Genomic DNA, 40,659 nt, shown 5'->3' with positions numbered 1-40,659 from the left:
ATCTGTAAATCAGGAAGTCCTGTTTGCATACTTTTCAACTTTAACATTTTCCTACCTAATATCGAACATCGAATGAAGAATTCTGACTAATGAAATTCAGTTAGTTTATTGTCTTGATACCAGCATCTTTATACTTAAAAAATGAACCATCTATACCCCATATTTCTCAAAGTACATGAGCTCAGCTTACTCCTGATTGGTGGAGGAAATGTGGGTACTGAAAAGCTGGAATTTTTGCTAAAATCAAGTCCTAATGCTCAGGTTACAGCAGTGTCTAGGGAATTCTCTCAGAGCTTTTTGGATCTGGCATCGACTACAGATTCTGTGACCATGATCGAAGATGTCTATCATGAAAAGTATCTTGGAGGAAAGCATATCGTGATCGCTGCTACGGACGATAAAGCTGTCAATCGGCAGATTCGCAATGAGGCAAAGGAGCGCTTTCTTTTAGTAAATGTGGCCGATACGCCAGATCTCTGTGATTTTTATTTGGGAGGAATAGTCACCAAAGGAAACTTGAAAATCGCCATCAGTACCAATGCCAAATCTCCAACTGCTGCCAAGCGACTTCGTCAATTGCTCGAGGAAGTACTTCCTGAGGAAATCGATGACTTATTGGACAACCTCAATGCCTATCGCGAAACACTAAAAGGGGACTTTGAATACAAAGTGAAGGCGATGAATGAGATCACGAAGGGATTGGTGAAAGTGAGAAATCAAAAGTCTGATACCTGACGAATCCTTGAACGTAAAATCAGCTATATTCTGATTATGTGAAGAAAATCACATTTTAGGGTCTTATTTATGTGATATCTTTCACATTTTTGATTCTTAAAATGTGATTTATCTTTTTCGAGCGAATCATTTACAAGAAACTAGCTGAGTGGGGTCAAAGAGAAAAGCCAAAACCACTTTCCTGAAAGGCGCGAGACAGGTGGGCAAGACCACTATTCTGAAGCATATCGGAAGCAAAAACTATAAAAATAGTGCATACTTCAATTTCTAGAAGCAACCCGATCTTAAGCAGTTTTTCGAAATCAGCAAAGCGCCCACCCAAATCATTCAGAATCTCTCCTTGGTCGTTGGCTTTAAGATTGAGCCAAAACAAACGCTAATAATTCTTGACGAAATTCAGGAATGTAAAGAAGCACTGAATTCGCTGAAGTATTTTGAAGAATCAGATTCTGCCTATCATATTGTAGGTGCAGGCTCACTTCTGGGAGTAACGCTTGGCAATCAGGCTTCTTTTCCAGTTGGAAAAGAGGATTTTTTGGAGATGTACCCGCTTACTTTTTTAGAGTTTTTGGAAGAGAAAGATGTGGAAATGGAGCGGTACATTTATTCTATTAGCGAACTATCGCCCATTCCTGACTTCTTTTTCAATCGAATTTTAGAGAATTTTCGGCTGTACAGCCTTTCGGGTGGGATGCCAGAACCAGCGCGGGAAATGGCTGAAACGGGAGACTTGAAAAGAGTGGAGGAGCTCTTGGCAAATATCAACCTTTCCTATCAGCTCGATTTCTCTAAACACGTAGCCGCCAAGGACATTCAAAAGATAAGTTACATTTGGGATTCTATTCCTTCTCAATTAGGTAAAGAAAATAAAAAATTTCTCTTCCAAGTAGTGAAACCAGGAGCTCGGGCAAGAGAATTCGAAGATGCGTTAGTTTGGCTGATACAGGCAGGTCTGGTTTACAAGGTTTCTGAGTAACTAAATCTGGTATCCCATTGTCAGCATACAAAGATCTTTCTGCATTCAAAGTTTATTTTTTGGATGTGGGGATCCTTCGAAAGAAAGCAGGATTAGACGCCAGGTCAGTCTTAAACGCCAATGATTTATTCACAGAATTTAAAGGTTCATTGGCTGAAAACTATGTGCTACAATCACTCTTGGTACAATTTGAAAATACTCCGGCATATTGGACTTCGGATGGGAAAGCAGAGTTGGACTTCTTACTACAGGCAGAGGGCACCCTAATTCCCATTGAAGTCAAATCAGGCCAAACGATTCGAGGAAAGAGCATGTCTATTTACGAATCTACCTATGGTCCAAAAGTGAAGGTAAGGTACTCTATGCGAAACCTCCTAAGACAAGAGAATTTGTTAAACATTCCCTTATTTCTGGCTGACAGAACCAAATTCTTTTTGGATAAGCAGTTACAATAGAAATGTCATATTCTAGTTTTGCTAGCTAGTAAAAAGTAAAGAATCTCAGGGATTAAACCTATACTTACACATAGACCACACGCTCATTATTTTGCGCCCTCAATGCCTATCGCGATACACTAAAAGGTGACTTTGAATACAAAGTGAAGGCGATGAATGAGATCACGGAGGGATTGATGAAAAAATCAAGTTGACCTTATTGGAATAAATTACTAATTCTTTAAATTGATATGATTTTTCTCTTTTAAAGATTGCACTATGAAACGATCTCTAGTTGTTAAGATCTTAGCATTTACAGTTTCCCTTTTAGTCTTTTCCTACTTTTTTGCAAACAGGGACGAATTCAAGAGAGGATTAAGAGGTCAACCTTCTCTCGAGATTGTAGATACATAAGATGTGGAAAATTGCCAGAGGTTTTTTATGAGTTTTAATCGTTGTGTTTGCGTTGAACTCAATGTATGTTTTTATGCTTACGAATGAAAACGAGGAGTTTCGCTTATTAGGCATTTTAGAATCCAGCAAACTTGGTGCAGGCTTCTCTTACTTAGCACTAGCTCTTTTTAGGTTAATAATTCTAAAATATGAGGATCAAAAAAGCAAAGTTTGACATAGTTGAGGGGTGGCTACCTAAAGATTTTTCAATAAATGTTTTCTCGCGATTAAGTCAATCTTCAATGGCGATAAAAAGGAGTTTTGCACTTATGCCTTTTGAAGTCAGATAGAGTTTGTTACTTTTTATTTCGAAGGATTCTACCGACTCAATTGCTTTCAAAAAATCAGCTTCAAATTCTAACACGGGAAAAGTGTTTGAAGTGTTTATATATGGTATAAATTCTATTCCTTCTTTAGGAGCAAAAAATGTGAGATTTCCTGCCTTACTGCTGGAAAAACAACCTTCGATCTCATTTGAAAATGTTCTGACATTGAAGGAGGCTAGATTGTGGCATTCTGACAATTTGGAATCTTCTTTAGAAAACTGAAGAGTTACCTTGAAAATATTACTGTAATCTTCGCCTCCAAGGGAAAAGACTGCTATTCTTGCAAGACACGTCAGGTTGTCAAATGGCTCGGGGTCGGTGGAACTGTTCTGAAATCCTGCAAATTCCCAACTGCTATACAGATCATATTTCCCAGCCTTGTCACTCAGGTCATAGCAGCAAATGTCTTTGGGGTTACACTTTGTCTCGATTAGAAGCGGAGGTGGTTCTACTAGCTCAGGATTTTCAATTTCTTGCGAGCAACCTAACAATAGAATAATCATAGCAGTATAAAGTTGATTTCTCATAATGCTTAGTAGATTAAAGATTCCATTACGTTATAAACGTACTGATAAGTCACAGTTTTTCCAGTTTAAGTTACAAATTATCCATACTTTTAAAACTCCCCCAGTTTTAAGTTTTCAATTTTTTATTTCCCCTAGTTCCCGTATTTTTGTGCAACCTTTAAAAAACGCATTTCCAACATATATTTATGGCATATTTATTCACCTCAGAATCAGTATCTGAAGGGCATCCAGATAAAATCGCAGATCAAATTTCTGACGCGTTAATTGACAATTTTTTAGCTTTCGACCCTAACTCTAAAGTAGCATGTGAAACGCTTGTGACGACTGGCCAGGTGTTTTTGGCAGGAGAGGTGAATTCTGACATCTACCTTGATGTGCAGAAAATCGCCCGTGACGTGATCAACCGAATCGGCTATACGAAGAGTGAGTACATGTTTGAGGGAAATTCATGTGGAGTGATTTCTGCTATTCATGAGCAGTCGTCGGAGATTAATCAAGGTGTGGTTCGCGGCAATCCAGAAGATCAGGGTGCAGGTGATCAGGGAATGATGTTCGGTTATGCAACTAACGAAACTGAAAATTACATGCCTTTGGCTTTGGATCTTTCGCACATGATCCTTCGTGAATTGGCTGAGTTGAGAAGAGAAAATAAAGACATCACCTATATCCGTCCTGACTCAAAGGCTCAAGTCACTATAGAATACAGTGATGATAATGTACCACAGCGAATTGAGGCAATTGTAGTTTCTACTCAGCACGATGATTTTGACGAAGAAGTGGCAATGCTTGCCAAAATCAAGTCAGATATCATCTCTATCTTGATTCCAAGAGTGATTGCGAAGCTGAAGCCGGAATTACAAAAGCTGTTCACTTCAGAAATCAAGTATCATATAAACCCAACAGGGAAGTTTGTAATCGGTGGGCCACATGGTGACACTGGTTTGACAGGAAGAAAAATTATTGTGGACACATACGGAGGAAAAGGCGCTCACGGTGGAGGGGCCTTCTCTGGAAAAGATCCTTCAAAAGTTGACCGCTCTGCTGCTTACGCCACTCGTCATATTGCGAAAAACATGGTGGCTGCAGGTATTGCAGATGAGGTGTTGGTACAGGTTTCTTACGCGATTGGAGTTGCCCAGCCAATGGGTATTTATATCAATACCTATGGCACTTCTAAGGTGGATATGCATGATGGAGCGATTGCGAAGAAAATCGAAGAGATATTCGATATGCGTCCTTATGCCATCGAGCAGCGCCTTAAGTTGAGAAATCCTATCTACGAGGAAACTGCAGCTTATGGTCACATGGGAAGAATAAACGAGGTAGTAACAAAAACCTTCATCTCTCCATACCGTGATAAAATAGTTTTAGACGTAGAGCTTTTCACTTGGGAAAAACTGGACTACGTGGATAGAATAAAATCCGTATTTGGTCTATAAAAACAAAAGCTCTCGATTTACATCGAGAGCTTTTGTTTTTTGCTTCGGACATCGGTCTCACAACTTCGGTCTTCAAAACATCTCCTCAATCAGCTCAGTATAGAAATCCTTTACTTCCATTCCAATAGCACGAATTTGCTGTGAAATCAGGCTAGTTTCGGTTTGTCCTGGGACAGTATTCACTTCGATAAAGTAAAATTTCCCGGTTTCATGTTGGAGAAAGTAATCTACTCGGATAGCTCCTTTGCAGTTTAACTTCTCGTAAATTTTAGGAATAATTCGATTGACGCGTGCTACCTCTTCCTCACTTTGACGTCCCGGTGTTATTTCCTCTGTTATGCCAGCGATGTATTTGGCCTCATAGTCAAAAAACTCCTTGCTGCTCACGATCTCTGTAGCAGGAAGCACGGTTATTTCTCCTTTTCCCTTATAGCAACCAATAGAAAACTCACGTCCTGATATAAACTCCTCGACAAGCACTTGGGTGTCTTCAGCAAAAGCTTTTTCAAGCGCTTCAGGCAATTCTTCCCATGTTTTTACTTTGCTCATCCCGATAGAGCTTCCTCCATTGTTTGGTTTGATGAATAGCGGTAGAGTCAATTCATCTTTCACGCGTTGGAGATTTGTGGATGAGTTTTCAAAAAGCTGAAGAGATTTAGCGACATGAAGTTCCTCGATGTCATCTACTATGGCTTTGGTGTAGCCCTTATTCATGGTGATGGCGGAGCTAAGCTGATCACATGTAGTGTATGGAATGCCGATCATATCGAAATATCCTGCAAGTTTGCCATCCTCTCCAGGTGAGCCATGAAGGATATTGAAAACTCCGTCAAAAGTGATTTTTTCGTCGCCAATTCTGATGCTGAAGTCATTCAAATCCACAGGAGTTTTTTCTCCAGAAGTACTCAAAAAATGCCAATCACCAGGATAGATCAATATTTTGTACACGTCGTAAAGATCGCGATCAATGGTTTTTTCCACCACAGCGGCACTTTTCAGAGAAATAACAGATTCTCCAGTATATCCGCCGGTCACAAGGGCAATTTTTCTCTTCATAGGTATCGGAATTAATGGTACGAATTACTCGATTTTTCTGTTATTTCTCGCAGATCATCGCAGATTTATCACCCCAAAATTGTTCTGGTTCATTCTAAAATCGGAGCGTTTTGTCAGTCCGAGCGAAGTCGAGGACCTTTAGTCTATCAACAAGTGACTTTTAAAAATTTGATTAAGTATAGTTTTATGGAACTTCATTAGTGCTAGAAGCTTTGGCATAAGCGAACAGGGTTATGAGACCTTCAATTTTTAAATTCCAATCTTATAAAAACATATTTTGTCTAAAGATTGAAATGTTCTGACGACTCCTTTTATGCAGGAGTTACAAATAACTTGGATAGAAGAATGGCTGAACATAATGAGGGTTTGGATCTCTTTTGCTATACGGTCAAAAGAAGGCCTTCAGAGTTAGTCTTTGTGCAGGAATTTCAAGAAGTCAATCAGGCTATTGCTTTTGAAAAACAAGTCAAAGGATGGAGTAGAAATAAGAAACTTGCCCTAATTAATGATGAGTGGGATAAGTTGAAAGAATTAGCGGATTGCAAGAATGGTACTTCGCATAAATATTTTAAACGTAACTCCAAGACCTCTAAATCGGATGACCATTCTTCCTAGGTTGAAAGGGCTTCGACTTCGCTCAGCTTGACAAAACCTTCGCTCAGCCTGACATGAGCTGTGCTCTGAATAAGATTACTTCACTTAAATAAATAGACTTTCTTAATCCAACTTTATCTGATCCAAATAGAACTTCATCCTCGTGTGATCACGTGGCAAAAAATCAATCTTGTCGATTTTGTCGTGCTTGTGATTGTAAAAAACTTCAACGTATTCGCTTTCGAGTAGATAGAGATTCACCTTGTGTTTGTAATAGCGAATACCCACAACGAAGGTGCCTTCCGTGTAGAGGGTATTTATTTTTTTGTGGAAAGGGAGGTTGGCGAATTCTTCTTTGCTCATAGTCTTCAATTGCGCTCGTTAAGTTAAGGAAATGAATTTCTTTTTGATCAAAAAAGGTTGATTCCTGATTGACTTCGACTTATACTTGAAAGATCAAAAACCACTATGCTGCGCAAACAATTCCGTTTTACCGCTTTTTTTCTTGTTTTGGGATTGATGCTCGCTACATCCTGCGCCTCCAGAAAGAAGGTAGGACGTGAGCCTTTTAACACTGTCATTCAGACGGCTAGAAGCTATACAGGAACACCTTATCGTTATGGAGGAACTACACGCTCAGGGATGGATTGCTCTGCTTTGGTTTATCATTCTTTTTATACTGTGGGAGTTACGATGCCGAGAATCTCAACTGATCAAAGTAAAATGGGTAAAAGCATTCGAACAAATGACATCAAACCAGGAGATGTATTATTTTTTGCAACTGGTAGAAGAAAGAAGCAAGTCACTCATTCAGGTATTGTAACTGAAACCACGCGTGGTGATGTCCGCTTTATTCATTCGTCCACTTCCTTGGGCGTCTCGGAAGATTATCTTAGTAATCGATACTGGTCTAATGCATTTTTATTTGCCAGAAGAATATTAGAGTAGTTTTTTGTTAGAGCGGCTTTAGAAGCCAATGAAGGACAATTTATTGAGAAGCTGTAGATTATTTCCCAAATATCCTTTGGGTTTAGGCATTATTGGTTAATTTTGCGGTCGAATTCAAAAAGCATATCCTTTTTACATTTCAATTATCAAATGGCAAATATTGGAAAGATAACTCAAGTGATCGGGCCCGTAGTGGACGTTTCCTTCGAAGGCGGTAAGCTGCCAAACATTCTTGACGCAGTAGAAGTAACCAAAGAAAATGGCCAAGTGGTCGTAATGGAAGTTCAACAGCACTTGGGTGAAGATCGGGTGAGAACTATTGCAATGGACTCATCTGAAGGGATGGTTCGTGGCATGGAGGTAAGAGACCTTGGTCAGCCTATTTCAGTTCCTACTGGTGAAGGTATCAAAGGCCGTCTTTTTAACGTGGTTGGAGAACCTATCGATGGTCTTCCTCCGCTTCCTGAAGGGAAAAGACTTCCTATTCACAGATCTGCGCCTCGTTTTGAAGATCTTTCTACAGCTACAGAAGTACTTTTCACGGGTATCAAAGTGATTGACTTGATCGAGCCTTATGCAAAAGGTGGTAAGATCGGTTTGTTCGGTGGTGCAGGTGTTGGTAAAACTGTATTGATTCAAGAACTGATCAACAACATTGCGAAAGCATATGCTGGTCTATCTGTATTTGCAGGTGTAGGCGAAAGAACAAGAGAAGGAAATGACTTATTGAGAGAAATGATCGAGTCAGGAATCGTGACTTACGGTGATGACTTCGTCCACAGCTTGGAAACAGAAGGTGGATGGGATCTTTCTAAAGTTGATTTGAAAAAACTAGAAGACTCTAAAGCAACCTTTGTTTTCGGTCAGATGAACGAGCCTCCAGGGGCGCGTGCACGAGTTGCCTTGACTGGTTTGACTTTGGCAGAATATTATAGAGATGGAGAAGGCGATGAGGCAGGTAAGGATATTCTATTCTTTATCGACAACATATTCCGCTTCACTCAGGCTGGTTCTGAAGTGTCCGCACTTCTTGGACGTATGCCTTCAGCGGTAGGTTACCAGCCAACTTTGGCAACAGAGATGGGAACTATGCAGGAGCGTATTACTTCTACTAAAAACGGATCCATTACTTCTGTACAGGCAGTATATGTACCTGCGGATGATTTGACTGACCCGGCTCCAGCGACGACTTTCGCTCACTTGGATGCTACTACAGTACTTTCAAGAAAGATTGCCGAACTAGGAATCTATCCAGCAGTGGATCCTTTGGATTCTACATCACGTATTCTTTCTCCAGATATCTTGGGCGAAGAGCATTACGGATGTGCACAGCGTGTGAAGGAGCTTCTTCAGCGTTACAAAGAATTGCAGGATATCATTGCGATCTTGGGTATGGAAGAGCTTTCTGAAGAGGATAAGCAAGTTGTACACAGAGCAAGACGTGTTCAGCGTTTCTTGTCTCAGCCATTCTTTGTAGCAGAGCAGTTTACAGGATTGAAAGGTGTGTTGGTAGATATCAAAGACACCATCAAAGGCTTCACTATGATCATGGACGGTGAATTGGATCACCTTCCTGAAGGAGCTTTCAACTTAGTAGGTAACATCGATGATGCGATCGCTAAGGGCGAGAAAATGTTGGCAGAAGTAAGGTAATTCGGTTAATGGTTAAGTGTTTAATAACCATGAGAGAAGTAATTCTGTCAAAAGATTTATCCTTTAACAACTAATCAGAAATTAAACGTATGCATTTAGAAATCGTCACACCGGACAAAAAAGTATTTCAGGGTGAAGTATCCGAGGCCAGTTTTCCTGGTGCCAATGGATCATTTCAGGTGCTGAATAATCACGCTCCGATCGTATCGGCTTTGGCAAAGGGAACTGTTTCCTTTACCACTCCGGAAGGAAAGCAATCCATGATTGTGGATGGTGGAGTAGTGGAAGTAAAAGACAATGTGATTGTATTGCTTGCAGAGAAAGTAGTCGTGTAAGCAATTCATCCGAATATATAAAAAAGGTCTCCTGTGTGAATTGGAGACTTTTTTTTGGTTGTATCACCACTAAGAACACAATGAGGTGCGAAGTGTTTTGTCAGCCTGCTTTATTCTAAATCGTTACATAAATAATCAAGATCATAATCCTGTTCAGATACAGAACGTATTATCTCTTCAACTTTTTCTAAACCAAAAAAAAGGAAGCGCTCAGGCTTCCTTTTTTAATTATAATGAATTTGAAGATCAACCACACTTGGAAGAACCGCAGTCCTTGCAGGTCAGGCAGCCTTCCTGATAGATTAGATTAACTGATTTGCATTGCTCACAAGCTTGTCCTTTAGCTTTCGTTCCATCTTCTACGTAGCGTTTCACTGCACGAACTACCCCGTTTTTCCAAGTATTGATAGATTCGTTATCCAATTGTAAGCTGTTGATCAGATCTACGATCTTTTCTATCGGCATTCCATAGCGAAGTGTACTGGAGATCAGCTTGGCGTAGTTCCAATACTCTGGATCAAACTTATGCGAAAGACCTTCTATGGTCGTCTTGTATCCTCGTATATTCTTATACTGGAAGTCATAGCGCGAAGTGCCATCTTCATTTCTGTTTTTGATGATCACACCTTTATTCGCCCACCTAGGAATTAGGATGCCATCTTCATCGTCCGCCAAACCTGTAAAAACTTCATAAGGTCTTCCATCAATCAGGCCTATAAATGCAATCCATTTTTCCTTGTTGTTCTGAAAGCGAACTACATCAGCTTCCAATACTTGCGGTCTTTTGGTAGGAAAAGGAGAGATAGAATCTTCTAGTATTCCTTTTTCTACTTCTTTTTTCTCTTCATTAGAAATCAAAACACCTGATCTTGATCCGTCTCGATATACAGTAACTCCTTTGCAACCGGCTTCCCAAGCTTCCATATACAATTGACCTACCAGTTCTTCGGTGGCATTGTTTGGAAGATTGATTGTCACGGAGATCGAGTGGTCTACCCACTTTTGCACAGCTCCTTGCATGCTTACCTTGCTCATCCAGTCCACATCATTGGAAGTAGCTAAGTAGTAAGGAGATTTTTTCACGATTTCATCCAGTTCTGCTTGCACAAAGTTCTTGGAAGAATCTATTCCGTTCACTTCCATCCATTGCTTAAATCTATGGTGGAATACCACATATTCCTCCCAGGAATCACCTAACTCATCCACGAAATCAATGCGCACGTTTTTGTCATTGGGATTGACCTTTCTTCTACGCTTATATACTGGCATAAATACTGGCTCAATACCTGACGAGGTCTGTGTCATCAAGCTGGTCGTGCCAGTAGGCGCGATGGTAAGAAGCGCAATATTTCTTCTTCCATACTCCAGCATTTCGTAGTAAAGCTTTTCATCTGCTTCTTTGAGACGAAGGATAAATGGATTGTTTTTTTCACGCTCTGCATCGAATATAGCGAATGCTCCTCTGTCTTTGGCGGTATATACTGACGCTCTGTATGCTTCAATACCTAATGTTTTGTGCACTTCTACCGAGAATTCATTCCCCTCTTTGCTTCCGTATCTGATTCCCAAGGCAGCGAGCATATCTCCTTCGGCAGTGATGCCTATTCCTGTTCTACGCCCTTCATTTGCTTTCTTCTGGATATTGAGCCATAAATTACGTTCAGTAGCTTTTACGTCGTCCTGTTCTGGGTCAGCGTCTATTTTCTCTATGATCGCATCGATTTTCTCTAATTCCAGATCGATGATGTCATCCATTAGGCGTTGTGCTGAATGCACATGCTTTTTGAATAACTCAAAATTGAAACTTGCCTCAGGGGTGAATGGATTCTCTACGTAAGAGAAAAGATTTATCGCCAGTAAACGGCAAGAATCGTAAGGACAAAGGGGGATCTCTCCACATGGGTTCGTAGATACGGTCTTGAATCCTAAGTCTGCGTAGCAATCCGGCACCGATTCATTGATAATTGTGTCCCAAAAGAGCATACCCGGCTCAGCCGACTTCCATGCGTTATGGACGATTTTCTTCCATAGTTTCGTAGCTTCTATGGTCTTTGAGAATTTTGGAGTTTCGCTGAAGATTGGGTATTTCTGTGTGTAATCAGAATTTGATTTGACAGCCTTCATAAATTCATCGTCGATTCTTACAGATACATTTGCGCCAGTAACTTTCCCCTGCTCCAATTTGGCATCGATAAAATCCTCAGAATCCGGATGATTGATAGAAACCGACAACATTAGCGCGCCACGACGTCCATCCTGCGCGACTTCACGGGTAGAGTTAGAATAGCGCTCCATGAACGGAACAATGCCAGTAGAGGTAAGCGCAGAGTTTTTAACAGGAGAGCCCTTCGGGCGAATGTGTGATAAGTCATGGCCTACACCACCTCGTCTCTTCATCAGTTGAACCTGTTCTTGATCAATCTTCATGATACCTCCATAGGAATCTGATTCACCGTTATTCCCTATCACAAAGCAGTTGGAAAGTGAAGCAATCTGATATGGATTGCCAATTCCAGCCATCGGGCTGCCCTGAGGCACTATGTATTTGAAATCCTTAATCAGATTAAAAATCTCTGCTTCTGAAAGAGGATTTGGGTAACGGGTTTCGATTCTTGCCAGCTCTTTTGCTATTCTGGTATGCATGTCGTTTGGCGTCAATTCATACAAATTGCCTTCCGAATCCTTCAAAGCATATTTATTGATCCACACACGAGCTGCTAGATCATCTCCTTTAAAATAGGCTTGGGAAGCTTCAAATGCTTCATCTTGAGTGTATGTTCTGGGCTGAACTTTAGTGTGGACTTGAGTACTCATCTTTTGTTGGTTTAAAATTCCCTTGTACTAAATTAATACATGAAGTAAGTAAAATTTGAAGTTTAAAAAATGATTTTTATCAGATAGTTTACAACAAAAATTATTAATGCGCTAACTATCAATATTTTATAATTTTAAGTAAGCTAAAAAGTTTACAAATAATTTATTTTTGAGTTCTAAAATTAAAAATAGGTTGTTGATATAATCCGTTTGATAGTAGGCTGGTTTTCAACCCTATTGAAACGAGTAATTATCTCAGATTTTAACTAAAGCCTATTTTTATGCTGGATAAGCTTATTTTATTAATCGAATGCCTTATTCTATAGTTAATAAAATTGACGAATCGTTTTACTTCTCAATCATAGATTTTGAACGAATAAAACTTGAAGAAAAACTTGAAGTTTTATCAATTGCTTTCGGTTCTTTGGCTTGCTGTAAATGTCAAAAACCTAATTACCACTTAAAGAATTGATGGAATGTTTTTTCTGCTGGTTTCAATCCGATTTTCTAAAAGATGTTAGGTAGTATTTCGTGACGCTCAACTGAACAAACACAATTTACTTAATTACTTGTTTTGAGGTAAGTTCAGATTTTTGAGTTGGATTTCCATTGTCTCTTTAATTTCCTGCTCATCAAACCAAGATTGTTTTAAAACTACTCCCCCTGAAGACGAAATCAATATAGCCATATTAGGGGCTTGTCCAGCCAGGTTCCAAAATTCGTTCTTCGGACCATCTAAGAGAACGGGTGTTTTTATTTTTTCCTCTTTTATCCATTTTTCTGCCAGCCCTATACGCTCGTCCATTGTTCTGGGCTGTTCCGCGGTTATTCCTGCTTGAATGTTATCTATAGCCGGCCAAGGAACCTCACTCATTGAATAAGGACTTGGAGAACTTTGTGGGTGTGCTTCCAGCGTATTTATCAAATAGATGTCTGCTTTTTCTTTGTATTGCTCATAAAACCAGTCAATTGTGTACAATTTTTCTCGTGTGATGTCACAAGTATAGCTTCCTGTTATCAAAAGTTTAGGGCGAATATGTTTGATTTTTGACAAGTTGAATGCTTCTCCATCTAGCGTATAAAAAGTAATGTCAGGTAATTGTTGACCCGGTTGGATTCCTACTGATGAAAAATCCATTTTATTTATTACTCCCTGTGAAATTGAAAATTCTACTGGCACAGAATGCGTTTGACTACATGCAACAGTAAGCATCAGGAAAGTCCAAAAGAATAAGGTTTTATTGCGTGGAATTTTCATAGATAGTTGGTTATATAAAAACTTAGATTTGTCAGTAACCAACTAAAGAAATTTCACTTAACAATTAATAAATAAGTTTAACGGTTAAAACACATCATTACCGAGCTGTTTAATACTTGACAGGTTGAAAACTTACTAAAAGGTTAAAAGGTTTTAGTCTATTAGAAGAAATTTGCCTCATAAAATGGAAATTCTGTATTCTTTTATTGATCTACAGAAATATATCCTACCTTTGTGCCCACGAAAGGGGGTGTATAGATATGATCATAGTTAACGTAAAAGAGAACGAATCAATCGAGAAAGCGCTAAAGCGTTTCAAAAAGAAGTTTGACAAGACTGGTGCAGTCCGTGAACTTCGTGCGAGACAAGCTTTCGTTAAGCCTTCCATCAAAAGAAGAGCACAAGTAATCAAAGCGGCTTACAAGCAGCATCTTCAAGAAGAAGCAGCGAAGTAATCAGTTTTGATCTTCAGATATCAAACGCACTTGTCTTCAGGCAGGTGCGTTTTTTTTTATGTCCTTTTGTAATTTCGATCAGCTATTAATCTCATTTTTTCTCCTAACTTATCTATTGAGTTACATAACATATGATCGATTCTTTCATCAATTACCTAGAGTTTGAGAAAAAGGCCAGTCCACATACAGTCGATGCTTACCGCTCTGACTTGGGACAATTTGAAGAATTTACGGCTCTTTCTTTCGAAATGAGTGATATAACGGAGGCCAAGCATCCCGAGCTCCGTTCATGGGTGATTGATCTGGTAGAAAGCGGGTTAAGTACTACTTCGGTCAATCGTAAAATCGCAACGCTACGGTCCTATTACAAGTTTTTGCTGAGATCAAGAATCATTTCCGCTGATCCAACGTATAAGTTAAAAGGTCTTAAAAATCCGAAAAAACTTCCTGAATTTGTACAGGAATCGGCTATAGAATCCGTTCTTAATGAAACCGTTTATGAATCGACATTCGATGGACAGCGTGACAAAATGGTGATGGAGTTTCTTTACCTCACCGGTGTCAGGCTTTCAGAATTGATTGGGTTACAATGGTCGGACATTAATCTAATAGAGGATTCGGTAAAGGTGCTGGGAAAGAGGAAAAAGGAAAGAATAATTCCTATTACAAAAGGCTTAAAACAGAATATTTTGCTGTACAAAAAAGTATTTGAGGAAAGGTTTTCTAAAGTTGTTCAAAGTGACTATTTTATTGTCAGCAATCAACAAAAGCAAAGTTACCCTATGATGATTTTTCGTATCGTCAGGCACTATTTAGATCTTTTCGCGCAGACTTCGAAGCGTAGTCCACATGTGCTGAGACATACTTTTGCTACTCATCTCCTCAATAAAGGTGCTGATCTGAATGCTGTCAAAGACTTGCTAGGTCATGCAAATCTAGCGGCCACTCAGGTGTACACGCACAATTCCATGGAAAAACTTAAGGCTGTGTTCGAACAGGCACATCCGAAAGCATAAATTTAATTATTTGTTCACCACTAAATGCAAATCAATATGAAACTGCAGATGCACTCCATCCATTTTGACGCCGATCGCAAATTGATCGACTTTATTCAAAAAAAAGCTGACAAACTGGATACTTACTATGACCAAATCATAGACGGAGAGGTTTTTTTGAGGCTCGACAAAAATGACAACAACGCCAATAAAATCGTAGAAATCAAACTGAATGTACCAGGTAAGCAATTCTTCGCTAAGAATCAGGCTGATTCTTTCGAGGCGGCTTCCGATGATGCTCTAGAAGGATTGAGACGTCAAATCAAAAAATACAAAGAAAAAGTGGTGCTGGCTAAACAGTAACGGCTAAGGACATTAGTTTTGTAGCACCTCTCAGTTTCTGGGGGGTGTTTTTTTTGATACAATACTTTATGCAGAAGTCTCCCAATTACACACTTTACTTTTGGCTGGTCACAATTGGTTTGGTCATCGCCAAGATTTTGTTTACCCTAAGGCCTGAGATAGACCTATTCACTGAAGAAGCGCAATATTGGCTTTGGTCCCAGAATATGGCCTGGCATTATTATTCTAAGCCACCTCTGGTCGCTGTGCTCAATTATTTGAGTACTGCCGTTCTAGGTAATACCGAGATAGGTGTGAGGATCAACGCGATTTTAATGGGAGTTGGGATTTCTTGGGTGACCTTTGTTTTTGGTTCGTATCTGTATGGAAAGAGAGTCGGGTTTTGGTCTGCAATGATTCTAAATGCTATGCCTGTCTGGTGGCTTGCGTCTACATTTCACATGACCGACAGTTCACTTACATTTTTTTGGATACTTAGTGTTTATTTGGCGTATCGAGGCATTACTGAGCATAAGGTGTTCTGGTGGATTTTGGCAGGATTGGCTACAGCTTTAGCAGTAATGGCAAAAGTCGTAGCGATTTTAATTTTCCCTGTGCTGCTTCTATTCTTGTTTTACACAGCAAGTTGGAAGATTCATCGTAGAAATTTCCTGCTTTTTGCCTTGGTGAGTTTGGTAGGTTTCGTCCCGGCTTTGATATGGAATTGGCAAAATGACTTTGATACCTTCAAGCATCTGGCAGCGCTGGGCGGAAGTGGTTCTAAATCTTTCTCGCCAGTTAATTCTTTCAAATGGTTTTTAGAATATTGGAGCGGACAGTTGGCAATTATATCCGTTTTTTTGTTGCCAGCTTGGTTTTTTGCTTTCAGGGCTATTTTTAAGACTAAAGACAATACTTCCATTTATCTGATTTTGCCAGGGTTGTTGACTTTCATAGCTTTTGCAGGGCTTAGTTTGATGAAAAGAGTAGAAGTGAATTGGCCTATTTTTGCTTACTCTGGCTTCGCAATAGTTTTGGGGCAATGGATAGTAGCTCAATCTAAGGGGTGGATTAGACTTCGCAATTGGGGGATTGGGCTCAGTATTGGGATACCATTGGTATTTCTGCTTCCGGATTTTACTTTTCTGAAATCAATAGAACCCATCAAAAAAGGAGAACAGAAGGCTCTGTCGAGAATGCTCGGACATGAAATGCTTGCGAATAGAATAGATTTTCTCAGGGATAGCCTAAGGTTGGAAAAGGAGTTTTTCTTCTCCGATTCCTACCATACTGCTTCAGAAATGTCTTTTTTCCTTGCAGACAAACCCCAGACCTATGTCCTTAATATGGGCTCCAGAAAAAATCAATTTGACCTATGGGATGACATGAGCCAGTTTGTCAACGGGGAGAATATAGGGGTATTTGTAAGCTGGAGTCATGAATCACTGGAAGACAGGGCGCGTTTTGAGAAATTAATATACGAGGAAACATATACGCCTATTTATCAGGATCTTCCTATCCGAAAAGTCAAAATCCAAATCTGGGAAAATCTGCAATTATTTGAGCCCTATGTCCCTATCACGTATTGAAATAACCACAAATAGGAATCTTCTGAAATTCAAGGTTTTTGTGCTGGCAATTTAAATACTCTATTTTTGACCAAATTTTAGCCCATGAGCAAGCCCCTTTTGTCTGTAGTAATCACTGTTTATAACGAAGAGGATAATATTCAGCCTCTTTTGGAAGCAACCTATTTAGCTCTGGAAGAAATCGATTATGAAGTGATTTTGATTGAAGATGGTTCTACGGATAGGACTGTGGATGAAGTGAAAAAGTATGCTAACAGCCGTACAAAGCTGATTATTTTCAACAGAAATTTTGGGCAGACTACTGCGCTTGCAGCAGGAATCGATATGGCTAAGGGCGAATACATTGCTACCATGGATGGGGATTTGCAAAATGATCCGACAGATATTCCTGTGATGCTGCAAAAAGCAATAGATGAAGAATGGGATGTGGTAGCAGGCCGCAGAGCGAATAGAAAAGACGGGTTTGTACTTCGTAAAATCCCGAGTAAAATTGCCAATTGGGTAATTAGAAATACAACCAAAGTGTATCTAAAAGATTACGGTTGTACGCTTAGAGTATACAAGGCAGGGATCGCTCAGGGAATGGGTCTTTATGGTGAATTGCATCGATTTATACCTGTTCTGGCAAAGCAGCAAGGCGCAAAAATGACCGAAATGGATGTGAAGCATCATCCGCGAATTCATGGTGAGTCAAAGTATGGCTTGAGCCGTACATTTAAAGTAATGTCGGATTTGATCCTGATGCTGTTTTTTCAAAAGTACTTCCAGCGACCAATTCACTTATTTGGGGGGATAGGCATTATCTCATTTTTGATTGGTTTTTTGATCAGTATTTACTTGCTCGTTCTGAAAATTATGGGAGAGGATATCTGGGGAAGACCGATTATGATTCTTGGATTTATCTTGGTTTTGGGTGGGATTCAGTTTATCACTACAGGCATTATCGCGGAGATAATTGTCCGGACATACTTTGAATCTCAAGATAAGACTACCTATACCATCAAATCTGTCTATCAAGGAGTGCTGAACCCAGTAATCAGGGTGCAGTAAGAAGTAGATTGTGGTTAAGTAGTTTTTCAAATAGCAATTGAATTTTGGCTAAAACAGAGAGTTCTTTTAAGAAGAAATTAACGACTGCCTTAAAATTGGTTTTAACCGGTTTGGCTCTCTTTCTGGTTTTTCGAAAAATGGATACAGGCCAACTATGGCAAATCACCAAGACCATTCATTGGATTTGGCTCATTCCTGCAGGGATACTTTTTTTATTGAGTAAGATGTTTACCGCCTTTCGGCTAAATCTTTATTTCAAAAATATCAATCTGAATATCTCCGAAAAGCTTAATATCAAGCTTTACCTGGTCGGAATGTTTTACAACCTTTTTCTCCCTGGAGGGATCGGAGGCGATGGCTACAAAGTGTATTTGCTGAATAAGCATTTTCAAACTCCGGTCAAATCTCTGGTAAAGGCTTCTCTTTTGGATAGATTGGGTGGTCTGGTAGCAATTGTTTTTTTGTTGCTAACGTTGATTCTTCCCGTGGATTTGACCTTGCCTTTTGCTTCGCAAATTCCCTGGGAGTTGTTGGTGGGAATATCGGCTTTGCTGGTGTTTCCGGTTTTTTATCAGATGCAGAAGTTACTATTTAAAGCATTTCTCCCATCTTTTTGGAAAGCAAATGGTTGGTCGATGGCTGGTCAAGTAGCTCAGTTGGTATGTGCTTGGTTTATTTTAAAAAGCCTTGGTGTGACAGAGAATTTCCTAGCCTATCAGCTGGTTTTCCTGCTTTCCTCTATCGTTGCAGTTTTGCCTTTGACTATCGGTGGAGTCGGAGCTCGTGAGTTGGTCTTCATCTATGCGCATACATATGCGGGAATTGACGAGGCTATTGCAGTCGCTTTCAGCTTGATCTTTTTCTTGATTTCAGCATTAGTTTCATTGATTGGATCTAGTGTTCGAATTGATTTTGATGAAAAATAGTTAATTTGCTCTATTTCAATGAAATAAATAAAAATCATCCTTGCAAATTTAAAATCAAATTTAAAATTTGCAAGGATGATTATACGAGATTTGACTTTGAAACTACAAGAATTGATGCCTGATTTTCCGGCAATAGCTATTCTTGGACCTCGTCAAGTAGGTAAAACTACCTTGGCGCAGGAGCTCGTAGAAATCATCGATCCCCAGTCAATTTATCTGGATTTGGAAAGTCCATCAGACCGAAGTAAGCTTACTGAACCGGAACAGTATCTTGATCTTCACGAAGGACGTTTGATCATTTTGGATGAGATCCAGCGAATGCCTGATCTGTTTCCGCTATTGCGAGGTGTGATAGATAGAAGAAGAAAGAAGGGCATACGCTCCTGTCAATTTTTGATCTTAGGTTCTGCATCTTTGGATTTGATACGACAATCTTCCGAAACACTTGCAGGAAGAATCGCTTATGAAGAACTTCCTGGGTTCAACGTGCTGGAGGTGGATTCTATTGAAGGACATTTGGATAAGATATGGCTGCGCGGAGGTTTTCCAGATAGTTTTCTAGCGAACACAGATAAATCCAGCATGACATGGAGGGGGAATTTCATCACAACTTATTTGGAAAGGGACATTCCGCAGATCGCGCAATTTGTTCCCGCCAATCGTCTCCGCCGTCTTTGGACCATGCTTGCTCATCAGCAGGGTCAGCTGATCAATCTATCCAAACTTGGGACGAGCCTAGATTTGACTTCACCTACTGTGAAAGGCTACGTGGAAATGTTGGAGGGTCTTTTACTGATTCGTTCCCTCCGACCTTGGTTGGTGAATGTAGGTAAGCGTCTGGTGAAAGCCCCCAAAATCTATATCAGGGATTCTGGTATTACGCATGCTTTATTGAATTTGACCAAACTGGATGATTTGTTGGGACACCCAGTGGTAGGAGGAAGTTGGGAGGGGTTTATTATCGAAAATATACTTTCTGTTTTACCAAAAGGTGCGGAATATGGTTTTTATCGGACAAGTGGGGGTGCAGAACTTGACTTGGTTCTGAGTCTGAATGGAGAGATTTGGGCAATAGAAATCAAGCGCACGTTGAGTCCAAAGCTTTCCAAGGGATTTCTAAATGCGGTAGAAGACATTCAAGCAAGCCAAAAATATTTTGTTTATGCAGGAACTGATACCTTTCCAATCGGTTCTGGAACAGTCGCAATTGGCTTGAAAGACTTTATGTTGAAACTAAAGGCAAGTTAGGAAACCCTAAAAACTCATTTTCCCTACCTTTGTCAAAATTCTATAATCCATGACTAGAGCGGAGCTTTTCTCTCAAATCCAGAAAAAATCATCCTTCTTATGCGTAGGTCTTGATGCAGATCTAGCGAAGATTCCTGCTCATCTGAAAAGCGAGCCTGATCCGATTTTCAGCTTTTGCAGAGAGATTATTGAAGAAACTGCTGATTATGCAGTGGCTTACAAGCCTAATATTGCCTTTTTCGAAGCATTGGGGCCAACCGGTTGGGAGACACTTCAGAAAGTCAATGAGATCATCCCACGAGAGATTTTCACGATTGCAGATGCCAAGCGTGGGGACATAGGAAATACCTCTAAACTCTATGCGAAAGCTTTTTTTGAGCAAATGGACTTCGATTCTGTGACGGTCGCTCCATACATGGGAGCAGATAGTGTGACACCATTTTTGGAGTTTGAGGACAAATGGGTGATCCTGTTGGCCTTGACTTCTAATGCTGGCTCCATGGATTTTCAGTTGATCAAGGATGAAAATGGTAAGCCGCTGTATCAATCAGTTCTAGAGAAAAGCCAAAAATGGGGTTCTCCAGAAAACTTGATGTACGTGGTAGGTGCTACTCGCGGAGAATTGATCGCTGAGGTAAGGAAATTGGTGCCTGACCATTTTTTCCTAGTTCCTGGTGTAGGAGCGCAGGGAGGGAGTTTAGCCGATGTTGCTAAATATGGGATGAACTCAAGCTGCGGGCTTATGGTGAATTCCAGCCGAGGGATTATTTATGCTTCTGACGGAAAAGACTTTGCGAAAGCAGCGAGGCAAGAAGCGAAGAAATTGCAAGAGGAAATGAAGAGTTTGCTGGAGAAGTATCTTTGATCAAACATTTAAGTGGCTAATATTTTGAAAGCCAGGGTTTACTGGCTTTTTTGTTTTTTAGTTTTTGGTTAAATTCACTTGACTTTTAACCTATACTTTTATGACTTTCAAGGAAGACTTTTTACAGCTCGTATGGAAATACCAGTATTTCGAAAAAGCGAAACTTCGCACTGCTGCTGGAGATGAATTAAAAATAATCCAGGTAGGATTTCATAATCAAAGCGAGGGGCCAGACTTCAGGGATTCGGTGGTGGTCATTGACAACGTAATCCTTCATGGTCATGTGGAGGTGCATAGATTGGCCAGTGAATGGAAGCAACACGCACATGGAGGTAATCCTGCTTATAACTCTGTAGTTCTTCACGTGGTTTGGGAAGATGATCAGGAAGTCCTTCGCAATGATGGAACGGCCATGCCGACATTGGAGCTGAAAGGATTGATTTTTTTGGATATCTGGAGAAATTATGAGCGGATGCTGGATTACAAGTCTGTTTTGCCCTGTGCTCATGGACTAAAGGATGCGCCAGAAATTGTGCGGTTTTCTGCATTGGAAAAAGCGTTAGTAGAAAGACTTCAGGAAAAGTCTAACTTGATTTTAGAAATTCTCAGATCCACTACGGATGATTGGGAGGAAACGGCCTATCGTTGGCTGTTCACTTGCTTTGGCTTCAAAGCTAATAGTCAAGCCATGGGGGAATTGGCATCTTTGGTTCCTTACAGAATTTTGCAAAAACATAGAGATCAATTGCCAGTATTAGAAGCTATTCTTTTAGGACAAGCGGGCTTATTGCCAGAGGATTCGGAAGAGCCGTATGTGCAGCATTTGATTAGAGAATATGATTTTTACAGAAGGAAATACAATTGGGACATGCCAATGAAACGGCAGCATTGGACTTTTATGGGGGTAAGACCAAGTAATTTTCCTACGGTAAGAATTGCTCAGTTGGCAGCGATTTTATCCAACGCGCCTAATTTACTTCAGTCAGTGATGCAGGATTCCCATGACTTACCAAGTTTCAAAAAGCTGCTGAAAGTGAAGCCAAGTGATTACTGGCAGTATCACTACAGTTTTGGGAAGCCTTCAGAAAGACCATCGAATTCAGGGGTTTCCAGTACGGCATTAGAGCTTTTGGTGATCAACTACGTAATTCCGCTTTGGTTTGCTTATGGACGGTATTTCGAGGAGCCTGACTGGCAAGAGCGGTGTTTTGATCTCCTGCAGGAGATTTCTGCGGAGAATAATCATATCATTCGCCGATTTCAATCCCATGGTTGGCCTGCGGAAAATGGATTCGATACCCAGGGAATGATCGGGCTCTTTAAAAATTATTGCCAACCTAAGAAGTGCCTTCAATGCAAAATCGCGCAAGTGCTCATCAAATCAGAATCCAAATGATTTTTGGGTAAGCCGGTGAATTCCTGTATTTTTGCAGCCTGAATTGAAGAAAACTATGGAAAAACCAGTTATAATTTTTGGAGCAAAAGGCATCGCCCATTCCGCACTTGAGATATTCAATAGTAACAATGTGGTTGTTTTTGGATTCTTGGATGAGGACGAAAAAATTCACGGGACAGAAATCAACACAGTATCAGTACTTGGAAATCCTGAGGATGACGGTTTCTTGAAATTAATCGGTCAGAAAACAGAGGCGTTTGTGGCGGAAGAGAATCCCAAATACCGTAAATTCTTGGTGGAGCTATTGAATGATCGCCGAAAGGTGCAGCCTGTGAACGCGATACATCTGCGTTCTTACATATCTACGGATGCCATCATTGGGCATGGTAATTTCATCAATGCCAATGTGAACATCGGCGCAGGAGCTGAGATTGGAAGTCATTGTATTATCAATTCGGCGGCTGTTATCGAACATAAAGCTAAGCTGGGAGACTTTGTACAAATCGGGGCTGGATCAGTGATCAATTCTGAAGTGACGATAGAAGAAGGGGCTTTTATTGGCTCTGGAGCAACGATCATTTCTGGAGTTACTATTGGTAAAAATGCCAGAGTTGGAGCAGGATCTGTAGTAATCTCTACTGTAGGATCGAATGAAACCGTCTTTGGAAACCCTGCCGCAAAAGTTAAATAAGAATTGCGATTTTTGATTTACGAATTTCGAGGTAAAACTTATTGTTTATGCCTTTTGAAATAGTAAATCCGAAATCATTAATCCGAAATCCCTAAACACCCTGCCGCAACAGGGCTATAGTTATGGAAAACAAAAAGTATCAAATCCTCCTGTATTACTGCTACGCCCAGATTGAGAATCCTGAGGAATATCGTGAGCAGCATCACCTTTTTTGCATCGAAAACAACATTCGAGGCCGCATCATTATCTCTGACGAAGGGCTGAATGGAACTGTTTCTGGATTGGGCGAAGACTGCAACAAATACATGGCCTATATTCACGCAGATCCGAGATTTGCAAAGACTGAGTTCAAAATAGACTCACATGATACCCATGCATTTACCAAAACCCATGTGCGCTATAAGCCTGAGATTGTCCACAGCGCACTGAGACATCTTGATCCAAACGTGAAAACGGGCAAGCATCTCAACCCTGAGGAATTCAAACAATTGAAGGATCAGGAAGATGTGGTAATATTAGATGTTCGCTCAAATTACGAACATGAACTAGGGCATTTCAAGAATGCGCTGACGCTTGATATCGACAATTTCCGTGATTTTCCTGAGAAAGTAAAAGAACTTGAACATCTGAAAGGCAAGAAAGTGCTGACCTATTGCACTGGAGGGATTAAGTGTGAGAAAGCCTCTGCATACCTATTGGAACAAGGTTTCGAAGATGTGTATCAACTTCACGGCGGGATCATCAAATATGGGATGGAAGCTGGCGGCGAAGATTTCGAAGGAAAATGCTACGTATTTGACAATAGAATAGCTGTGGATGTGAATAAGGTCAATCCTAAAATTGTTTCCACCTGTCACGTTTGTGGTAAGCCCTCAGACCGTATGATCAACTGTGCCAATCAAACCTGCAATACTCATGTAGCTATGTGTGAGGAATGCGGTTGGGAAATGGAAGGATCTTGCTCTACTGAATGCAAGGAAATCCCTGAAAAACGTGTCTATGACGGAACAGGGTATTACCAGAAAAATACTAACGGCTACAATCCTTACAAAGGATTGATTCGTAAATCCAATGAAAAATCAAATGCTTAACTTGTAGCGTGAGCAGACAAATTCCAGAATCCGAATTGATATTAAATGCTGATGGAAGCATTTATCATTTGCATTTGAAGCCAGAGAACCTGGCTACCCTTGTTTTTACCGTAGGTGATCCTGACAGAGTTTCTATGGTATCCAAATACTTTGATCAAGTTGACTTCAAGGTAAGTAAGAGAGAATTTGTAACTCATACTGGAAGAATCCGTGGCAAGCGTGTCACAGTAATGAGTACGGGTATGGGGACCGATAATGTAGAGATTTTGATGACTGAGTTGGATTCTTTAGTCAACGTGGATCTTAAAACCCATACCGTTAAGCCAAAAGAAAAGAGTTTAGAAATTATCCGTTTGGGAACATCTGGGAGTATGCAGACTGATTTGCCAGTTGGTAGTTTATTGGTTTCAGAGATTGCTGTGGGAGTTGATACATTGATGCAGTTTTACCCAAAACTTGAAGGGAATCAGGACTGGGCGAAATTGGTTCAAGATACACTCGATCTCACTTTTTTGCCATATCAGGCATCAGCTTCGAAAAAGCTTTTAGAAAAATTGCCTTCCGATTTTCATCGCGGAGTCACGCTCACGGCTCCTGGTTTTTATGCTCCACAGGGGAGAGAAATAAGATTGAAACCAAAGATGGAGAATATGTTTGAGCGATTGGCAAATCTAGAATTAGCAGGACTTAGGATGACTAATTTCGAGATGGAGACTGCTGGATATTATGCAATGGGACAACTTTTGAATCACCGCATGCTAAGTCTTAATGCAATCGTGGCTAACCGTCCGAGTGGGGAGTTTGATAAAGAAGCTGAAAAAACCGTAGATCGTATGATCCGCGCAGCCCTAAAAGTTTATTGCTGAAAAAATATCACCCTTTACGCTTGGAATTGATTTTGGTAGGTAGGCTTTTCTATTTTGAAATCCTCCCACTCATGGTAATCAATTTCCTGAATTATTTTGTTCATAAATTCAGCACATTCCTGCTTGCATAGATAAATCCCAAAAAGTGATTCATTTTTATTGACAAGAAAAGTCCTGTTACTGTCAAACAACCTAACGAGATCCTTCCAAGCTCCTAATACAAGTAACTCGTCTTGATTTTTTATAGTTTGGATTATTTTAAAATCCCCTTGTAGACTTGAAATTTTCATTGTGCAAAAAGTTGGTTAGCTAAAATATTAGATCAAATCTAACCAATAATATAAGGCGACTCAATACGTATAAACACGTATATTTCTCTTTTAACTATAGAAAAATGTAGTTAATCTATGATCTCACGATTCTTCTGAGCCCATATCAGTAGAGAATTGTGCTTTTTCTCCAACTGCAGTTTTACAATCATATTGCTTCTATGCTTGTCCACAGTACGCTCGGAGATAAAAAGTTTATTGGCGATATCTTTGGTTGAAAGCCCTCCAGCTATCAGTCTGAGGATTTTAACCTCAGAAGGAGTCAAAGGATTTTCATCCGATTCGAATTTGTTTCTTTTCATCCCCTCAAAAATCTTTTCGCTAAAAAATTGCCCTCCATCTAAAACTATTGAAATGGCTTTTGAAAGATCGTCGAGTGCAAATTCCTTTAGGATATAACCTGATAGGTTCAATTCCTTAGCCTGATGATAGAGGTAAAGTTCTTTATGAAGCGTTAGTAGAATGACTTTGGTAGTGAGTTGTAATTTCTTGCAATCCGAAGCTATTTCAAGTCCTGTCTTATTAGGCATTTCCATGTCCAAAATTGCAAGTTGGGGCTTGAACTTGATGATTTGATCTATAGCGCTCTGCCCCTCATTGGCAGTACCTACGATGTCTAAGCCGAGATCGCTGAGGAAAGCATGCAATCCTTTTAGCAGGATTGGGTGATCGTCTGCAATAATTACAGTGGTCTTTTGGTTAGACATAAACTATAAAACTTAAACTTGTTCCAACTCCTTTTTCGCTATTGACTCTCATAGTTCCATGGATGGAAGCTGTGCGTTCTTTGAGTGTTTTCAACCCTAAGCTTTGAAAGTCATTCAATTTTTCCGAAAAATCAAACCCTTTTCCATTGTCTTCAATTTTCAATTCTATTCCTTTTTCAATTCTTGTGAATAAAACACGCAGCGCACTAGCCTCAGAGTGCTTTAGGACATTATTTATGGATTCCTGCAAGATTCGATAAAGTTGTAATTCCTGTTCTTTTTTTAAGATACCCTTTAGCTCCTCGATTTCAGTGGACACAAATATGTCCGTTTCGCGATCTATCTGATCTAGTAGATGTTCGGCGGCTTTACTGAGTCCCAGTTTTTCTAATTGCATAGGGTGAAGCGATCTGGCAATTGACCTTAGTTCACTGATGGCTGTGTCTAAAAGTTCTCCTGTTGAATTGTCTTTTGATAAAGCAACTTTATTTTTGATCAAGAGTAAACTTTGACCCAAACCATCGTGAAGATCTTTGGAAATTCGTACTCTTTCTGCTTCTTCGTTCTTAAGGAGTTCTTGCGAAAACCTCGATTGCATTTCCTTCTTTTTTTTCTCGTGCTTTAGATTCTTCCCAAGGAAAATCAACAAAACTGCTACTATCAGCACAAAGACAATAATGGCTATAAATCTAAGGTTGGCCTTGTTACGCTGGTTGATAGATTCGATCTCCTGAGTTTTCGTCAGGATTTCTTTTTCCTTTCTCTCTGTTTCGTAGAGTGTTTGATAATATGAAAAAGTAGTTGCCTGATTAGCTGCAAAAATAGAGTCGGTATAGCGAGTCAATTCCTGACGGACTTCATACGCTTTGGCAGATTGCCCTAGATCATAATATGTGTCACCCAATAAGCGATAAGATGAAATCAAATGATCCATGTTTTTGGACACTTTTGCCGCCCGTAGTGATTGTTGAGCGAGTTGGTTAGCCGCCGAAAAATTTCCTTGAGAATATTCTAACTGGGCTTTTGCATTAAGGTATACAGGATTGGTAGTAGCTACTTCAGGCACATGATAAATCATTTCTTGTGCTTGGGCAAAGTATTTTTGCTGTTTCTCCACATCTCGTTGTTCTCCATAATAGTTGCTGAGAGAAAGTTTAATCATGCTTTCGATGTAATAATCCCGCGGATCAAACGGGGTTAAAGAATCTGCTTTAACTAGATAGTCTAGCTGATCTTCGAGTCTTCCCTGTTTGGCAAAGTCTTCGGATTGGTTGTAAAGTTGGATCGCGACTGAGAAGGAGTCTCCACTTTCTTGGTACGTGGAGATAAGTGAATTTCGGATTTTTTCGGCTTCGTTATAAATGGCAAATTTGATGAACAAAATAGCCATTCCTCCATCTACATAATGCACATATTCCCTATCATCAAGAGCCAGATAGATGTCTCGGGCAGTTTGATAATCTTGCATTCCTAAGAGAAGATCGCCTTGGTAGTCCCTTGCCTGTGCCCGAAAAAAGTAAGAATCTGCGATGTAAATAGAATCTTTGTCGCTGAACTTTTCTATGGCCTCACCATATTCGTAAATAGCCGAATCAAATTGCTCTAGACTGAAAAAGGCGCCTGCCAGTTTCAGATGAAGATTTCCTCTGTCTTGCGTTTTAGTTATCTGATTTTCATGAGTTATTGCCCTCATAAGGGCTTTCTTTTTCAAGTCAGGAGCTTGAACGGAAGGTGAAGGGAGATTAGTAAGGCGAATAGCTAGATCAGCCATCAAGTCATACTTGGCTTCCTGTTCACTAAGATTAATCATCTCTAGCATATACACTCCAGCTATGGAATCACTTGGCTCGGTACCTTCGAAAAGAGTTGTTAATTCACTGAGATCATTTTTCTGAATCGGGTCTTGAATGGTTCGGGAGATGGAGCTTGAGCAATCAAGGTTAGAGGCTAACATGCAGCCTAGCGAGAAGATCAATCGAATCATTTTTAAAGATAAGTAAATCAATAAATTGTGGGCTATCCCATATCGTAAACACAGCGCTCAACCAGGCTAATCTTACATTATCCAGACAATTTTCCATATGGCAAGTTTTGCCAATCAAGCAAAACTTTAAGCAAGCTTAAGGTATAATTATTATAGACGTTATCGTAATTGATTGATAATTAATTGTTTAAATCTAAACGTGAGATCAATCTAATTTCCACAAACCGCATTAATCTATTATGAACAAATTTACACCATTGTCTATTTTTTTATTTTTCATGATGTCATCTCTGGATGCCTTTGCGCAAGAGATCAAAGTGAAGCAACGGGAGTTGGCGAAGACGGTTTTTGCAGATATCCGCTTGGATGAAATTGCCGTATTGATGAAAAACCCCTTTCATGAAGTTAGGTAGACAGCCTTGTTCATTTTGGTATATAGATACCAGAAATTGAAGACCGAAGTAAAACAAAGAAAGGTGGTGGATTTTTAGTTAGTCACCTTGATTTTGTAAATAATTGGGACTTGGTGGATAGCTCATGCCATCATATTTTAGGTCACTTTTATTTGGATAGAGACAAATCACTTTTCTACAAATTAGCCGATTCTGATCATTTGTGGAGGCAAAGAGTCTATGTCATTAGTTCTTATTACTGGATTAGGCGAGGGCGTTTTGACGATGCGTTGGCGCTAGCGGAGAAGTTGCTTTATCACGAGCATGATTTGATCCATAAAGCTGTGGGCTGGATGCTAAGAGAAATTGGCAATAAGGATTCTGAAGTTGAAAAAGGTTTTTTGAAAAAACACTACATCTCCATGCCAAGGACTGCGCTTAGTTATGCTATAGAGAAGTTTCATCCTGATATCCGTAAAAGGATTTTAGCAGGGGAGGATTTTTAATTTGAGATTGGTTCATCTGCAAATTTTGAATTTAGCTTAGCTTAAACCCGAAATACTATAAATTGTAGGCTATTTAATACAATCAATATCCCTATGAAAAATATCTTGAGATTTATTTTATTTTGTTCGTTTTTGTGCTTGCCTTTGATCTCTAATGGTCAAGAAGAGAAAAAGAGCTTTGAAAACCGTGAACCTCAGCGATTTGAAAGTTCTCACTCGGGTACTTTTGGAGGGCAAAAAATAAGCTACAAAGCAATAGTATCGGAGACTTTTTTGAAAGATTCAAATGGAGAGATTACTGCTGCACTTTGGTCTACTGCTTATATTAAAGAAGGAGGGAACTCTTCCAGTCGACCGGTAATGTTTATTTTCAATGGAGGTCCAGGCTCTGCTTCTATCTGGCTGCATGTGGGGTTTTTCGGACCTAAGGTGGTCAAAGTTGATTCCGAAGGGAAAGTTGATGATGGTGGTGCCCCATACCAGTTTGTGCTAAATAGTCAGTCACTGCTGAATTTGACTGATCTGGTTTTTGTGGATCCAATAGGAACAGGATTTAGCCAAGTTTTAGGAAAAGGTGAAAACAAAGATTATTTGGGATTGAATGAAGACGCAAATTCGATTGCTCAATTCATGAAAACTTGGGTAACTAAACACGGAAGATGGCAGGCTCCAAAATTTATTGCTGGAGAAAGTTATGGAACTACCCGCGCTGCAAAAGTTGCTGAACTACTCGAAGGAGGTGGAAATCCGATGGCTTTAAATGGGATTGTTTTGATTTCTCAGGCCTTGGATTATGCAGGATCATCATCATGGGCTGATAATCTGACCTCATTCTTTACCTATCTGCCTTCTCAAGCAGCTACAGCTTGGTATCATGGCAAAGCTGGCAAAGGAAAATCCTTGTTAGCTTTCACCAAAGAAGCTAGAGACTTTGCGTACGGTGAATATCTGGAAGCTTTGTTTAAAGGCGAAAAACAAAGCCAAGCTGAAAAAGATGCGATAGCTGTAAAATTGGCCTATTTCACGGGGTTGGATAAGAAATATATCCTTCGGTCTAAAAATCAAATTCTAATGGAAAGATTTAAAAAAGAACTGCTTCGTAATGAAGGTAAAACAATTGGCACATTAGACGGGAGATTTTTAGCGAAAGAGACTGATCTAGCTTCAGAAAGTGCCGTCCTTGGTGACGCTAGCAGTTACATGACTGAAAGTGCCTATACAGCTGTATTCAACAACTACCTCTATACTGATCTGAAAGTGAAAATGGATCGTGCCTATTTAGGTTCAGCATATGGGACGGGAGGATCTTGGAATTGGAAACCGGTGCCAGATGGAGCGTATTGGGAGCCTAGTTATGTTAGTACTGCTCGATCACTCAGTGAGGTGATGCATCGCAATACTGCTTTGAAAGTCATGGTCGCCAATGGCTATTACGATCTGATTACTCCATTTTTCGATTCAGAATACACCTTTGCTAGACATGATTTTCCTCAAGAGCGAATTCAAATGAACTATTATGAAGCTGGCCATATGATGTATAATAGACAAGAAGACTTTGATGCACTGTCAAAGGATATTCGGGAATTTCTACAAAAACTCATCAAGTAGTAGGAATTCGCTTTTCCGTCGAGATTACAAATTAGGATGATACCTGGAATCCTCAATCAGCAACTTCGAAGTTCTTAGAGGCATTATATTATCAGAGAAGATTATCTACCAGTGTGAATTATTGCAAAAAAGCAGGTGAGTCTCGAAGTAGATCTATCCTGCCTTATCCTATTGGAGTGTAAAAACTTTTGAATTATTCAGTAAATCTGAAGTTCAGAAATGTAAAAGCTTGATCAAGGAAACTTTTGTCAATTAATATACCTTAATCACATTCAACACAAGAATTAAACATTACCCTATCTTATGCAAAAGCCCGATTTCAACATCGAAGAAGTAAATAAAATTATCCGCGGACGTAGATCCATGTTTGCAGCACAATTCAAAGAAAATGATCCTGTAGATGATGCAATTATCGAAGAGCTTTTAGAAAATGCGCGCTGGGCACCTACTCATAAATTAACTCAGCCATGGAGATTTATTGTGTACACTGGAGATGGCTTGAAGAAGTTTGCGGACTATCAGGCGGACATGTATAAGCTTCGTGCGGAGAAGAATGGAACTCCGTTTTTGGAGGCAACCTTTCAGAAGTTCAAGCAGGGACCGTTGAAAGCATCTCATATGATAGCGATCATGCTGAAAAGATCAGAAGGCATTCCTTTGATGGAAGAAATTGCAGCAGTTTCCATGGCTGTCCAAAACATGTACTTAACTGCTTCCGCCCATGGATTAGCAGCCTACTGGGGAACTGGCGGACCAACATTCTGGCAAGAGGCTAGAGAAGACTTTGGACTAGAAGGAGAAGATGCGTTAATGGGTTTTTTCTATGTAGCCAAACCAGCTTCAGATAGTTGGCCTGAAGGAAAGAGAGATAATATGGAAGAAAAAGTAGCTTGGATCAGAGAGTAATATCTCCACAAAACAAAAACGGCAGTGAAATCAATCATTGCCGTTTTTGTATGCTTAATTAATTTCTTAAAAGCCCACAAAAGCGGGTGGTTCTACACCTTCAGTTCTAAGGTAAGCAATAGCTGCACCTCTGTGATGTGTGGAGTGATCCATTAGCAAAGCCATTACTTGTCGTCTAGTTACATTATTGCCAAATACTTCAAGACTCTCCCCTGCATCAGCATCAGAAAGAGCCTTCATAGTCGCAGTGGCGTAGTCATAGCTTTTGCCTACATAGGCAGCCAAATCAGCTTTAGATGCCGTAGCAATATCGATGGTAAATCCTGGATCTCCACCTTTTAAGAACCCTTGGGAAATTCCTACCATAGCATTTCCAATGTGATGAATCTGTTCTTTAAAAGACATTGCCGCGGGATCGGTTTTGTAATCCATACCAGAATCTGGCATTTTGTCCAGTACCTCTAGTGTGAATTGCTTACTATTCTGCCACTTACTCAGGAACTCATCCTTTGTAGTTTGGGCTGAGACGGCCATCGAGGCCATCATAAAAATGGCAACCATCAGGGAGCCAGAAAGGAAGTTTAGTGCTTTTTTCATTTGAATGGAGGTTGGTTATCTGGTTAAATTTCAATTATTCTCAAATCAAATCAAACAGTTTGTCTAATTTTAAACTATGAGGAAACATCTAGTGATTGGTCTGTTTTTAGTTGGATTGGTAGCCTGTAATGAGACTTATTTGCCAAAACCATCTGGCTATAATCGAATTGATTTACCTGCTCATTCTTTTGAGAAACTTTCAGAAGGATACCCTTATCAGATAGACTATTCCAGTTATTCGAAAGTGGAAGCTGATTCTTTCAATATAGCTGAGGAAGCTTGGGTCAATTTGAATTATACAGATTTTGGTGCCAAAGTACATTTGACTTATAAGCGAATTGATGGAGACAAGGTGAATTTTAGACAGTTATCCAGCGATGCCTTCAGACTAACTTCACAGCATCAAATAAAAGCTTATGGCATTGAAGAAGCGGTACTTTTAACTCCCGAAGGTTACACTGGAGTGGTGGCTGAACTTTCTGGTGAAGTTCCTACCCAGTTTCAGTTTTTTGTAACTGATTCTACCAAAAACTTTCTTAGAGGGGCTTTGTATTTCAATACGGCGATGAAAAATGATTCACTTTCGCCAGTAATAGAATTCATCAAGGAGGACATGGTCCACTTGATGAATTCTGTAAAATTTGTTGATTAGCTAAGGTTTTTCCAAGATCTGAAAATTATGATACCTCCTACTATTGCAATGATGCCAGCAATGATTCCACCTAGCATATTGCCGTAGATGAAAAATCCTGTAGAGAACAAGGCAGCATATACCATGGCAGATCCTATCATCATCAATCCTATTTCTTTAGGAAGTTGACCGATCACTTGTCTCTCCTCAGGATATCTATCCAATACTTTTTTCCAACCAAATGCTGCTGGAGTTACTTTTCTGTAAAACGACAATAATACCTCATCCTTTTCTGGGGCGGTGATGAAGGTGACTAGCAACCAACCAAACGTAGTAATGCTAACACTGTATAGAAGCTTCAAGTATTCCTGATTTTCGGGAATAATAATCCAGTTTACTTTAGGATTGATGACTGAGAAGAAAATAGCAACTACGAATGAAATAGCCATGGCTGAGATCTCTGTATAAGCGTTAATTCTCCACCAAAACCATCTAAGGATAAAAATCAAACCTGTTCCTGCACCGATCTGAAGTAGGATTTCAAATGCATCTAATGCACTAGAAAGTGCCAAGGCTAGTACAGCAGACATTGCCATCAAGACCACTGTGGAGATTCTGCCTACAGCCACCAATTCTTTATCTGAAGCTTCAGGCTTTAGGAACCTCAAGTAGAAATCATTCACGATGTATGAAGATCCCCAGTTGAGATGTGTAGAAAGTGTAGACATCACTGCAGCAATCAAGGAAGCTAATACAATCCCAATTAAGCCAGTTGGCAAGAATGTCAACATTGCTGAGTAAGCTAAATCGTCTCCTAGTTTATCTACAGGAATATTAGGGAAGGCTGCCGAGATATCAGATACGTTAGGAAAAACAATTAATGAAGCCAAAGCAATCAAAATCCAAGGCCAAGGGCGTATGGCATAATGAGCTATATTAAAAAAGAGTGTAGCTCCAATTGCATTCTTTTCATCCTTAGCGGAAAGCATTCGTTGTGCAATATATCCTCCGCCTCCAGGCTCAGCACCTGGATACCAAGTTGCCCACCATTGAATGGCTATCGGCATCAAGAAAAGTGGGATGTATGCATTAGGATCTGAGAAATCAGGAAGGAAGTTAAGCTTTCCTGCTACATTCTCATGGGTCAAAAGATTATTCAAAGATCCAATCTGCGGAAGGTCAAGAATGTAATATGCAGCTCCAAAAGCACCGATCATTGCAATGAAAAATTGGAAGAAATCAGTTAGCAAAACACCCTTCAATCCTCCCAAAGAACTATAAATCACCGTAACCACAGAAGCAATCAACAAGGTTTCATAAGGCTCTAATCCTAACATTACTCCACCGATTTTGATGGCTGCGAGTGATACTGTTGCCATAATCACGACGTTGAAGAATACACCTAAATATATGGCGCGGAATGCTCTCAAAAATGCAGCTCCTTTCCCAGAATAGCGCAATTCATAAAACTCCAAGTCTGTTGTAACTTCAGATCTTCTCCAAAGTTTGGCATAAACAAACACAGTCAACATACCCGTGAGTAAGAAAGCCCACCAAACCCAGTTACCGGCTACACCATTTTTCCGTACGATATCTGTCACCAAGTTTGGTGTGTCCGCAGAGAATGTTGTTGCTACCATTGATACTCCGAGTAACCACCACGGCATATTTCTACCGGATAGAAAAAATTCTTTGGCAGAGGAACCAGCCTTTTTCGATGTATAAAGCCCTATTAAAAGGGATATGACAAAGAAAGCGGCAATGATCGCCCAGTCAATGGAGGTTACATTCATAACTTTTGGGGTTAATGTATTCTTTAATTTTTTTTAGAAAATGCCTTCTACTTAAATAATAAATTTTGCTAATGTATTTATTTTCTGCGAAATGGAAAAAGTCTTGCTCAGAAGTTTACTCAGAATTCTGCCGTATTCGATCAATTTCAAAATAAAATTTATTGAAAATAGATTCCTTTTGTTCAGGCGGATTGATTTCAATGTGAATTCAATATGTAGTGATTTCATCATATCGTCCCATTTGGAAGAATTTCTTAATATAAACCTAATCTCTATTTCATGTTATGGTGAAACGCAGTGATGAAATTGCTTTTGTTTTTAAACCAGTTTAATTTTTATCAAATGAAGAAACATTACGTATCATTTCTGATTTTATCCGCGCTGTTCAGTTGTAATCACCATGATCCAATTTTAATTACTACTGTGGACTTTGCTCAAATATCATCCATCAAGATAGGAGGTGAAGCAGCAGCAGAAATTACGGCTTTTGATCCTGAGACGAATCAACTCTTTGTTGTAAATAATAGTGGCAGCTCCAAAGTAGATATTGTGAACTTCTCAGATCCGTCCAATCCGACAATTACTGGCTCTATAGATGTCACCCAATTTGGCGGAGGAGTAAATTCTGTAGCAGTAAAAAATGGCATGCTGGCGATGGCTGTGGAGGCGAATACAAAAACTGACCCTGGAATGGTGGTCGTATTTTCTACTGATCAACTCACGAGTCCGATTGCCCAGGTTGCCGTGGGTGCTTTGCCAGATATGGTGATTTTCAGCCCAAATGGAAGATTCATAGTCTCCGCAAACGAGGGAGAGCCAAATGATGCCTACACGATAGATCCAGTTGGAACTATATCTGTGATCGATGTCAACGCTAGTTTTTCGGTTTCAACGCTAGGTTTTGAAGGTTTTGAAAGCCAGAAGACAAGTTTGATGTCTAAGGGATTCCGAGTATTTGGCGCGGGAGCTAGCCTTGCTCAAGATGTGGAACCAGAATATGTGGCTATTGACGAGAACTCAGAATTTGCTTGGGTGACCTTACAAGAAAATAACGGTATGGCGAAGGTAAACTTGAGTACCAAGACAATTACGGATGTTTTCCCTTTTGGTCTAAAAGACAATTCTCTTGATGGAAATGAATTGGATGTTAGTGATAGAGACAATGAAGTGACTCTGAAAAGCTGGCCTTTATTTTCTTATTTCTTGCCAGATGCGTTGGTTAATTATTCAGTAAATGGGAATAATTACCTAATCACCGCAAATGAAGGAGATACGCGCGATTACGATGGTTATAGTGAGGAATCAAGAGTGAAAGATCTCGATCTGGATCCCTTTGCTTTTCCAAATGCTGAACAGCTTCAGAAAGATGAGAATATGGGTAGATATACGGTCACAACCAGTGCCGGAGATGCAAATGGCGATGGCAAATTTGAGAAACTTTACGGTATCGGTGCTAGATCCTTTACTGTTTGGGATGGTGCAAGCGGAGCTATGGTGATGGATTATAATAGCCTGGAGAAAGATTTCATTGCGGCTGCGCCAAATTCGTATGATGATGGAAGAAGTGATAATAAGGGTGTTGAACCAGAAGGCGTGACTATGGGAGCGATCAATGAAAAGACATTAGTTTTCGTAGGAATGGAACGAGTTGATGCCGTGATGGTCTATGAATTGAAAGGAATTTCTTCTTTCAACTTCATACAGGTGCTGGAAACAGGTGATGCGCCCGAAGGAGTTTTGTTTATTTCGGCTGAGGAAAGTCCAAATGGAAAACCGTTGCTAATCGTAAGTTCCGAACGCGACGGATTCTTGAGAATTTATCAAAACAATTGATTTTAAGCTATTAAGAATTAAAACCGATCATTTTGATCGGTTTTTTTTGTGCCAATAATTCCGATTTGAAAGCTATCCTATAGCTTTGGGCTATGATTAAGGAAAACATCGCCAGCATTCTAGCTGCATATTCGTTCAAATCTTTTGAGAATTTCACATTTCATTCTTTCGGCGCTGGCCTTATTCACGGCACTTATTTGATCGAATCAGAAGATTCTCAATACATCCTACAGGAATTTAACAATGCTGTTTTCCAGTTTCCCGAGCGGATCACTCACAATCAGCGTCAGGTCAAATCGCAGGGAGATGATAGTCTGCTTCCGTTTACTTTGCCGCTACCTATTCCCAATTCGGCTCAAACACTTATTACAGATTGGAATGGGAAGCTTTTTCGTTTGTTTGATTTTGTATCGGGTCAAACGATCCAGCAAATCACGACTCTGGATCAAGCGTATCTAGCCGCTAAAGCTTACGGAGTTTTTGCTGATTGGGGAAAAGACGTTGATACTTCCCATTTACAAGAATCTATTCCTGATTTTCATCGATTGGATTTGCGCTTTGCAAAGCTTCAGGAAGTTGCAAAAACCAAGGAGACTAACTCCCTTGATGATCAGGAAGTTCTGGATTTTTATTTGGGACAAAATGAGCTGATTGCTGAATACAAAGTGTTTCAAACTGTTTTGCCTCATCGATTAACTCATAACGATACCAAAATCAATAACCTGATTTTTTCAAATGATCTCTCCAAAGTGGAGGCATTGGTTGATTTGGACACGTTGATGGGTGGATATTTGATGTATGATTTTGGGGATTTGGTGCGGACAGTCGCCTGCTCAGAATCTGAAACGAGTCAATTTTGGGATATAATCAAACTTGAAGTTCCTGTGTTCGAGCAACTGCTCAAAGGATATTGGGAAGGAGTGAAAGCAATGGCTACCGCAGAAGAGGTTAGGTCTTTGATTTTGGCAGGTGAAGTGATGACCTGCATTATGGGGCTTCGGTTTATGACGGATCACTTGCAAGGCAATATTTATTATAAAGTAGAGTATCCAAGGCAGAATTTCCATCGTGCAAAAAATCAGATGCTTTTGCTGAGAAGGCTTCAAGATGCAAAGCCTGAATTGAAGAAAATTTGGAAATCTGTCACTCAATCCTAAAATTGATTTCAGACAATTCCAGTCATTGTTATTGTCAATTGAACGGAGTGGGTTTAATTTGTCTTAACCCAAAAATCAATTTTCCTTGCCAGGTTTTTTTGACACTAAAATAGAGTTTCTCAAAGGAGTAGGCCCGCAGCGTGCCGCTCTGATCAACAAGGAGTTGAATATTTTCACCTTTGGGGAATTGCTACAGCATTATCCTTTTCGATACGAGGATAGGACCAAGTTTTTTAAGATTCGAGAGCTTCACTCAGATTTGGAATCTGTGCAGGTAATTGCGAAAATCCGTAAAGTAGAGCTTATCGGGATGGGCAATAAGAAGCGACTGGTAGCTCAAGTCGCGGACGAGACTGGTGAGATGGAAATGACTTGGTTCAAGGGTATCGCTTGGGTGCAAAAGCATTTGGTCACTGGAGCTGTTTTCGTATTTCTAGGAAAGCCAGCTCAATTTGGCAGAAAGTGGAGCATCGCTCACCCAGAGATGGAACCACTGAGCACTGCCAATGAGAATCGAAATAATTTCCAGCCTATTTATTCTACAACTGAGAAGCTTCGAGCGAGGTTTTTGGATTCCAAAGGTATCTCCAAAATCATGGAGCAACTAGTGCAGGTTTGCATTCCACATATTCAGGAAACGCTGTCAGTTGAAACTAAAGAGCAGTACCAACTCATTGATAAGCAAGTAGCCATTCGGGAAATACATTTTCCCACCAAACCAGATCTACTTCAACGAGCCAGAAGGCGTTTGAAATTCGAGGAGTTTTTCTTCCTTCAGCTTCGGTTGTTGATGCTGAAGGTGGCTCGGACGGAGAAATTTCAGGGTCAAGTATTAAACAATACAGAATTACTCACTGAGTTTTATACCAATCATATTCCATTCGAACTTACCAATGCTCAAAAGAGGGTAATTCGTGAGTCATATGCAGATCTGAAATCTGGAAGACAAATGAATCGTCTCATTCAAGGTGATGTGGGAAGCGGTAAGACCATGGTGGCTTTTATTTGTGCACTGATTGCGATTAGTTCTGGAGCACAGGCTTGTCTGATGGCACCGACGGAGATTTTGGCAACCCAGCATTATGCAGGGCTGAAAGAATTTGCAGACATGATGGGGTTGAAAATTGCTTTGCTGACAGGTTCCACCAAAAAGTCCGCAAGAAAAATCATTCATGAAGAACTGCTTTCCGGAGAACTCAAAATTCTGATCGGCACTCATGCACTTTTGGAAGACATCGTACAGTTTCAGAATCTGGCTTTGGCCATAGTAGATGAGCAACATCGCTTTGGCGTAGCCCAACGTGCCAAGCTTTGGGCGAAAAATCTGGAGTTCATTCCTCATGTGTTGGTAATGACTGCCACACCGATTCCAAGAACACTTGCGATGACGCTTTATGGAGATTTGGATGTGTCGGTAATCGATGAAATGCCAGCAGGTAGAAAGCCCATCCAGACTGTCCATCGATATGACAAGGACCGATTGAAGGTTTTTGGTTTTATCAATGAAGAAGTAAAAAAGGGGAGGCAAGTCTATATCGTATATCCACTGATCGAAGAATCCGAGAAGATGGATTTGAAGAATGTCATGGATGGCTACGAAAGTATCTCACGGGCTTTTCCAAATTATCCGATCAGCATCGTAAACGGTAGCATGAAATCTGACGCAAAGGAATATGAGATGCAACGCTTCGTAAAAGGAGAGACCAAAATAATGGTTGCTACTACGGTAATCGAGGTTGGAGTGAATGTGCCTAACGCTTCGGTGATGATCATTGAGAATGCAGAGCGATTTGGGCTATCTCAATTGCATCAGCTGCGTGGAAGAGTAGGAAGAGGTGCTGAGCAAAGTTATTGCGTGCTGATGAGCAAGTATGAGCTATCTAAGGATTCTCGCGTGCGATTAGAAACGATGGTTCGGACCAATGATGGTTTTGAGATCGCTGATGTAGATTTGAGACTGCGTGGCCCCGGGGATCTGATGGGTACTCAGCAAAGTGGGATTACTGATTTGCTGATCGCGGACTTGAGCAAGGATGCTCCTATATTGACTTTGGCTAGAGATGCTGTGCAGCAGTTGTTGGCAGTTGACCCAGAATTGGCTTTGCCAGAAAATGCACCTGTACTCAGACAAGTAAAACAACAAAAGAAAACTGCTGTAAACTGGAGTCGGATTTCTTGATGGATTGAAAGATTGTAATATTGAGTCCACTCCGGAAAAGGGATTTGACTAAAATAAGTGACCTTAAAAGCAATTTGGAGAGGTTGTGTTCTAATAACATAGTTTTATAAGTGGACTCAATAGTTGAATATTGAAAAATTTAGCGTCAGATTTCTCTTCTCTGTCCGCTAGGCTGGTCTATATTATCAGGGGCTTATAGCCCTATGATTTATATTGGCAATTTAACCACTCAGTTGCGCTCTCTGCGAAAACCTCTGTGGACTCTGCGGTAAAAAAATTACTTCCTCTTCGAAAACATCCCCCCAATTCTCCTGAAAATCTGCTTTTCCTTTTCCCAAAAGAACCTGAACTGACCAAAAATAAAGCCGTAGATAAGCAAAATAATTTGGTATAACGGAAGAACTAAAAGTAGATAAAATACAGTATTGATAAAACCGTTCTTATCGACTCCGAAAAAACCCAAGATTGGGTTCTTGATAAAGAGAATAGTAAAACCCGTGCAGGCAAAAACAACCAAAACCAAAACGACCTGAAGCAGACTTTCCAATTTCCATTTTGTCTGAAGGCGTGTAAGAAACCCTGGCTTATCATTTTCTGCTGGCATGCCTCAAAAGTAATATGAATCAGTCTAAATAAAAGAGCCGGCACAAGGCCGGCTATCATTTTACCAAGAAAACAGGTCTTGATTGAGACTTTGAAGTGCCTCTTTTTTGAATTTGGAATCCACCAAAACAGAGACATTGTGACGGCTACCTCCGAATGAAACCATTCTTACTGGATATTCTATCAGTGAATCGATGACGGATTGGATTGCGCCTTTGCTTTCCGAAACCATATTTCCTACGATACAAATGATCGTTTGGTCTCGATCTACTTCTACACTGCAGAAGGTACCAAGTTCTTCCAAAATATGCTCCAGGTGACTTAGATCATCAATTGTCACGGATACCGCCACCTCAGAAGTAGTGATCATGT

Annotated in this window: 39 protein-coding genes and 1 pseudogene (1 of these 40 running past the window's edge); 28 read left to right on the top strand and 12 right to left on the bottom strand. The window is 40.1% G+C overall.

The features are described 5' to 3' along the window. The first annotated feature begins 141 nt into the window (after positions 1 to 141). From BVH04_RS01155 to BVH04_RS25695, 3 genes and pseudogenes are all read left to right on the top strand, one after another. A complete protein-coding gene (locus BVH04_RS01155; RefSeq protein WP_086539495.1) occupies positions 142 to 735 on the top strand; it encodes a precorrin-2 dehydrogenase/sirohydrochlorin ferrochelatase family protein in 594 nt (197 codons plus the stop codon). Between the two features lie 148 nt (positions 736 to 883). Then, a pseudogene (locus BVH04_RS25700) lies at positions 884 to 1,711 on the top strand (ATP-binding protein). A gap of 11 nt (positions 1,712 to 1,722) precedes the next feature. Then, positions 1,723 to 2,166 (top strand): DUF4143 domain-containing protein, encoded by a 444-nt coding sequence (locus BVH04_RS25695; RefSeq protein WP_317045474.1) that lies wholly within the window; start codon positions 1,723 to 1,725, stop codon positions 2,164 to 2,166. A gap of 664 nt (positions 2,167 to 2,830) precedes the next feature. Here the strand turns inward: BVH04_RS25695 and BVH04_RS01145 are convergent. Next, positions 2,831 to 3,451: a hypothetical protein gene (locus tag BVH04_RS01145; protein ID WP_086539494.1), complete on the bottom strand. Its 621-nt coding sequence runs from the start codon at positions 3,449 to 3,451 to the stop codon at positions 2,831 to 2,833. A gap of 185 nt (positions 3,452 to 3,636) precedes the next feature. Here BVH04_RS01145 and metK point away from each other — a divergent pair, with 185 nt between their 5' ends. After that, positions 3,637 to 4,890, top strand: a complete 1,254-nt coding sequence (gene metK / locus BVH04_RS01140) for a methionine adenosyltransferase (protein ID WP_086539493.1) — start codon at positions 3,637 to 3,639, stop codon at positions 4,888 to 4,890. Between the two features lie 72 nt (positions 4,891 to 4,962). Here metK and BVH04_RS01135 read toward each other — a convergent pair whose 3' ends face one another. After that, the gene (locus BVH04_RS01135) at positions 4,963 to 5,946 is read right to left on the bottom strand and encodes a D-alanine--D-alanine ligase (RefSeq protein WP_086539492.1); all 984 of its coding nucleotides are present in this window, start codon (positions 5,944 to 5,946) and stop codon (positions 4,963 to 4,965) included. A 288-nt stretch (positions 5,947 to 6,234) separates the two neighbouring features. Here BVH04_RS01135 and BVH04_RS01130 point away from each other — a divergent pair, with 288 nt between their 5' ends. Then, the gene (locus tag BVH04_RS01130; RefSeq protein WP_169714335.1) at positions 6,235 to 6,561 is read left to right on the top strand and encodes a GIY-YIG nuclease family protein; all 327 of its coding nucleotides are present in this window, start codon (positions 6,235 to 6,237) and stop codon (positions 6,559 to 6,561) included. 102 nt (positions 6,562 to 6,663) lie between these two features. On the opposite strand, the gene BVH04_RS01125 is transcribed toward BVH04_RS01130, so the two are convergent. Next, positions 6,664 to 6,903: a hypothetical protein gene (locus BVH04_RS01125; RefSeq protein WP_086539491.1), complete on the bottom strand. Its 240-nt coding sequence runs from the start codon at positions 6,901 to 6,903 to the stop codon at positions 6,664 to 6,666. Positions 6,904 to 7,008: 105 nt separating this feature from the next. Here BVH04_RS01125 and BVH04_RS01120 point away from each other — a divergent pair, with 105 nt between their 5' ends. The 3 genes from BVH04_RS01120 to atpC all read left to right on the top strand — a co-directional run bounded on the left by BVH04_RS01120 (position 7,009) and on the right by atpC (position 9,476). Further along, positions 7,009 to 7,488 (top strand): C40 family peptidase, encoded by a 480-nt coding sequence (locus tag BVH04_RS01120; RefSeq protein ID WP_086539490.1) that lies wholly within the window; start codon positions 7,009 to 7,011, stop codon positions 7,486 to 7,488. Positions 7,489 to 7,638: 150 nt separating this feature from the next. Next, positions 7,639 to 9,141, top strand: coding sequence for a F0F1 ATP synthase subunit beta (gene atpD / locus BVH04_RS01115; protein WP_086539489.1), 1,503 nt, complete (start codon positions 7,639 to 7,641; stop codon positions 9,139 to 9,141). 89 nt (positions 9,142 to 9,230) lie between these two features. Next, entirely contained in the window at positions 9,231 to 9,476 is a 246-nt protein-coding gene (gene atpC / locus BVH04_RS01110; protein ID WP_086539488.1) for an ATP synthase F1 subunit epsilon, read from the top strand. A gap of 246 nt (positions 9,477 to 9,722) precedes the next feature. Here the strand turns inward: atpC and BVH04_RS01105 are convergent, their stop codons facing one another. Continuing rightward, the gene (locus BVH04_RS01105) at positions 9,723 to 12,290 is read right to left on the bottom strand and encodes an adenosylcobalamin-dependent ribonucleoside-diphosphate reductase (protein WP_086539487.1); all 2,568 of its coding nucleotides are present in this window, start codon (positions 12,288 to 12,290) and stop codon (positions 9,723 to 9,725) included. Positions 12,291 to 12,855: 565 nt separating this feature from the next. After that, positions 12,856 to 13,548, bottom strand: coding sequence for a hypothetical protein (locus tag BVH04_RS01100; protein WP_086539486.1), 693 nt, complete (start codon positions 13,546 to 13,548; stop codon positions 12,856 to 12,858). Positions 13,549 to 13,808: 260 nt separating this feature from the next. On the opposite strand from BVH04_RS01100, the gene rpsU reads away from it, so the two are divergent. The 12 genes from rpsU to BVH04_RS01040 all read left to right on the top strand — a co-directional run bounded on the left by rpsU (position 13,809) and on the right by BVH04_RS01040 (position 25,062). Continuing rightward, a complete protein-coding gene (gene rpsU / locus BVH04_RS01095) occupies positions 13,809 to 14,003 on the top strand; it encodes a 30S ribosomal protein S21 (protein WP_086539485.1) in 195 nt (64 codons plus the stop codon). Positions 14,004 to 14,134: 131 nt separating this feature from the next. Then, positions 14,135 to 15,019, top strand: coding sequence for a tyrosine-type recombinase/integrase (locus tag BVH04_RS01090; RefSeq protein WP_086539484.1), 885 nt, complete (start codon positions 14,135 to 14,137; stop codon positions 15,017 to 15,019). A 36-nt stretch (positions 15,020 to 15,055) separates the two neighbouring features. Next, entirely contained in the window at positions 15,056 to 15,361 is a 306-nt protein-coding gene (gene hpf, locus BVH04_RS01085; protein ID WP_086539510.1) for a ribosome hibernation-promoting factor, HPF/YfiA family, read from the top strand. Between the two features lie 68 nt (positions 15,362 to 15,429). Beyond that, the gene (locus BVH04_RS01080) at positions 15,430 to 16,929 is read left to right on the top strand and encodes an ArnT family glycosyltransferase (RefSeq protein WP_086539483.1); all 1,500 of its coding nucleotides are present in this window, start codon (positions 15,430 to 15,432) and stop codon (positions 16,927 to 16,929) included. A gap of 84 nt (positions 16,930 to 17,013) precedes the next feature. After that, positions 17,014 to 17,979 carry a glycosyltransferase family 2 protein gene (locus BVH04_RS01075; protein ID WP_086539482.1) on the top strand — a complete coding sequence of 322 codons (966 nt, stop codon included), beginning with the start codon at positions 17,014 to 17,016 and terminating at the stop codon, positions 17,977 to 17,979. A 44-nt stretch (positions 17,980 to 18,023) separates the two neighbouring features. Then, a complete protein-coding gene (locus BVH04_RS01070; protein ID WP_086539481.1) occupies positions 18,024 to 18,905 on the top strand; it encodes a lysylphosphatidylglycerol synthase transmembrane domain-containing protein in 882 nt (293 codons plus the stop codon). Between the two features lie 75 nt (positions 18,906 to 18,980). Then, positions 18,981 to 20,153 (top strand): ATP-binding protein, encoded by a 1,173-nt coding sequence (locus BVH04_RS01065; protein WP_086539480.1) that lies wholly within the window; start codon positions 18,981 to 18,983, stop codon positions 20,151 to 20,153. Positions 20,154 to 20,202: 49 nt separating this feature from the next. Next, positions 20,203 to 21,018, top strand: a complete 816-nt coding sequence (gene pyrF / locus BVH04_RS01060; RefSeq protein WP_086539479.1) for an orotidine-5'-phosphate decarboxylase — start codon at positions 20,203 to 20,205, stop codon at positions 21,016 to 21,018. Between the two features lie 100 nt (positions 21,019 to 21,118). Next, positions 21,119 to 22,414 (top strand): DUF2851 family protein, encoded by a 1,296-nt coding sequence (locus BVH04_RS01055; RefSeq protein ID WP_086539478.1) that lies wholly within the window; start codon positions 21,119 to 21,121, stop codon positions 22,412 to 22,414. 55 nt (positions 22,415 to 22,469) lie between these two features. Next, positions 22,470 to 23,105 (top strand): acetyltransferase, encoded by a 636-nt coding sequence (locus BVH04_RS01050; RefSeq protein WP_086539509.1) that lies wholly within the window; start codon positions 22,470 to 22,472, stop codon positions 23,103 to 23,105. 122 nt (positions 23,106 to 23,227) lie between these two features. Then, complete coding sequence (gene trhO, locus BVH04_RS01045; protein WP_086539477.1) at positions 23,228 to 24,196, top strand: oxygen-dependent tRNA uridine(34) hydroxylase TrhO; 969 nt, start codon at positions 23,228 to 23,230, stop codon at positions 24,194 to 24,196. A gap of 8 nt (positions 24,197 to 24,204) precedes the next feature. Further along, positions 24,205 to 25,062, top strand: coding sequence for a nucleoside phosphorylase (locus tag BVH04_RS01040; protein WP_086539476.1), 858 nt, complete (start codon positions 24,205 to 24,207; stop codon positions 25,060 to 25,062). Positions 25,063 to 25,076: 14 nt separating this feature from the next. Here BVH04_RS01040 and BVH04_RS01035 read toward each other — a convergent pair whose 3' ends face one another. The 3 genes from BVH04_RS01035 to BVH04_RS01025 form a co-directional block, all read right to left on the bottom strand. Next, positions 25,077 to 25,352: a hypothetical protein gene (locus BVH04_RS01035; protein WP_086539475.1), complete on the bottom strand. Its 276-nt coding sequence runs from the start codon at positions 25,350 to 25,352 to the stop codon at positions 25,077 to 25,079. Between the two features lie 110 nt (positions 25,353 to 25,462). Then, positions 25,463 to 26,098, bottom strand: a complete 636-nt coding sequence (locus BVH04_RS01030) for a response regulator transcription factor (protein ID WP_086539474.1) — start codon at positions 26,096 to 26,098, stop codon at positions 25,463 to 25,465. After that, a complete protein-coding gene (locus tag BVH04_RS01025; protein ID WP_086539473.1) occupies positions 26,091 to 28,082 on the bottom strand; it encodes a tetratricopeptide repeat-containing sensor histidine kinase in 1,992 nt (663 codons plus the stop codon). The genes BVH04_RS01030 and BVH04_RS01025 overlap by 8 nt, the downstream gene beginning before the upstream one ends. Positions 28,083 to 28,321: 239 nt before the next feature. On the opposite strand from BVH04_RS01025, the gene BVH04_RS25340 reads away from it, so the two are divergent. From BVH04_RS25340 to BVH04_RS01010, 4 genes are all read left to right on the top strand, one after another. Continuing rightward, positions 28,322 to 28,495 carry a hypothetical protein gene (locus BVH04_RS25340; RefSeq protein ID WP_169714334.1) on the top strand — a complete coding sequence of 58 codons (174 nt, stop codon included), beginning with the start codon at positions 28,322 to 28,324 and terminating at the stop codon, positions 28,493 to 28,495. A 113-nt stretch (positions 28,496 to 28,608) separates the two neighbouring features. Further along, on the top strand, positions 28,609 to 28,980 hold the full coding sequence (locus tag BVH04_RS01020) for a DNA alkylation repair protein (protein WP_240510784.1): 372 nt from the start codon (positions 28,609 to 28,611) through the stop codon (positions 28,978 to 28,980). Positions 28,981 to 29,073: 93 nt separating this feature from the next. Next, positions 29,074 to 30,588: a S10 family peptidase gene (locus BVH04_RS01015; protein WP_086539471.1), complete on the top strand. Its 1,515-nt coding sequence runs from the start codon at positions 29,074 to 29,076 to the stop codon at positions 30,586 to 30,588. A gap of 303 nt (positions 30,589 to 30,891) precedes the next feature. Beyond that, positions 30,892 to 31,494, top strand: a complete 603-nt coding sequence (locus BVH04_RS01010; protein ID WP_086539470.1) for a nitroreductase family protein — start codon at positions 30,892 to 30,894, stop codon at positions 31,492 to 31,494. A gap of 66 nt (positions 31,495 to 31,560) precedes the next feature. On the opposite strand, the gene BVH04_RS01005 is transcribed toward BVH04_RS01010, so the two are convergent. Next, on the bottom strand, positions 31,561 to 32,091 hold the full coding sequence (locus BVH04_RS01005) for a DinB family protein (RefSeq protein WP_086539469.1): 531 nt from the start codon (positions 32,089 to 32,091) through the stop codon (positions 31,561 to 31,563). 76 nt (positions 32,092 to 32,167) lie between these two features. Here BVH04_RS01005 and gldD point away from each other — a divergent pair, with 76 nt between their 5' ends. After that, the gene (gene gldD / locus BVH04_RS01000) at positions 32,168 to 32,743 is read left to right on the top strand and encodes a gliding motility lipoprotein GldD (RefSeq protein ID WP_086539468.1); all 576 of its coding nucleotides are present in this window, start codon (positions 32,168 to 32,170) and stop codon (positions 32,741 to 32,743) included. On the opposite strand, the gene BVH04_RS00995 is transcribed toward gldD, so the two are convergent. Then, positions 32,740 to 34,515 (bottom strand): sodium:solute symporter family protein, encoded by a 1,776-nt coding sequence (locus BVH04_RS00995; RefSeq protein WP_086539467.1) that lies wholly within the window; start codon positions 34,513 to 34,515, stop codon positions 32,740 to 32,742. The genes gldD and BVH04_RS00995 overlap by 4 nt on opposite strands. Positions 34,516 to 34,857: 342 nt before the next feature. Here BVH04_RS00995 and BVH04_RS00985 point away from each other — a divergent pair, with 342 nt between their 5' ends. From BVH04_RS00985 to recG, 3 genes are all read left to right on the top strand, one after another. Continuing rightward, on the top strand, positions 34,858 to 36,348 hold the full coding sequence (locus tag BVH04_RS00985; RefSeq protein ID WP_086539508.1) for a choice-of-anchor I family protein: 1,491 nt from the start codon (positions 34,858 to 34,860) through the stop codon (positions 36,346 to 36,348). Between the two features lie 92 nt (positions 36,349 to 36,440). Continuing rightward, complete coding sequence (locus BVH04_RS00980) at positions 36,441 to 37,505, top strand: phosphotransferase enzyme family protein (RefSeq protein WP_086539465.1); 1,065 nt, start codon at positions 36,441 to 36,443, stop codon at positions 37,503 to 37,505. An 85-nt stretch (positions 37,506 to 37,590) separates the two neighbouring features. Continuing rightward, complete coding sequence (gene recG, locus BVH04_RS00975; RefSeq protein WP_086539464.1) at positions 37,591 to 39,684, top strand: ATP-dependent DNA helicase RecG; 2,094 nt, start codon at positions 37,591 to 37,593, stop codon at positions 39,682 to 39,684. 277 nt (positions 39,685 to 39,961) lie between these two features. Here recG and BVH04_RS00970 read toward each other — a convergent pair whose 3' ends face one another. Beyond that, positions 39,962 to 40,288: a DUF6787 family protein gene (locus BVH04_RS00970; RefSeq protein WP_086539463.1), complete on the bottom strand. Its 327-nt coding sequence runs from the start codon at positions 40,286 to 40,288 to the stop codon at positions 39,962 to 39,964. Between the two features lie 60 nt (positions 40,289 to 40,348). Next, positions 40,349 to 40,659, bottom strand: the final stretch of a protein-coding gene (locus BVH04_RS00965; RefSeq protein ID WP_086539462.1) for an aspartate kinase. The gene runs 1,009 nt beyond the window's last position; only the last 311 of its 1,320 coding nucleotides appear in the window; the start codon falls outside the window, past its right edge; it ends in the stop codon at positions 40,349 to 40,351.

It is taken from the genome of Algoriphagus antarcticus, assembly GCF_002150685.1.
GTDB classification, from domain to species: Bacteria; Bacteroidota; Bacteroidia; order Cytophagales; family Cyclobacteriaceae; genus Algoriphagus; species Algoriphagus antarcticus.
The sequence above is the reverse complement of the archived record's forward strand: the minus strand, read 5'-3'. Positions and strand labels throughout refer to the sequence as shown.

Coding starts and splice junctions, on each gene's coding strand:
- BVH04_RS01025 (WP_086539473.1), bottom strand. CDS start 28,082: ATGATTCGATTGATCTTCTCGCTAGGCTGCATGTTAGCCTCTAACCTT.
- BVH04_RS01030 (WP_086539474.1), bottom strand. CDS start 26,098: ATGTCTAACCAAAAGACCACTGTAATTATTGCAGACGATCACCCAATC.
- BVH04_RS01010 (WP_086539470.1), top strand. CDS start 30,892: ATGCAAAAGCCCGATTTCAACATCGAAGAAGTAAATAAAATTATCCGC.
- BVH04_RS01015 (WP_086539471.1), top strand. CDS start 29,074: ATGAAAAATATCTTGAGATTTATTTTATTTTGTTCGTTTTTGTGCTTG.
- BVH04_RS00985 (WP_086539508.1), top strand. CDS start 34,858: ATGAAGAAACATTACGTATCATTTCTGATTTTATCCGCGCTGTTCAGT.
- atpC (WP_086539488.1), top strand. CDS start 9,231: ATGCATTTAGAAATCGTCACACCGGACAAAAAAGTATTTCAGGGTGAA.
- pyrF (WP_086539479.1), top strand. CDS start 20,203: ATGACTAGAGCGGAGCTTTTCTCTCAAATCCAGAAAAAATCATCCTTC.
- hpf (WP_086539510.1), top strand. CDS start 15,056: ATGAAACTGCAGATGCACTCCATCCATTTTGACGCCGATCGCAAATTG.
- BVH04_RS00980 (WP_086539465.1), top strand. CDS start 36,441: ATGATTAAGGAAAACATCGCCAGCATTCTAGCTGCATATTCGTTCAAA.
- BVH04_RS01105 (WP_086539487.1), bottom strand. CDS start 12,290: ATGAGTACTCAAGTCCACACTAAAGTTCAGCCCAGAACATACACTCAA.
- BVH04_RS01120 (WP_086539490.1), top strand. CDS start 7,009: ATGCTGCGCAAACAATTCCGTTTTACCGCTTTTTTTCTTGTTTTGGGA.
- BVH04_RS01090 (WP_086539484.1), top strand. CDS start 14,135: ATGATCGATTCTTTCATCAATTACCTAGAGTTTGAGAAAAAGGCCAGT.
- BVH04_RS00995 (WP_086539467.1), bottom strand. CDS start 34,515: ATGAATGTAACCTCCATTGACTGGGCGATCATTGCCGCTTTCTTTGTC.
- BVH04_RS01055 (WP_086539478.1), top strand. CDS start 21,119: ATGACTTTCAAGGAAGACTTTTTACAGCTCGTATGGAAATACCAGTAT.
- rpsU (WP_086539485.1), top strand. CDS start 13,809: ATGATCATAGTTAACGTAAAAGAGAACGAATCAATCGAGAAAGCGCTA.
- BVH04_RS01155 (WP_086539495.1), top strand. CDS start 142: ATGAACCATCTATACCCCATATTTCTCAAAGTACATGAGCTCAGCTTA.
- BVH04_RS01075 (WP_086539482.1), top strand. CDS start 17,014: ATGAGCAAGCCCCTTTTGTCTGTAGTAATCACTGTTTATAACGAAGAG.
- BVH04_RS01005 (WP_086539469.1), bottom strand. CDS start 32,091: ATGAAAAAAGCACTAAACTTCCTTTCTGGCTCCCTGATGGTTGCCATT.
- gldD (WP_086539468.1), top strand. CDS start 32,168: ATGAGGAAACATCTAGTGATTGGTCTGTTTTTAGTTGGATTGGTAGCC.
- BVH04_RS25340 (WP_169714334.1), top strand. CDS start 28,322: ATGAACAAATTTACACCATTGTCTATTTTTTTATTTTTCATGATGTCA.
- BVH04_RS01065 (WP_086539480.1), top strand. CDS start 18,981: ATGATTATACGAGATTTGACTTTGAAACTACAAGAATTGATGCCTGAT.
- BVH04_RS01080 (WP_086539483.1), top strand. CDS start 15,430: ATGCAGAAGTCTCCCAATTACACACTTTACTTTTGGCTGGTCACAATT.
- trhO (WP_086539477.1), top strand. CDS start 23,228: ATGGAAAACAAAAAGTATCAAATCCTCCTGTATTACTGCTACGCCCAG.
- atpD (WP_086539489.1), top strand. CDS start 7,639: ATGGCAAATATTGGAAAGATAACTCAAGTGATCGGGCCCGTAGTGGAC.
- BVH04_RS01145 (WP_086539494.1), bottom strand. CDS start 3,451: ATGAGAAATCAACTTTATACTGCTATGATTATTCTATTGTTAGGTTGC.
- metK (WP_086539493.1), top strand. CDS start 3,637: ATGGCATATTTATTCACCTCAGAATCAGTATCTGAAGGGCATCCAGAT.
- BVH04_RS01035 (WP_086539475.1), bottom strand. CDS start 25,352: ATGAAAATTTCAAGTCTACAAGGGGATTTTAAAATAATCCAAACTATA.
- BVH04_RS01050 (WP_086539509.1), top strand. CDS start 22,470: ATGGAAAAACCAGTTATAATTTTTGGAGCAAAAGGCATCGCCCATTCC.
- BVH04_RS00970 (WP_086539463.1), bottom strand. CDS start 40,288: ATGCCAGCAGAAAATGATAAGCCAGGGTTTCTTACACGCCTTCAGACA.
- BVH04_RS01100 (WP_086539486.1), bottom strand. CDS start 13,548: ATGAAAATTCCACGCAATAAAACCTTATTCTTTTGGACTTTCCTGATG.
- BVH04_RS01135 (WP_086539492.1), bottom strand. CDS start 5,946: ATGAAGAGAAAAATTGCCCTTGTGACCGGCGGATATACTGGAGAATCT.
- BVH04_RS01125 (WP_086539491.1), bottom strand. CDS start 6,903: ATGAGCAAAGAAGAATTCGCCAACCTCCCTTTCCACAAAAAAATAAAT.